This is a genomic window from Desulfofundulus salinus (assembly GCF_003627965.1).
Taxonomy (GTDB): domain Bacteria; phylum Bacillota; class Desulfotomaculia; order Desulfotomaculales; family Desulfovirgulaceae; genus Desulfofundulus; species Desulfofundulus salinus.
On sequence record NZ_RBWE01000001.1, the window covers coordinates 1,783,382 to 1,840,042 of the forward strand.

Below are 56,661 nucleotides of genomic sequence, written 5' to 3' on the forward strand. Positions count from 1 at the left end.
ATGCCTTGGAAAACGTCCATGTCTGGTATGGGCGTTAGCCTCCCAGAGGGCAAAAATGTTTACAACGCAAATAGCTCTAACTTTAAAAATCTTGACAGCTGCCAGTGTTTCTCGTATATTAGTAATTGCTGAAAGGCCAAGAGATGAACAACGTGAACAAAAAATGTTGCCTTAATAGATGAATGAAAATTACCCCCTTGTCAGGTATCCCGGAATATGTTATAATAGCAGTTGTCAGTAAGACGTGCGGCAGTGGCGGAATTGGCAGACGCGCAAGATTCAGGTTCTTGTGGGCGTACGCCCGTGGGGGTTCAAGTCCCTTCTGCCGCACCAAGCTCAGTTAAATCAAGGCTTCCAGAGGTTTTCTCTGGAAGTTTTTTTGTTTTTCACCATTCCTCATGATACTTTTATATATTATAGCTATATTACGGTTATATTAGGGCACATATAACACACATAAGATAAACTGATTGTCAAGCGTCAGTGACTTTGTCAGTGAAATTCGTCAGTGAAAATGTCACTCAGACACATTACTTATCTCATTCATCGCCCGGGCCAGCGCTATTACTTACAGCATCATAGAAACGGCAAAGGAGAATGGGTTGAATCCTTTCCAGTACCTCAGCTATCTTTTTGAAAAACTTCCCAACCTGGACCCTAAAGACAGTAACGCCCTGGATCAGTTACTCCCCTGGTCCGATTCGCTGCCCCCTGTGTGCAGGGTTAATAAATAAGCCAGATTATGTCCCCACCTGATTGCAAGGTGGGGTTTATTTTACGCTTACTTTTTCGGGGCCAAACATGCGGAAACACTCTTCGATCATTTCCACCAAATGTTAACCCTTTCGGTGAAAAATGCTGCCCAAAATGGCATCAGGCTTTTCGTCGCTGTCGGCATTCACCCCATGGGGACACCGGTAGACTGGCCCAGGGTGATCGACGCCCTTCCAAACTACCTGAAGATGAGTGATGTCATTGGTTTAGGAGAAATCGGCCTGCATGAGGGGAGTCGACGAGAGCAGGACGTCCTCAGGGAGCAATTGAAAGTAGCCAAGGAATACAGGGTGCCGGTAATCATTCATACCCCGCCACAGGACAGGGTGGAAATAACCAATAAGACGATTGAAATTGCCGCCGCCGTCGGGATGGAACCCGGAAAAGTGATCATCGACCACGCTGATTTGGACATTATTGACCTAATCGAGGACTTCGGGGCCATTCCCGGGCTCACTATTCGCCAGAAAGGGCTTACTCCCCATCTATTGCTGAACCACCTGGAACGTTTCCAACGAGGTGTTCTGAACAGCGATTACAGCAATCTCAAACCCAACGATCCCCTGAGCGTTCCAAAGGCTGTGCGGTATCTGGAACTGAACGGGGCTCCTCCGGAAATCATTGCTCGGATTGCGAGGTACAATGCTGAAGAGTTGTTCGGTATTTAGACAACCAGGGGTATGACCTAATTCACGGAGGAGGGGAGGAGAGTATGTGTACCAAAAATGAGCAGGAGGAACTTCTTGATTTAAAAATCCTTGCCTACCTCAAAAAGCTGGGGCCGGAATATGCAAAACTTCTGGCGATACGGCTGGGTTTATCCCTGGAAGAAAGCATAGAGCGACTCCGAAGGTTGGCAGCCAGAGGACTAATTAAGCGAGTAGAAGGAAGAATAGTTAAATATTACCACCGCAGACGGAAAAGCGTTAAGCACCGGAATCACACCTATTATGATCTCACAAGGGAAGGAGAACTTCTCTTAAGAGAGGCCAGGGGGAAAGTGGATATTCATATTGATATCGAGTACCCTAGCAGGTAAGACGGTCTTTGGCGATTCCGGTCGTAAGCTGCTTGAGGACGTGCCCGCTTTTGAGGCGCTTTCTCTCCTGCGGTGCAGGGCCTGCGGGTGCTGGTGGACGACAGGTTGGTGCTTCCCCACGCGGTGGAAGAAGTTTCGAACTACTTCGAGGGCACATGTCTCGCCCAGGCGGCCTTCTCCCACGACTGCGGCAAGATAAGCTGGCCGTCCTGCCTGGTGGACAAGAGGGTGCTGGACGAAGAGAACTGCAGGCTGGTCCATGCGCACCCCATAGCCGGGGCGCACTACCTCCGCGAGTACTGCAAAGTGCAGAGAGCTGTTATCCTCGCTAACAAAGGGTCCTCTTTTGCACAAAATAATGCTAATCCCAGGGGGGCCAAGATTACACCGTTATTTCATTATTCCAGATGTTACTGAAAACCAGGGTCTTAGCTATGCGGAAGCTTTTTCTAATAACTATTGTTAAATTATAAAAGTTAGAAGGGGCAGATAATTTTAATTTTTTTATTTTTAGGCAGGAATTGTAGCTATAATGCTGAATTACTGCAATTATTAAGAATAATTATACTCACCCCCGGGAGTCTCAAAGAACAAGCATCGGATCATCTAGCAAGGAAATTGCAAGTAACCCCAGAAGAAGCAAAACAGGAAAGATGTAATTCCTGGCAATAATGCCGTTCGGAAAGGGTGGGAGGGAAGGGGAAGGTCCAGGAAGCAGTAAAGGTGGGATAAAAAAGAAATTGTATTAAAGGAGTCAGATGCAAAATGGCTATGGTTCTCTCAAGCAAAATTAGCCGGGAGCTAGTTGAGCGTATCAAAGAGATAAGCGGGCAAAATCCCAATCTCTGCATGCAATGCGGGACCTGCAGCGCAGGATGTACGGGCAGAGAGTTTATGGATTTTCTACCCCGCCAGGTCATGCGCATGATTCAACTGGGAAACGCCAAAGCATTGAACTTTAAGTCCATCTGGATATGCAGCACTTGTTTAATTTGCACCGCCCGCTGCCCCCGGGGTATAGATATTGCCCGGTTAATGGAAGCTCTGCGGGTAATTAACCTGCGCCAGGGCAGGGAAGTACTAGTTGCCGAAAAAATTCCGTTAGAATTGCTCACTCAGGTTCCTCAGATGGCTTTAACCAGTGGTTTTCGCAAGTTAAGCGCGTAAAAAGGGGGGATAAGGATGAGGATCCCATATTTTCCAGGATGCACTCTACACAGCAAAGCAAAGGGGCTGGATTATTCTACCCGGGGCTCCCTGGCCGCTTTAGGCATCGAATTAACTGAACTGCCTCAATGGACCTGCTGCGGCACGGTATTTCCCCTGGCCCAGGACAATTACATCGGCATGGTCGCGGCGGCACGCATTTTAGCCAATGCGGCCAAAGAAGAAGGGGGCAAGCTCGTTACGGTTTGCTCCTTCTGTTATCACGTACTAAAAAGGGTCAATTATGTTATAAAAAACAATCTTGAGGCCAGAACAAAACTAAATGATTATTTAGAAGAAAATTACACCGGGGAAATTGAACCCGTCCACCCACTGGAAATCTGCAAGGAAGACGTGGGGTTTAATGTGATAAGGGACAAAGCAGCAAGGAGCCTGAAGGGCCTTAAAGTAGCCTGTTATTATGGTTGTATGCTTGTCCGGCCGGCTTCGGAAATGAATTTCGACGATCCGGAAAATCCTACCATCATGGAAGAACTGGTTAGCGCCCTGGGTGCGGAGGTGGTAGAATACCCCAACAAGACAACCTGTTGCGGATCCTATCAGGTACTGCATGATAACGCTTTGGTGATGCAAAGGGTAGAGGATATACTCAACTCTGCCACTGCCAAGGGAGCGGAAGCAATTATCACCAGTTGTCCTCTTTGCCAGTTTAACCTGGACTGGTTGCAGGAAAAAATCCTGCAGGAGAACGCCGGTTTTCAAAAAATCCCCGTTTTGTATTTTACCCAGCTTTTGGGTTTAGCTCTGGAACTTCCCCAGGAAAGCCTTGGGCTGGATCAGCACTATGTAGATCCCAGACCTTTACTGGTGGGAGCGTAGATTTGCCTTGAAGGAGGAAAGAGTTATGGTCGAAGAAAGAGAAATGGTAAACATATACATTATGGGTAAACATTATAAGGTACCCTATGGCCTGACGATTATGAAAGCCATGGAATACGCCGGTTACCGTTTTATCCGGGGCTGCGGCTGCCGGGGAGGTTTTTGCGGTGCCTGTGGTACAGTTTACCGCAAACCGGGGGATTTCAGGCTGAAAGTAGGCCTGGCCTGTCAAACCATGGTGGAAGACAACATGTATTTGACCCAGATCCCCTTTTACCCGGCCAATAAAGCCACCTATAACCTTGAGGAACTCACTCCTACCCTGGCCACATTGCTGCGGCATTACCCCGAATTGACCCGCTGCCTTGGTTGCAACCAGTGTACCAGGATCTGTCCCCAGGAACTATCGGTAATGGACTATATCGCCGCGGCCCAGCGGGGAGACATCACCAAAGTGGCCAACTTATCCTTCGACTGCATTATGTGCGGTTTATGTGCTTCCCGCTGTCCCGCTGAAATCGTACAGTATAATGTGGCCATTCTGGCTCGCCGGCTTTATGGCCGCCATATTGCCCCACCGGCCCAACACCTGGCCAAACGGGTAGAAGAAATTAAGGCCGGAAAGTTTGATGAAGAACTGGACAGGCTGATGAAGATGGATAAAGAGGAATTACAAAAGCTATATAACGCCCGGGATATTGAACCCTAAGGAAGGTGAAATAATATGTATACTCAGGAAATGCTGGAAGCTATTAAACTCGTGGAACAGACCAGGGAACGGCGTTTAAAGGAAACTTTCCCCCGTCTGAAACCGGAAGAGAAAGAAAATCTTTTGCGTTCCTACCATCCGGACTATATGCCCGAAGCCACCAGACCGGTAAAGGTAGGCCCCAACAAAGGCGATAAATTTACCCACGAACATGCCGACCTGCTGGAAAGCCGCAGCATGCTTGATCCCGATACTTTTTCCCTGGACAACATAGATTTCGACGTGGATGTCCTGGTTATTGGCGGTGGCGGAGCCGGTACATCGGCAGCGCTTTTAGCCCACGAAGCGGGAGCCAGCGTACTGATCGCTACCAAGTTGCGCCACGGCGATGCCAACACCATGATGGCTGAAGGAGGCATCCAGGCAGCAGACAAAGAAAACGACTCCCCGGCCATCCACTACCTTGACGTGATGGGCGGCGGAGGTTATTATAATATCCCCGAACTGGTCGCCGCTTTAGTAAAAGACGCACCTCTGTGCATCCAGTGGTTGGAAAGCCTGGGCTGCATGTTCAGCAAATTCCCCGACGGCACCATGCATACCATTCATGGCGGGGGCACCTCCCGCAAACGCATGCACTTTGCCCATGACTATTCAGGCGCGGAGATTATGCGCACCCTGCGGGATGAGGCGCGTAACCGGGGTATTCCCGTTATTGAATTTTCCCCGGCCGTGGAGCTAATTATTGATGAATACGGGCAGTGTGCCGGAGCTGTACTGTACAATCTAGAAACCGAACAGTACCTGGTGGTAAGGGCAAAAACAGTGATTATTGCCACCGGCGGTTCCGGCCGCCTGCACATTGGCGGTTTCCCCACCACCAACCACTACGGTGCCACGGCGGACGGCATTGTCATGGCTTACCGGGCAGGGGCAAAGTTAATTTATCTTGACGCCACCCAGTTCCACCCGACGGGCGTGGCCTTTCCCGAACAAATCGTCGGGCAACTGGTAACCGAAAAGGTGCGGGGTCTCGGCGCCCAGCTGGTTAACGCGGAAGGTGAGCAATTTGTCTACCCGTTGGAAACCAGGGATGCGGTTTCATCGGCAATCATCCGGGAATGTAAAGAACGGAAGAAAGGAATAACCACGCCCAGCGGCATGCATGGCGTGTGGCTTGATTCCCCCATGATCGATATCATCCACGGCAAGGGCACGGTGGAAAAAGAGCTGCCGGCCATGTTTCGCCAGTATAAACGTTTCAATATAAATATGGCCGAACAACCCATCCTGGTTTACCCAACTCTTCACTACCAAAATGGCGGCATTTTGATTAACGACCGGGCCGAAACAAGCATCCCCAATCTCTACGTGGCCGGCGAAGCATCCGGGGGAGTACACGGGCGCAACCGGCTTATGGGCAACTCCCTGCTGGATATCATCGTGTTTGGCCGCCGGGCCGGTATGAATGCCGCCGAAAGGGCAAAAAGCGTAAAATTAGGCAGGCTTACCCTCGATCACGTCAAACGCTACCATGAGGAACTGCGGAAAGAAGGTCTTGGCCAGAAGGTCGCCCCGATTTTACTCCCGGACTATCGCGGTAAAATCAGTGGTTAGCAATTACTGTGAAAATGGGGAAAGGCTTTGGGGATAATACCCAAAGCCTTTTATTTTTCAATGAAGATGCAATAGCAAAAATTGCAGTAGTCGGCCGTACCGCTCAGTCCCGGGCTTTTAGCCCCGGGTCAAGCGCATACCAGGCATTTCGCGGCACCCGCCAGTCCATTTCAGCTACGCCGGATTTTTAGCTGGCCCTCGCCTCTGTCGTCCGCCCAAGCAGCAAGACTTTGTCCGCTATTTTTTCGTAAATCCGACTAAGACCGGGGTGGATCCAGTTGTTGCTGCACCTGCTGGAGCAGATCCCCCACCCGGGCGTTTAATTGTTGCAATTGGCTAAACTGCTGGGACAGGTGCGGCTGGGATGCAGCCAACTGGCTGAGCATTACTCCTATTTCATAGGCGGCTTTCTGTGCTTCCCGAACATGAAAGGACATCTGTTGCCTTTGGATGCCAGGGTTGGGGCGGTTGTCCAAAAAGTCCAACCAGGTCACGGCTAACAACCTCCTTATAGCAATTGCCTTTTACCGGCGCGGACTAAAATATTTCCCCTTAAAGTATGTACAATCAAACAAACTCTATCCTAAAAAATCCTCAAAAAACCCTCCTGGCTTTTTATGGGAGTCCATGTTATAATATGTTCTGTCGCCGGCGAGGTGAGGACAATGAAGGTTATCACAACCGAAAGGCTACCCATTAAGATTTGGGCCCGGGAGGTGGAAGAGGGCGCCCTGGAACAGGCCCGGCACCTGGCCAATCACCCGTATGCCCGCCATCACATTGCCCTGATGCCCGACGTCCACCAGGGTTACGGCATGCCTATCGGGGGAGTGCTGGCCACGGAAGGGGTAATCATCCCTAACGCCGTAGGGGTGGACGTGGGGTGCGGGGTGCAGGCAGTAAGAACCAACCAGACGGTGGAAGCCGTCCGGCCCCGTTTAAGGGATATCCTAAACCAGATCCAGCGGGCCATTCCCACCGGCTTCAACCATCATAAAAAACCTCAAAGCAGCCCCCTTTTTCATCGCGCTCCAGACGTACCGGTAATCCGGGATGAACTGGAAAACGCCAGGTACCAGCTGGGTACGCTGGGCGGCGGAAACCACTTTATCGAAATCCAAAGGGACGACCAGGATTATGTATGGATCATGCTGCATTCCGGTTCCCGGAACTTTGGTAAAAAAGTGGCCGATTATTATAACCGCCTGGCCATAAACTTAAATGAGAGGTATGGTTCCCCCGTACCCCGGGAATGGCAACTGGCTTATTTGCCTTTAGGTACCCAGGAAGGACAAAATTACCTGGCAGCCATGCAGTATTGCCTGGAATTTGCCCGGGAAAACCGGGCCCATATGATGAGAGTAATCCTGGAAATCTGCCATTCCCTGCTACCCGATTTTGCCTGGGGCGAAGAACTGGACGTGCATCATAATTACGCCTCTTTAGAAAAGCACTTTGGCCAACAGGTAATGGTACACCGCAAGGGGGCCGTGCGGGCGGTAGGGGACGTAATCGTACCCGGGTCCATGGGCAGCCCGTCTTACATCTGCCGCGGCCTGGCCAACCGGGAAAGTTTTGCCAGCTGTTCCCATGGGGCAGGGCGGGTAATGGGTCGCAATGAAGCCCGCCGGCGCATACCCGTGGAAAAAGTCATTAAAGAAATGCAGACCCTGGGGGTCGAGCTATTTAAGGCCAAAAAGGGGGACCTGGCGGAAGAATGCCGCCAGGCCTACAAAGATATTGATCAGGTAATGGAAGACCAAAAGGATCTGGTGGAGATCAAGATCAGGTTACAGCCCCTGGGAGTAGTCAAAGGTTAATCACCCGCGTTCAGCAACCATTGGCGGATATCACAAGCGACCAACAGTGAAAGAGCTTCAGACGCCGTAGTCTGTAGCTCTTTTTCTAATCCTTATGCGTTAAGGATTGGGCACTCTGCTGATTGCCCCTGCCGGGCAGGCACGGTAACAACGACCGCAGCGGGTACAGTTGTCCAGGTTAATATTGTAGTGTACCGTATCGTCAATATAAATGCCGCCATCCCGACATTCCAATTCACACGCCGCACAGGACATGCAAAGCTCCTGGTTAATCTGGTAGTTAAACTTAAACTTCTTTGGTTCTGCCAAGAAAAACCCCCTTTAACAAAACATTGTATATACCCTTTCTACAGCCCGGGAAAAATTCCTCTCAAAGTTTTTAAAATAAAATACATTACGGCAAGACAAAATACTAACAAAAAACTTAAAAGGAGGGCTTATTTTGATCAGAAGACGCATTCAGGGGGTAGTCCGTCGGTACCGCATACCAGGCTCCACCAACACCGGATACCGGCCGGTATGGGATATGGGGTACGCAGCGGAACACAAAAAAAGAACACGTATTTCTGGCGTTAACAGGCCCAGTGTCTAACTGCCAGCAGGGAAGTTAACTCTTCCCGGGAGCCTCCTTCTTTTGTTTTATCCCAATTTGAACCGGCCTTTAAAAAATTTAAAAAACAAGTGGGTTTCAGCTCTAGTCGCTGAAACCCTCACTACGTTGGCTTTTATGCTTGGTGGGCCATGAGGGACTCGAACCCCCAACCTGACGATTAAGAGTCGCCTGCTCTACCAGTTGAGCTAATGGCCCTGGTCGGGATGGAGGGATTTGAACCCCCGGCCTCTTGCTCCCAAGGCAAGCGCGCTAACCAAACTGCGCCACATCCCGCTAATGATACAAGCCTAATTATAACGATAACAAACTTAATTATAATCTCCCCTGCTGCCGTCGTCAAGGGTGCCGGGGCCAAAAAAAAGTCCAGCTTTGCGCTGGACGGGGAGAGATAGAACTCACCAAAGCGGAGTATTCCTAGTATCTCCCGGCAAAGTCTTTAATATACCTATTGAAGTAAAAAGTTACAAAAAATTTATCCCTAAATAACTACCCACACGTGTTATACTTGGTAATAATCACCGAATAACTTTTCAAGGAGGTCGACCACATGTTTAAAACAGCCGAAAGGTTAATCCTGGCCGGCATTGGTGCCCTGGCTTTGACCACCGAAAAGGCAGAAAAAATGATCAATGAGCTGGCGGAAAGGGGACAAATGAGCAAAGAAGAGGCACGCAATTTTTTGCAGGAACTAATTGCCAAAGGGGAGGAGGAAAAGGCCAACCTTGCGAAAACCCTGCGCCGGGAGATTTCCCAGCTAAGGGAGGATCTGGGCCTGGTTACCAGGGCGGAAATAGAGGAACTGAAAAACAGAGTCGCCCGCCTGGAAGAGCAACTGGCACAGAAGCAAAACGAGACCCCAGCTCAGGATACCGGTAACGATAAAATATAAGCTGCATGAGTCCAAAATTTTTCTTTTGTCAGCAGGAAAATTTATAGCCACGTCGAAAATGTAACTTCAAAATTTTAAAAATATAAAGATGAAGCAGGAATTATCCCCGGTTTTGTAGAAAAAACATTCAGTTACCTTATAGCTACAGCCCAGTAGATGGAAAAAGTATTTATGAAATACGCCCGAGGTGAAACGCAATGAAGCTGGCCATCTCCGGAAAGGGCGGTGTCGGTAAAACCACCATTGCTGCTGCACTGGTCAAGTCCTTTGCGGAAACCTACCAAACCGTCTATGCCATTGACGCCGATCCCGACGCCTGTCTGGCCGCCGCTATAGGGATACCCGAAGAGGTTGCCACCGGGTTAAAACCCCTCGTGGAAATGCGGGATCTCATCCGGGCCAAAACCGGAGACGGTGCCTTTTATACTCTTAACCCGCAAGTAAATGATTTGCTGGACAATTATTGCTATCAGCATAAAAACATCAAGTTTATCCGCATGGGCGGGATTAAAAAAGGCGGTTCGGAATGTTACTGCCGCGAAAATACCTTCCTTAACGCCGTGATTTCTTCGTTGCTTCTGGATAACAATGAAGTGGTAATCATGGATATGGGGGCCGGCATCGAACACCTGTCCCGTGGAACAGCTAAAGGGGTAGACCTGATGCTGGTGGTGGTAGAACCAAGCCGCAACAGCATAAATACCGCGCACCTGGTCAAGCGGTTGGCTGCTGACCTGGGAATCCGCAAAGTAAGGATCATTGGCAATAAAATCCGCACCCCGCGGGAAAAGGAGTATATAGAACAAAATTTTTCACCGGAAGAGATACTGGGTTTCATCGAGTTCAACAACGAAATCTGGGAAAAAGCTATGGAACCGAACTCAGATGTAGGGGGAGAACTTTTAGCAGGCATGAGGGAGGTTCGCGAAAAAATACTGGGAGAGGCGGGTGATCGGTAAGCGCCGGGGAGAGGAGAAGAGTTGCATTTTACTATCTTAATTTGCCATCCCTGTCTAAAGGGTGGGTAAAGCTTATTGACCCGGGCACCAACCATACAGAATGCCGGAAAAACTCAAGTAAGTAGAGAGAACCACTGGTTGAAAGGGAGAATTCCAGCCGCAAGAGGATAAATCCCAGGAGCTACACATAATTGCTAAAACTTAACTCGTAACCAGCTAATTTTTTAGCTAAGGAGGTTAAAGCAATGCCAAGGTTTAGAGATCCCAGCCATACCTGCCGGCCCTCGGATGTCCCCCGGGTTGTTGATCCGAAGGTAATAAAAAGGTCTATAGACCCGGCAGTGTTAGAAATGATCGATGTAGCCAAGGAAAGGGGGGTTATTACCACCTTTGACCGGGCGGTAGCACAGCAACCCCAATGTCAATTTGGCTACAAAGGAATTTGCTGCCGGTTTTGTATGATGGGTCCCTGCCGGATCAAAGCAGACGAAGGCCCCGCCAGCAAAGGAATTTGCGGTGCTTCCGTGTGGACAGTTGTAGCCCGTAGTGTAGGCTTAATGCTCCTTACCGGTGCCGCATCCCACAGCGAACATGCCAGCCATATGGCCCATACGCTCCTGGAATGCGCCGAGGGACATGCTCCAGACTATAGCGTCAAGGATCCCGACAAGTTACGCCGCATCGCCAAACGCATTGGTATCCAAACAGATGGCAAGGACGACAGGACCCTGGCCAAGGAAGTGGCCGAAGCAGCCCTGGCCGACTACAGCCGGTTAAAGGGCTTTGGTGAGTCCACCTGGGTAAAAACTACCATTACCCCGGGACGGCTGGAAAAATTCCGCACCCATAACATTATGCCCAGCGGTGTTTATAATACCATTTCCGAACTGGTCAGCCAAGCACACATTGGCATGGATAACGACCCGGTTAACATTATCTTCAGCGCCCTGCGGGTAGCGCTGGCCGACTATACAGGGATGCACGTGGGTACCGACCTTTCCGACGTGCTCTTTGGCACCCCCAAACCGGTAGTCAGTGAAGCCAACATGGCAGTAATTGACCCGGCCAAGGTAAACATTGTCCTCCACGGCCACAACCCGATTCTCTCCGACATTATTGTCCAGGCCGCCAGGGAAATGGAAGATGAAGCCAGGACCGCGGGAGCCGCGGGCATCAACCTGATGGGCATCTGCTGTACCGGCAACGAGGTGCTCATGCGTCACGGTGTACCCCTGGTCACTTCCTTTGCTTCCCAGGAACTGGCCATTACCACCGGAGCCATCGACGCCATGGTTGTGGACGTCCAGTGCATCATGCCGTCCATCCGCACCGTTGCCGAGTGCTTCCACACAGTGATCATCACTACTTCGCCCATTGCTAAAATACCTGGTTCCTATTACCTCGACTACCAGACCACCAAGGCCTTAGAAAACGCCAAGCAGGCCATCCGGACAGCTATAGACGCCTTCAAACAACGGGATGCCAATAAAGTACACATTCCCAATGTGAAGAACAAAGTGGTTGCCGGCTGGAGTTTGGAAGCCCTTTACGATTTGTTCCGGACTGTGGAGCCGGATAACCCCGTCAAAGCACTCACCGACGCCATTTTAAGTGGAGAGCTCAAAGGAGTAGCTCTGCTGGCGGGCTGCAACAACCTGAAACGGTTCCAGGACGACAGCCATATCACCATTGCCAAGGAAATGATTAAAAACGATGTCTTTACCGTAGCCACCGGTTGTGCCGCCCAGGGCTGTGCCAAGCTGGGGCTACTGGCTCCCGAAGCTATGGAATTTGCCGGCGAAGGGCTGAAGAAATTCCTGGCCCGGATCAGTGAAAAGGCCAACCTGAGCACGCCACTGCCGCCCATCTTCCACATGGGTTCCTGCGTAGACAACACCCGGGCCTCCGACCTGCTCATGGACATGGCCAACACGCTGGGCGTGGATACCCCGAAGGTGCCTTTCGTCGCCTCCGCCCCCGAGGCCATGAGCGGCAAGGCAGTGGCCATCGGTTCCTGGTTTGTAGCCATGGGCGTGCCGGTACACGTAGGCTCCATGCCGCCAGTAGAAGGTAGCGATCTCATTTACAGCATCCTTACCCAGGTAGCCAGCGATGTGTACGGCGGTTACTTCATCTTTGAAATGGATCCCAGCGTGGCCGCCCAAAAGATGCTTAGCGCTTTAGAATATCGTACCTGGAAACTGGACGTGCACCGCAAAGTGGCCGAGGACTTTGAAACCGCCCTGTGCCAGAACTATTAATGAGCCAGGACGAAAGGAGGAAACCAGCATGTCCGAGCAAATTAACTTTGACCAGATCTTCGAAGGTGTGATCGAGCCGGGCAAAGAACCCAAGCGGCTCTTCAAAGAAGCTTATGAAGGGGCCATCACGGCGGTAAGCTATGCCGAGATACTGCTCAATCAGGCCATTCGCACCTACGGGCCGGACCACCCGGTAGGCTATCCCGATACGGCGTACTACCTGCCGGTCATTCGCTGTTTAAGCGGCGAAGAAATCAAGACCTTGGGCGATATGGTTCCGGTCTTGAACCGGGTCAGGGCCCAGTTTAAAGAAGACTTCCGTGATTTTACCAATGCCCGGCTGGCTGGTGAGGCCACCTGGTATGCTGCGGAAATTATCGAAGCCATACGTTACCTAAAACATACCCCGGAAAACCCCCTGCACGTTCCACCCTGGACCGGCTTTATCGGCGACCCGGTGGTGCGCCAGTACGGCACCAAGATGGTGGACTGGACCATCCCCGGCGAAGCGGTAATCATCGGGCGGGCGAAAGATAGCAAAGCCGCCAAGAAGATCGTGGACAGCTTCATGGCCAAGGGCCTGATGCTCTTCTTATGCGATGAAATCATCGAGCAGCTGCTGGAGGAAGGCGTCAAGCTGGGGGTGGACTACATCGCCTATCCCCTGGGCAACTTCACCCAGGTGGTCCATGCGGCCAACTACGCCCTGCGGGCCGGCATGATGTTCGGGGGCATTAAGCCGGGCTTGAGGGATGCCCAGCGGGATTACCAGCGCCGCCGGGTACTGGCCTTCATCCTCTACCTGGGCGAACACGACATGGTCAAAACCGCCGCGGCCTTGGGAGCCATCAACGTGGGCTTCCCGGTCATAACCGACCAGCCCCTGCCTGAAGACAAACAGATCAAAGACTGGTTTATCTCCGAACCCGACTATGACAAAATCGTTCAGACCTGCCTGGAAGTGCGGGGCATCAAGATTACCGCCATTGACATCGACGTACCCATTACTGTTGGCCCGGCCTTCGAAGGTGAGTCCATCCGTAAGAAAGACATGTACGTGGAATTCGGCGGCACCAGAACTCCCAGCTTTGAGCTGGTGCGCATGGTCGGTCCGGACGAAATTGAAGACGGTAAGATTGAAGTCATCGGTCCGGACATTGATACCGTGGAGCCCGGCAGTGCCATGCCGCTGGGCATTGTGGTGGACATTTACGGCCGCAAGATGCAGGAGGACTTCGAACCCGTGCTGGAGCGGCGCATTCACTACTTCATTAACTACGGCGAAGGCTTGTGGCACGTAGCCCAGAGGGACATCATGTGGGTACGCATCAGTAAAGACGCCTACTCCAAGGGATTCCGCCTGCGACACATCGGCGATATCCTCTACGCCAAATTCAAAGCGGAATTCCCGTCCATCGTGGACCGGGTGCAAGTAACCATTTACACAGATGAGCAAAAAGTGCTGGAAATGCGGGAAATAGCCCGGCAATACTATAAGAAACGGGACGATCGCTTAAAGCAGCTGCGGGATGAAACCGTGGACACCTTCTACTCCTGCACGCTGTGCCAGTCCTTCGCTCCTACCCACGTATGCGTGATTGCCCCCGAGCGGGTGGGTCTGTGTGGGGCCGTGAGCTGGCTGGATGCCAAGGCCGCCTATGAAATTAACCCTCACGGATCCAACCAGCCCATTCCAAAGGAGGGATTGATTGACCCGGTCAAGGGGCAGTGGAAATCCTTCAACGACTTTGTTTACGCCAACTCCCAGCGGACCATTCAGGCGGTCAATTTCTACACCATCATGGAATATCCCATGACCTCCTGCGGCTGCTTCGAGTGCATCCTGGCCATGGTGCCGGAGTGCAACGGCTTCATGGTGGTCAACCGGGAACACAGTGGCATGACTCCCTCGGGGATGACCTTCTCCACCATGGCTGGCACCATTGGCGGCGGTGCCCAGATGCCCGGGTTCATGGGAATTGGTAAGTCATACCTGGCTTCCCGCAAGTTTGTCCCGGCCGACGGAGGCCTGGCCCGGCTGGTGTGGATGCCCAAGGCCTTAAAGGAACAGCTGCGGCCGCAACTGGAAGAAGCAGCGGAGGAGGCTGGGCTGGGCAGAGACTTTGTGGATAAGATTGCCGATGAAACTGTGGGCACCAGCGGCGAAGAGATACTGCCCTTCCTGGAGGAGAAGGGGCATCCGGCCCTCACCCTGCCGCCGCTACTTTAAGCAGTTTTAATCGCGCACCCAATTAGGATGTGGTAATGTGTATATTCTGGAGGACACCTGTCTGTCAGGTGTCCTCCGGATATGTGTTACTTAAAGTTACGAGAAAGGAGATAAGGAGAATGGGTTTAACAGGTTTAGAGATTTTTAAGCAACTGCCGAAAACCAACTGTAAGGATTGTGGTCATCCGACCTGTCTGGCCTTTGCCATGGCCATGGCTTCCGGCAAAGCCAGTCTAGAGCAATGCCCCCACGTAAGCGAAGCAGCAAAGGAAGCCCTGGGCGCTGCTTCCGCTCCGCCGGTAGCCCTAGTCAAAATTGGCACCGGGGAAAAGGAGCTGCAGTTGGGTAACGAAACCGTACTCTTCCGTCACGACAAGCGTTTTGAACATCCCACAGGTATTGCCATCGCTGTGAGCGATACCGCCACCAAAGAAGAAATTGCTTCCCTTGTAGGCCAGATCAATAAGCTGGTCTTTGACCGGGTCGGACAGCTCCACAGTGTGAACCTGGTAGCCGTCATAAATGATTCCGGTGATGCGGAAAAGTTTGCCGCGGCAGTAAAGGAAGCTGCAGCCAACACCGAATATCCCCTGATCCTGATCACCGAAAACACGTCGGCCATGGAAAAGGCCCTGGAGGTAGTGGGCAGCAAAAAGCCGCTGCTCTGCGGGGCTACCCCTGCCAACTACGAAGGCATGACCGCACTGGCTAAGAAGTATGAGGCCCCCATGGTGGTTAAAGGAGCCGACCTCAATGGACTGGCCGAGTTAGTGGAAAAGGTAGTGGCCCTGGGTCACAAACAACTGATTCTGGATTCGGGCGCCCGGGAAGTCCATAAGGTCCTGGCCGACCAGACCCAGATCCGCCGCCAGGCTTTGAAGCGTTTCCGTCCCTTTGGCTACCCCACCATTACCTTTGTTACCAACGAAGATCCCATCCAGGCCGTGGCCGACGCCGCAGTGTACATTTGTAAGTATGCGGGAATTGTGGTGCTTCAAACGGCCGATCCGGCAGACATTTTGCCGCTAATCACTTTGCGCCTGAACATTTACACCGACCCGCAAAAACCAATCGCCGTGGAATCCAAGATTTACGAGATTGGTAATCCCGGTCCCGATTCCCCGGTTTACATCACCACCAACTTTTCCCTTACCTATTTCTGTGTGGCTGGAGACGTGGAAGCCAGCCGCGTACCGGGTTACATTCTCCCCGTAGATACCGACGGCATTTCCGTCCTGACTGCGTGGGCGGCCGGAAAGTTCACCCCCGAGAAGATTACAGAGATGCTCAAAAACTCCGGCATTGCCGAAAAGGTATCCCATCGCAAGGTAATCATCCCCGGGGGCGTGGCCGTGCTGAGCGGCAAGCTCCAGGAACTCTCCGGTTGGGAAGTACTGGTGGGGCCGCGGGAATCTTCCGGCATTCCTTCCTTCCTGAAGCAACGCTGGAATGTCTAGCCCGGACCGGTTAGCCGGGCTCTGGCGGTAAACCGTGGCTGGTCGGGCGCTTCACTGTGTGGGCACTGCCTGGTAAAAAGTTACCGCTCTTGCTACCCGACCTGAACAAACGGAACAATAATCACCAGAAGGGAAGTGGTACTCATGGCCTTTACCATCGCCATCGCCGGTAAAGGTGGAACGGGTAAGACCACGCTGGCCGCCCTTTTAATTAGACAGCTGATCCAGGCAGGTAAGGGGCCCATCCTGGCCGTGGATGCCGACGCCAATGCAAACCTGCACGAAGCACTGGGTATCGAGGTGGAAGATACCATCGCGGATGTTATGGCCCGGATCAACAACAACCTGGAACCGCTACCGGCAGGCATGACCAAAGACCAGTACGTAGCCTTCCGGGTGCACCAGTCTTTAGCCGAAGGAGATGAAGTGGATCTCCTGGTAATGGGAGGTCCCGAAGGGCCGGGTTGTTATTGCTACGTCAATAATCTGGTGCGGGGCTTCATGCAGGAATTGAGTAACAATTATGCCTATGTGGTAATGGACAACGAAGCGGGGTTGGAACATCTGAGCCGGCGTACCACGCAGAATGTGGACATTCTCCTTGTGACCAGCGACGCCAGCGCGCGGGGTATCCGCTCGGCTGGCCGGGTAAAAGAACTGGTAGAATCCCTGGCCCTGGAGATCAAAAAAATGTACCTGGTGGTAACCAAAGTCGCCGATGGCTCAGTGGAAGCCCTGCAGGACGAAATCCAGAAAACCGGCCTGGAGTTAATAGGCGCTGTTCCGCGGGATGAGCAGGTTTTCCAGTATGACCTGCAAGGCAAGCCACTGGTCGAGCTACCCGACGATTCCCTGGTAGTGGCTGCCGTTACGGAGATAATGCGTAAAACAGCCATCCTCTAATTTCATACACTTACTTATCTAAAGAGAAAGGAGCGTCTATCATGGCCGTTACCATAGCCAAAGAAAGATGGACCAACAAGGTTGCAGAAGTGGTTTTAGGAACCGAGCCGAACATCGTTAAAATCGGGGGCGAGAGTACCCTGCCCTTCCTGCACTTCGAAGGAGAAATGCCCAACCGGCCTGCGGTGGCCCTGGAAGTCTGGGACATGGAACCCACCAGCTGGCCGGAAATTCTGACCAGCGCCTACGCCGGTGTATTAAACGACCCCGTGGCGTGGGCGAAAAAGTGCGTGGAATACGGGGCGGACCTGGTCTGCCTGACCCTGGTCAGTGCCCATCCGGATAATAAAAACACAAGCCCGGAGGAATGCGCCCAGGTGGCCAAGGCGGTGGCCGACGCTGTAAACGTGCCCTTGATCATCCTTGGCTGCGGTGTGGAAGAAAAAGACGCCCAGGTGCTGGAAAAAGTGGCCGAGGCCCTGTCCGGCCGGAACTTCCTCCTGGGTTGTGCCACGCAGGAGAACTACAAAACTATTACCGCTGCCTGCATGGTGCACGGTCACAACATCATTGCTTCCAGCCCCCTGGACATCAACCTGGAAAAGCAGCTGAACATATTAATTACGGAAATGAACCTGGCCGCCAACCGCATTGTCATTGACCCCTCGGTGGGCGCCCTGGGTTACGGTATTGAATACGCCTATTCCATCATGGAACGGACCCGCATCGGTGCCCTTACGGGCGATAAAATGATGGCCATGCCGGTCATCTGCCTGCTGGGCCAGGAAGTCTGGAAAACCAAGGAAGCGAAGAGCACCACGGAGGAGACTCCGGAATGGGGAAGCCAGGAGCGCCGGACCATCCTGTGGGAAGTAATCACTGCCGTGGCCTTTGCTCAGGCGGGCGGGTCCCTGTTTGTCATGCGGCATCCCGAATCCCTCAAACAATTCCGGGCCCACATTGACAAATTGATGCAGCCCAATGCCTATTAATAAAAAAAATAAAAGGAAGGTGTCAAAAATATGATCCTCATTGGCGAGCGGATCAATGGTATGTTTAAGGATATCCGGGAAGCCATTTTAAACAAAGACCCGGAACCCATCCGTTATTGGGCCAAACGCCAGTATGAAAACTGCGCCGCTTACCTGGACATTAACACCGGCCCCACCGTGGACCCCAAGGACCAGCCGGCGGTAATGGAGTGGCTGGTGAAGGTTGCCCAGGAAACCGTGCCTCTGCCCTGCTGCATTGACTCAACCAACCCGGAAGCCATCGAGGCCGGGTTGGCCGTACACAAGGGCAAGGCCATGATCAACTCTACCAGTGCCGACCAGTGGAAGATGGACATTTATTTCCCCATGGCCAAGAAATATAATGCCGCCATCATTGGTCTGGCCATGAATGAAAAGGGCGTACCCAAGAGTGCGGCCGACCGGGTAGCCCTGGCCATGGAAATTGTGGTTAATGCCGACGCCCATGGCATCCCCATGGAAGACCTGTATATTGATCCCCTGATGCTGCCCTGTAACGTGGCCCAGGACCACGGACCCGAGGTACTGGAAGCCATCCGCCAGATCAAGACTCTGGCCGATCCGCCGCCCCGGACCACCCTGGGCCTGAGCAACACCTCCCAGCGCTGCACCAACCGTCACCTGCTCAACCGGACCTTCCTGATTATGTGCATGGCTGTGGGATTGGATTCGGCTATCGCCGACCTGGAAGACCAGGAATTGCTGGATGCCGTGGCTGGCGCCAACATCCTCCTGAATAAGGACATTTATTGCGACTCCTTCTTAAAGACCTTCAGACAGCGGTAAGGGCACGGCCTCAAAAGGGGAAAGCGGTCGCTCGCAGGCCGTTTTCCCCTTGGTTTGTTTTCAAAAATTTTTAAGGACAATTGCAGGATTTGCAAGGTCTATGGACGAATTATATTAACTGGCATTCACAAGGGCTACACGAGCTGAAGGTAATCTAAAACAAAAGTCGCAACACGCTCTTTATTTTGTTCTTTTCGGGAGGGGATATAGTGCCTAGGATTGGCGTCTACATCTGCCATTGTGGCGAGAATATCGCCGGTGCTGTGAATGTGGAAGAGGTGAGAAAATACGCCGAGAAGCTCCCCGGGGTAGTCCTTGCACGGAACTATCTTTTCATGTGTTCGGATCCGGGCCAGGAATTAATCAAGCAGGATATTAAGAACGGCCTCATTGACCGGGTGGTGGTGGCAGCCTGTACTCCCCGCACACACGAACCGATCTTCCGCAAGGCGGTGGAGGACGGGGGGCTCAACAAGTACCTCCTCGAAATGGCGAACATCCGTGACCAGGATAGCTGGCCACATTGGCAAGACAAGGAGAGAGCCACCGCAAAAGCAAAGAAACTGGTTGCCAGCGCCGTAGCGAAGGCCGCTTTCCTGGAGCCGCTGGAGGACAGATTTGTGGAAGTAACGCGTGCATCGCTGGTCGTTGGCGGTGGCGTCGCCGGAATGTTTGCCGCGCTCGATCTGGCCAATATGGGCTATAAGGTCTACCTGGTGGAGAAAAGCCCCTCCGTTGGGGGCAACATGGCCAAGCTCGATAAGACTTTCCCCACCAATGACTGTTCAGCCTGTATCCTAACTCCCATCATGGTGCAGGTGGGAACCCATCCGAATATTGAACTTCTAACTTACTCCGAAGTGGAATCCGTCGAAGGATCCGTCGGCAACTTCAAAGTGAAGGTAAGAAAGAAACAGACGTATATTGACTGGGATAAGTGTACTGGATGCGGCGATTGCGTGAATGCCTGCCCGGCCAAGGTGCCCAACGAGTTCAATGAGGGCATGGATAACCGCAAGGCTATTTATATTGAGTTTCCGCAGGCAGTACCGAAACGGGCGGTTGTAGATATTGAGCACTGCCTTAACTGCGCGAAACGTATTATCGGTACCCAGCCGAGGACCCATTCCAAGACTGGCGAGCCCATCCTTGCCCCGTGTGAGAAAGCATGCAAAACCGGTGCGTGTGACCGTTCAAGGGCGTATAACCCCGAAGGCGAGATCGTCGAGCTCAACGTGGGCACCATCATCGTGGCTGCCGGTTACAAGGTGATGGACAAAGCGCCGTTCAAAGAGTATTCGCCGCAATCACCCAACGTTATCACGGCCATGCAACTTGAGCGTATCCTGTCGGCAACCGGTCCCACGGAAGGCCAATTGAAACGCCCGTCGGACGGTGAAAAGCCCAAAACCATCGCCTTCATCTCTTGTGTTGGCAGCCGGGATAAGAGATACCATACCTATTGCTCCAAGGTCTGCTGCATGTACATGCTCAAGGAAGCCCGGTTGATCAAGGAGAAGTACCCTCACATTGATATTTACATTTTCTTTATTGACGTGCGAACCGGCGGTAAAGACTTCGAGGAGTACTACAACTACTGCCGTGATCTTGGCATCAAGATGCTTCGCGGCCGTGTCGGGGCGGTAGACGAGTTGCCAGGCGATAGGTTAAGGGTGCGCGCCTACGACGTTGACCTGGGTGCGCCCGTAGAATTGGAGGCCGACCTGGTGGTCCTGGCCACGGCTATCGAGCCTGCTCCGGACCTCGAAGAACTTGGCCGGAAGCTGGGTATCACATGCGGCAGCGAAGGTTTCATGAAGGAGTTGCACACCAAGCTCTATCCGGTAGAAACGTCAGTGAAGGGTATTTACATCGCCGGGTGTACACAGGGCCCCAAAGACATTCCCGAATCGGTGTCACAAGCACGGGCTGCTTCTTCAGCGGCCGCAGTACCCCTCACCTTAGGAAAGGTAATTGTGGAGCCGCTGATTTCGGAAGTGAACCAGAGGAAGTGCACCGGCTGCGGTACTTGCGTGCAACTGTGTCCGTACTCGGCCATCAGCCTGGTGGAGGATAAAGGAAGGCTGCGGTCCAAAATTGACGAAGCCCTGTGTGCCGGCTGCGGCGTATGTGCAGCGGCTTGCCCGTCGGGAGTCATCACGTTGCACGGCTTCACCAACGCCCAGATCCACGCACAAATTAAAGCTTTAGCCTGCTGAGTTCGGGGGTGGTACGAGTGTCTAGCGATCAAGTAGCAACGGGGGTAATCAACCTCTCTGAAGGCGATTCCAGTCTAGCTAATGAAATAAAAGAGTTAGGCGGCGAGGAATTGATGGAATGCATCCAGTGCGCCAAATGCGCCGCCGCCTGCCCTATGGTGCTGGCTGGCTTTCCCTTTTTCAACAAGCGGATTATTCAAGCGATTTTCCTGGGGTTGCGTGACGCACTGCTGGACGATTCATCCATTTGGGCCTGTCAGTCCTGCAATCGCTGCACCGAAGTATGTCCGCGGGAGGTTAACCCCTTTGAGATCATTCAAGCCATGCGGCGAGTGGCGATAAGGGAGTTTGCCCTGCCTACCCTTTCCATTGAAGGTCTTAAGTCCCTTTACGATACCGGCCATGCCGTTTATCTGGCGGGAGCCGGAAACACGCGGGCAAAAGTTGGTCTGCCGGAAAAGCCGCCTTCCACGGTCGCGAACCCGGAAGCTTTGAAAGAGCTGCAGGCGGTCATACGAAAAACAGCCCTGGCCGACCTGGGAATTATCCCCATGGACGAGTCCGGCGTAAAGGAAACTTGTGAGGTGTAGCCAATGAAGGTAGGTTTTTTTGTCGGCTGCAACACGGCGTTTAATAGACCGGATTTAGAGCAGGCGGTACGGTATGCGTTCCCGGCACTCGGGATTGAACTGGACAACCTTGAAGGACAGTCATGTTGTCCCAGTTGGGGGACGATGCCCTCCGTAGACGTGGTGGGCTGGTGTGCCGTAGGAGCTAGAAACCACACCATAGCTGAGGAAAAAGGCCTGGATATAGTCACCGTGTGCGGCAGCTGTTACGGTAGCCTGGCTGAATCAAAGTACAAGATGGATACCCACCCGGAGATAAAGGCCCAGGTCAACGAGATTCTTAAGGATATTGGCAGGGAATATAAGGGAACCAGCAATGTCAGGCTCGCTTTCTATTATCTATACCATGAGCTTGGGCCTGACAAGATTAAAGAGGCCGTTAAACATAAACTCGACGGCCTTACAGTGGCCCTTCAGCCCGGCTGCCACACCCTCTGGCCAAGCAAAGTTTACTATGATAAGGAAGAAGATCCCTTCCACCCCAAGGTGCTTAAGGAAATGTGTGAGGCCTTGGGCGCTACAGTTGGTCATTATACCCGCTTAATCGACTGTTGTGGTATGGGTGCTATGCGGAGCACCGACATGGAAAAATCCTTAAAGCTTGTTGAGAAAAAGCTTATCTCCATGAAAAACGAGGTTAATCCCGACCTGATCGTGACCGGTTGCAGTTCCTGCTTGATCCAGTTCGACACAGCCCAGGAACTCCTGCGTAGCGGCAAGAAGATTAATTTCGAGATTCCTGTCCTCCACATCATGCAGGTCCTGGCGTTATGCCTGGGAGCCGATCCGGAGCGGGTTACCGGTCTGGCGAAAACGGATGTAAGACGCGTTGTAAACAGGATTTTGGAAGGATTATAAAAGACCATCTTGGCCTTTAACTGTTAACTTTTCTCAGCTCTCTGGCTTTCTTTGGGTAGTGAAAGGAGTGAAAAATGGTAATGCGGACAGAGTTTGAACCAAAAATTATTGCCTTTTTATGTAACTGGTGCAGTTACGCAGGTGCAGACCTTGCCGGGTCTCTCAGGTTCCAGTACCCCCCGAATGTGACGATCATCAGGGTGCCCTGCTCTGGAAGGGTTTCTCCGTTATTTATACTGAAGGCCCTTTTTGCCGGCGCTGACGGCGTGCTGGTAGGCGGGTGACATCCCGGAGACTGCCACTATGGTAGTGGCAATTATAATGCTGAACGGCGCACCAAGATCACCCAGCGGCTTTTAGATTCACTGGGAATTGAGCGGGAGCGGCTCCGGTTGGCCTGGATTTCCGCTTCGGAAGGGGCCAAGTTTGCCGAGACGGTAAGAGATTTCACTACTCAGCTACAGGAGTTGGGTCCCAACCCGTTGCGTGTCACGGATGGCCAGGAGAAAGGGAATGAAGGAACCGTGGTTTAACAAGATCCTTTGTAAGGGCTAAGGAAAGGCACCTACAAACAAGTTGTCAGTCTCGCCCAAAGCTCCTTAATGCAGGAGGGAAGATTAAAGCCATGGAAAGGAAATCTAGAGGCAAACGGAGTACTTACCTCGGTCAAGGAACCGAGTCCCAATAAAGGTCGGGTCGAGAAGGCGGGGTGTTATAAAATGAGCGAATTAACCAGGGCAATTCAAGAAACGGCACAAAAGCTTCTGCAAAACAGGGAAGTTGAACTAGTGGTGGGTTTTGCAGAGGGGAGCCTCCCTTTGCGCAATACCCCCTGCTTTGTTCGCCAACCAGAGGAGGCACAAAAGCTGGTCTGGGGTTACGGCTGTGAAAACAACCTGGCTAACTACCTCCGCAAGAGGCCAGAAAAGGTGGCCGTGGTAGCTAAGGGTTGTGATAGCCGCTCCATAGTAGAGCTTATAAAAGAAAACCAGATCGACCGCGATAAACTGGTGGTTATTGGTGTACCTTGCCGGGGCATGATTGACCGCAAGAAAGTAACCCACTTGCTGGCAGGAAAGGAGCTGCTGGAAGCAGAAGTAAGGGACGGCCAGGTCGTATTAAAAGGAAAAGAATTTAACGAAACTGTTCCCCTTGAACAATTGCTTTACGATACCTGTTTAACCTGCCAACACCCCAACCCGGTGTTGTTCGACATCATGATGGGCGAACCAGTTCCGGTGAAAGAAACCGAATGTTTTGCCGACGTAGCAAACTTTGAAACAAAAGCACCGGCGGAAAAGCGGGCATATCTCATGCAGGAACTGTCCCGTTGTATTCGATGCTATGCCTGCCGGCAGGCCTGCCCCATGTGCTTCTGCGAAGAATGCTTTGTCGATTGCTCTATGCCCCAGTGGCTTAGCAAGTCATCCCTGAATGTTCAGGATAACGTCTTCTTCCAGGCCGTAAGGGCACTTCACCTGGCCGGGCGCTGCGTGGACTGTGGAGCATGCGACCGTGCCTGCCCCATGGGCATTGATTTGCGCACCTTAACCCGCAAAATGGTGAAGGATGTTCAGGAGCTGTTTGGTTATACCGCCGGGGTCAGCTTGGATCAAAAACCTCCGCTAGCTGCACCAATTAATACAACAAGCCCGGCCACTTGTAATCAAGACGGGAGGTGAGAGAGTGTTGCTTGTAAATAAAGGCCAGTTTACCGATTGGCTCAATCAGTTAATACAGGTTTATCAGGTATATGCCCCTGTAAAAGAGGATGACTATTTCTGCTTTAAAAAAATTAACTCTGGCGACCAGGCAACCTTGAATTATACCAACTCCAAGGTTCCCCCCAAAGAAGTTCTCTTTCCACGTTCGGAAAAACTCTTCTGCTATCGCTGTGAAAACGATGGCGTTCAATTAACAGAACAAATTGATGAAAGCAAAAAAATTATCGTTGGCTTAAGGCCCTGCGACGCCAAAAGCTTTCTCCTTCTGGACGGCGTCTTTAACAGTGACAAATATCATGATCCTTACTACCTGATAAGAAGAAACAATACCGTACTGGTAGGTCTTGGGTGTAATCAACCGGCAGCCACCTGCTTTTGCACTTCCCTGGGCGGGGGTCCTTTTGCCACCGAAGGCCTGGACCTCTTGCTGGTGGACATCGGTGACCGATACGTGGTGGAGGTGCTGACGGACAGGGGTCGAGAATTGCTTTCCGGAATGGAGCTGCCCGCCGCCAACCAGGAGGCGCAGGAAGCCGCCCGAATAGTGAAGGAAGGTGCGGCGCTCTCTACCCAAGTTAATCTGGAAGGGCTAAAGTCCAAGTTGGATGTTATTTTCTATGACCCCATCTGGGACCTGATCCATGAGAAGTGCCTGGGGTGTGCCGCCTGTACTTACACCTGTCCCACGTGCCACTGCTTTGACATCGTAGACGAGGCTGAGGGGAACGAAGGCTGCCGGATACGCAATTGGGATGCCTGCATGTTCCCGCTCTTTACCCTTCACGGTTCCGGCCACAACCCCCGTCCGACGGGTAAGGAACGGTTCCGGCAACGGGTCATGCATAAATTCAAGTACTTCGTGGACAATTTTAACGCCATAGCCTGTGTAGGCTGCGGCAGGTGCATTATAAACTGCCCTGTTAATCTGGACATCCGGGAAGTGTTAGCGGAGATCCAGGGTTCGGAAGTGAGGTCTGATAAGCAATGAAAAACCCCTATCTTCCACTTCCCATGCGGCTGGTTAAAAACTTTGTGGAAACCGAAGATAAGCTTATTCATACCTTTACCCTGGAGTTCCTAAATGAAGAAGACGAGAAGTCATTCCAATATTTACCCGGCCAATTTGCCGAGGTATCCGTATTTGGTGTAGGTGAAGCTCCCTTCGGCATTGCCTCTTCGCCCACAGAACCCGGGCACCTGAAGTTCTCGGTGGCCAAAGTAGGTGTGGTGACCACAACCCTACACCAACTCCCTGAAGGCACCATCCTGGGTGTGCGGGGACCGCTGGGAAACAACTATCCCATAGAGGAGTTTAAGGGCAAGAACCTGGTAGTAATTGGCGGTGGCTTTGCCTTCACCACATTAAGATCGCTGATTACCTACATTCTCCATCCCGACCACAGGGGAGACTACGGAGAACTGACGGTAATTTATGGCGCCCGGAATCCTGGCCTCTTGCTCTACAAGGACGAGCTGGCCGAATGGGAAAAGCGTTCGGACATTAATCTGGTCTGCACCATTGACCGCCCGGTAGAAGGATGGAGCGGCCGGGTGGGTTTTGTACCGGCAGTAACCAAGGAAGTAGCTCCCAGCGCGGAAAATGCGTACGCGGTAATTTGCGGCCCACCGGTGATGATTAAGTTCACCATGCCGGTGCTCGAGGAACTGGGCTTTCCCTCCGAGCGGATCATCATGTCCCTGGAAAACCGCATGAAATGCGGCATCGGCATGTGCGGTCGGTGTAACGTGGGCAATAAATACGTCTGTAAAGATGGTCCGGTCTTTACCCGGGCACAACTTAACCAGTTGCCTAACGAATACTAAAAAGATAAAAACAACCCCCGGCTTGCGCCGGCTTAAAGGTAAGACCGGCGCAAGGCCGCAGGGTTGTGTATGTGGGATGGTCAATCAAAAAGCCCTAGAGGGGAGGATTCCCAAATGAATGCCATCGTGGCCGCTGAACTGGATCCCACTTTTCGGGACGAGTTAGCGGAAAAGATGAAAAGTTTGGACTTTGCCAACTGTTTAGCCTGCGGTATGTGTACCGCTGGCTGTGCCTTCTCCGACCTGCACCCGGATAACGATCCCCGCAAAATGCTGCGCAAAGTAATCCTGGGCATGCGGGAGGAACTTTTAAAAGACCCCTTTATCTGGTACTGCACCATGTGTGAACGGTGCACCGTGGAGTGTCCCATGTGCGTAAATATTGCCGCCGTTACCAGGGCCATTCGCGGCAATTTCCGCACCGATTCACCCGGTTTCCTCCAAAAGGTAGTTGACGACACCATCAGGTCCGGCAACCAGATGGATGTACAGCCCGATGAATACATGGAAACACTGGAGTGGCTCCAGGAAGAACTGCAGGCTGAACTGGGTGATCCTGATTATCACATTCCTATTGATGTGGAGGGAGCCGACTTCCTCTTTGGCTTCAACGCCCGGGAGGTGAAGTATTACCCCAACGAATTGCAAAACATCCTGAAGATTTTCTATGCCGCCGGTGCCAATTATACCTTGAGCTCCCAAAAGTGGGATGCTACCAACTTGGCCCTTTTCAGTGGTAAGGACGAAGATTTCTGGAAAATCACTGAACCAATGCTTCAGGAAGTGGTACGGCTAAAGGCCAAGGAATTGGTTGTTACCGAATGCGGCCACGCCTTCCGTTCTGTACGCTGGGGTTACCGCACCTTCTGGAAGGGACCGCAGTTCCCCATCCGCAGCATTCTGGAGGTCCTGGACGAGTGGATCCAGCAAGGGCGGATTAAGCTGGACCCCACCAAGAACCCCGAACCGGTCACTCTCCATGATCCCTGCAACCTGGTGCGCAAGGAAGGGGTAGTAGAACCGCAGCGCCGGGTATTAAAGGCTGCAGTAATGGACTTCCGGGAAATGTTTCCCAACGGCAGGTGGAATTATTGCTGCGGTGCCGGAGGCGGTGCCCTGGCCATGCCTGAATATACCGAACAGCGCTTAATCAAGGGCAAGCGCAAAGTGGACCAGCTTTTGGCCACAGGAGCTAAAATTGTGGCTATTCCCTGCCACAACTGCATGGACCAGTTCAACGACCTCAACAAACATTACAAGCTGGGCATGAAGATGGAACATATCTGTAGCATTGTTGAAAGAGCCTTGATTATGCCCGAAAAAAAGCCCAAAGTTTAGACCACGCCGAATACACCTACCTCTGCCCCCGGCAAAGTTAACCCCTGGGCCGGCCTGCAGGGGTGAGTATTACCACCTCCATTTTCGAAAGGACGGATGTGATGTTCAATGAGCGTTAACAAAGCAGGGTCGGTACTGGTGGTGGGAGCGGGTATCGCCGGCATCCAGGCCTCCCTGGATCTTGCCGAATCGGGCTATTTGGTCTACCTGGTGGAAAGTTCTCCGGCCATTGGCGGCACCATGCCCATGCTGGATAAAACCTTTCCCACCAACGACTGTTCCATGTGCATCCTTTCCCCCAAGCTGGTGGAATGCGGCCGTCACCTGAATATCAAAACCTACACCTGCGCCGACGTGGTGGACGTGCAGGGCGAACCGGGGAATTTTACCGTAATCATCCGTCAACGCCCCCGATACGTCGATGTGGATAAATGTAAGGGATGTGGCGACTGCGCCGAGGCCTGCCCCATTGATGTCCCTTCGGAGTTCGACCAGGGGATCAGGGAGCGCAAGGCCATTTATAAACCTTACGCCCAGGCCTTTCCCAATGCCTATATCATTGATAAGGAAAACTGCATCGAGTGCGGTGCCTGCGAGGAAGCCTGTCAGGCCGGCGCCATAGACCATTCCATGGAAGAGGAAACCATTGAGCTGAATGTGGGGGCCGTGGTCCTCTGCCCGGGATTTCAGAAATTTGACCCCTCCCAACTGACCTATTATGGTTACGGTAAATATCCCAATGTTTTGACCAGTTTGGAATTTGAACGGATTCTAAGCGCTTCCGGTCCCTTCCAGGGACATCTGGTCAGACCCTATGACAAAAAAGAACCCCGGCGCATTGCCTGGATTCAGTGCGTGGGGTCCCGTAACTGCCGGATAGACCACGGTTACTGCTCCTCGGTGTGCTGCATGTATGCCATCAAGGAAGCGGTCATCGCCAGGGAACACAGCAAAGAGCCCCTGGAAACCACTATCTTTTACATGGACATGCGCACCTATGGCAAGGGTTTTGAGAAGTACTACAACCGGGCCAAGGACGAACAAGGGGTTAGGTTCATCCGTTCACGGGTTTATGAAATTTCGGAAGTGGAAGACGAAAGCAAAAATTTGCGCATTCGCTATGCCGAGGAAAACGGCACCATCTGTGAAGAGGAGTTTGATCTGGTTGTACTGTCCGTTGGCCTTGAACCCTCCCCGGGCGCCATGGAATTGTGCCGGAAGCTGGGGCTTACACTGAACAAGTACGGATTTGCGGAACCCGCCCCCCTTACCGGTGTAGGGACAAATAAACCGGGTATTTTCGTAGCCGGCGCCTTCAGCGCACCCAAAGACATCCCGGAAACGGTGATGCAGGCCAGTGCTGCCGCCGGCGCTTCGGCCAGCCTCCTGGCGGAAGCCCGTGGTACCCTGGTGAAGGAAAAGGAATTTCCGCCGGAAAAGGACGTCAGCGGGCAGACACCGCGTATTGGTGTCTTTGTCTGCCACTGCGGTGTGAACATTGGCAGTGTGGTCAATGTGCCCGAAGTGGTGGAAATGGCCAAGAATCTGCCCAACGTGGTTTATGCCGGCGAATATCTCTATGCGTGCTCCCAGGACAGCCAGGCAGCCATCAAACAGATCATTGAAGAATACGGCCTGAACCGGGTGGTGGTTGCCTCGTGCAGTCCGCGAACCCACAAGCCCCTTTTCCAGGAAACCGTCCGGGAAGCCGGATTAAACCGGGCACTGTTTGAAATGGCCAACATCCGTGACCAGTGCTCCTGGGTACACATGCATGAACCTGATAAGGCCACGGAAAAAGCCAAGGACCTGGTAAAAATGGTGGTAGCCAAGGCTGCCCTCCTGGAGCCGATTCCCCAGGTCGCGGCCGGCGTGACCAAAGCCGCCCTGGTCATTGGCGGCGGCGTATCGGGTATGACCAGTACCCTTTCATTGGCCGATTTGGGTTACCGGGTACACCTGGTGGAAAAAGAGCAGCAATTGGGCGGAGTGGCCCGGCGCATCAGGCACGGGTTAAAGGGTGAGGAGGTTCCTGCCTTCTTAAACGATCTTGTGGCCAAAGTAATGTCCCACCCCAACATCGAGGTTCACGCAGGCACAGAAGTTCAAGCCGTGGCCGGTTATGTGGGCAATTTCGTCACCACCCTGACAAACGGCAAGGAACTGCAACATGGCGTGGCTATTATCGCCACGGGCGGTGTGGAATATAAACCCACGGAATATCTTTATGACGAAAGTGACCGGGTATTTACCCAGCTGGAGCTGGAAGAAGCCCTGGCAGCGGGAGACCCGCGCATTGAGAACGCCAAGACATTTGTGCTCATCCAGTGCGTCGGCTCCCGGGAACCCGAGCGCCCCTACTGCAGCCGGGTATGCTGCGGCAAGTCCGTCAAGCTGGCCTTAAAGCTTAAGGAAAAGAATCCCGCAGCCAACGTATTCGTGCTCTACCGGGACATCCGTACCTATGGTTTCCTGGAGGACTATTACCAGGAAGCTCGCCGCAAGGGCGTGTTCTTCATCCGTTACAATCTTGAAAACAAGCCGCTGGTTGAAAAGGGAGACAGCTCGCTTAAGGTTACCGTAACCGACCACGTCCTGGGTGTACCGGTAGTCATTGAGGCCGATGTAATCGGACTGGCGGCGGCCATCGTGGCTCCTGAAAGCAACCGCCAGCTGAGCCAGCTCTTTAAAGTGCCTTTGAACGAAGACGGCTTCTTCCTGGAAGCCCACATGAAGTTACGGCCGGTGGACTTCACTTCTGAGGGTATTTTCATGGCCGGTTTGGCCCATGGACCGAAAAACCTGGAGGAAAACATTGCCCAGGCCAAAGCAGCGGCGGGTAGGGCATCTACCATTCTCGGGAAAGACCACCTGGAATCCCACGGTGTGGTAGCGGTGGTGCAACAAGATAAATGCGCCGCCTGTCTGACGTGTGTAAGGCTCTGTCCCTACAATGCGCCTAAAATTAGAAATTACGCTGCCGAGATTGAACCATTACTCTGCCAGGGCTGCGGCACCTGCGCCGGAGAATGCCCCAACAAGGCCATCACCCTCCAGGGTTATAAAGACCATATGCAAATGTCCATGAGCAAAGCTTTATTCAGGGAGGTGTAACCAGTGGGGGAATTTGAGCCTAAAATCGTAGCATTTTGTTGCCACTACTGAGCCTACTCCGCAGCGGACCTGGCAGGTTCGATGCGACTGCAATATTCTCCAAACATTCGCATTGTCGAAATGCCCTGCTCGGGCACCATCGATCACCGGGTGCTCCTGCAGGCCTTTGAAGATGGCGCCGACGGCGTGTTTGTTGCCGGCTGCATGGAAGGCGACTGTCACTTCCAAAAAGGAAACTATCGCGCCAAAAAGCGGGTAAATGCGGTTAAAAAACTGCTCGATGAAATTGGAGTGGGTGGCGAACGCCTGGAAATGTACAACCTTTCGGCGGCCATGGGACCCCGTTTTGCGGAAATAGCCAACGAGATGAGCGAACGTATCCGCCGTCTGGGCCCCAGTCCCCTTAAAAAACAAAGTGCAGGGACCACGGAGAAAGAAGGTGACGTGGCATGATCATAGCACAACAAAAGCCAATTAAAGATATTGCCGCAATGATTGCCGACTGCAAAAAGGTCCTCCTGGTTGGCTGTGCCGGTTGTGTTACCGTCTGTCTGTCGGGGGGCGAGAAAGAAACCGAAGTTTTGGCTTCATCCCTGCGCATCATGCGCCGGTTACAGGGCAACCCACTGGAAACAGTTACCTATACCGCCACCAGGCAGTGCGACCCGGAATACATTGAGGCCCTGGAAAATCTGGTTAAAGACGTCGATGCCGTAGTTTCCCTTGCCTGTGGAGTGGGCGTACAGTACATCGCCGAGCGGTTTCATGACAAGTGGGTGGTACCTGCCCAGAACACCATGTTTGTGGGTGGTTCCACGGCCCACGGCGTGTGGGAAGAAAGGTGCGGTCTTTGCGGCGACTGCATCCTCCACCGCACCGGCGGTATCTGCCCCATTATCCGCTGCTCCAAGAGCATCTTAAACGGTCCCTGTGGCGGCTCCCAGTACGGCAAGTGCGAGATCAGCAAGGATGTGGACTGTGCCTGGCAACTGATCTACGACCGCATGAAAGTTCTGGGCAAGCTGGACAAATTGCTTGAAATTCAACCACCCAAGGATTGGTCCAAGTCCCGTGACGGAGGGCCGCGTAAAGCCATCAGGGAGGATGTGATGATCGGGTGAAAACAGAAAGCAAACTGCAAAAGCTCCTTGACAGCGGCCACTTTGCGGTGACTGCGGAAATCGGGCCGCCCAAGCATGCGTCCGCCCATGGTATCCGCCACCATGCCCACATGTTGAAGGACTACGTGGATGCAACCAATATTACCGATTGCCAGACGGCCATCGTACGGCTCTCCAGCATTGCTTCCGCCGTGCATATCCTTGATTGCGGCCTGGAACCAATTGTGCAAATGACCTGCCGGGACAGAAACCGCATTGCCATCCAAAGCGATTTGCTAGGTGCCTACAGCCTGGGGGTCCGGAACCTGCTCTGCTTGTCGGGCGACCATCAGAAGTTTGGCAACGAACCCTCAGCTAAAAACGTCTACGATATTGACTCCATACAACTAATCTATTTGATGCGCCGCATGCGGGATGAAAAGCTTTTCTTCTCCGGCGAACCCATCAAAGAGCATGAACCCCGCTTCTTCATTGGAGCGGTGGCCAACCCCTTTGCGGATCCCTTTGAGTTCCGGGTGGCCCGGCTGGAGAAAAAAGTGGAGGCCGGGGCGGAGTTTATCCAGACCCAATGTATTTTTGATATGGAGCGTTTTGAGCGCTTCATGGAAATGGTCCGGGAGAGGGGCATTCACGAACGGGTACACATCCTGGCCGGGGTCACCCCACTGAAAAGCTGGCGGGCGGCAAAATACCTGCAAACCAGCGTCTCGGGCATGATTGTACCCGATGATGTCGTGGAAAGGCTGAAAAAAGCAGAAGATCCTAAGCGGGAAGGAATTGAGATCTGCATCGAGCAAATCAAGCATATTCGCAACATTCCCGGCGTACACGGCGTACACATCATGGCCATTGCCTGGGAAGAAGTGGTGCCGGAAATCGTGGAACGGTCCGGTCTTTTCCCGCGGCCCAAAGTGGAATAAGAGAAAACTAAACCCCCGCATAATGAGCGGGGGTTCTTTATTGTTTCACCGGAAAAGCCTGTCGTTCCAGGGAAAATACTAACTTACAAACCCTGCCGGGATAAATAGAGAGCAGTATCAACCACCCGGTTGGAATAGCCCCACTCGTTATCATACCAGGCCACCACTTTAACCAGAACACCATCGATGACCATGGTGGAGAGGGCGTCTACAATTGACGAATGGGGGTTGCCATTGAAATCCCGGGAAACCAGGGGCACTTCGCAATAGTCCATGATTCCTTTAAGTTCGCCTTGGGCCGCTTCCTTTAAAACGGCATTGATTTCTTCCTTGCTCGTAGGCCGGGCCAGCTCGGCCACCAGGTCCACCACGGAAACGTTGGGCGTTGGCACACGCATGGCCATGCCGTTAAGCTTGCCCTTTAATTCGGGTAAAACCAGAGCCACTGCTTTGGCGGCACCAGTGGTGGTAGGAATAATGGACAGAGCCGCTGCCCGGGCACGACGCAGGTCCTTATGGGGTAAATCCAGGATCTGCTGGTCGTTGGTATAGGAATGAACGGTAGTCATCAAACCGCGGACAATACCAAACCGCTTGTGCAGTACCTTGGCCACGGGAGCCAGGCAATTGGTGGTGCAGGAAGCACAAGAAATCACATGATGCTGGGCGGGATCATATTTATCCTGATTTACGCCCATGACAATGGTAATATCTTCATTTTTGGCGGGAGCGCTGATCAACACCTTTTTCGCTCCACCTTCCAGGTGCTTGGCGGCATCTTCCCGGGCGGTAAAACGACCGGTGGATTCCACCACAATATCCACTCCCAGTTCGCCCCAGGGCAGTTTACCGGGATCCTTCTCCGCCAGCACTTTTACTTTCTTGCCATTAACCATAAAACCGTCATCAACTGTTTCCACCTCGCCCCGGCAAATCCCATGCACGGAATCATATTTAAGCAAATGGGCCAGTGTACCGGCATCGGTAAGGTCATTAACGGCTACTACTTCTAACTCCGGATGGTTCAGAGCAGCCCGGAAAACATTACGCCCGATGCGCCCAAAACCGTTAATACCCAATCTTACCGTCATTTTGATCACTCCTTTTTCAGGATATACAGGGTTTATTTTTTCCAATCCCACCAGATTGCATGCTGTAAAAAATACACCTGGCAAAAATTAAAATAACATAACCTGCTCTTTACGGGCAATAGTTAGTCCGGAATCCAGAATTACCCGTCAATTTTCCTTAAAATTGATATATTGCGTGCACTTTCCGTTTGATGAAAGGATAAAGGGTATCTTATAGCGAATATTAATATGCAAAAAAATTAAATTAACACGGGCATTGCTTTATTTGTATGCCCTTTAATGAGGAGGTCTGCCATATGATTTTAACCACCACTCCAAACGTGGAAGGAAAAAATTTTAGCTTATCTGGGTATCCTGGCCGGAGAGGCAATCATGGGTGCCAATATAGTGCGGAATTTGTTTGCTGCCATTACCGATATTGTGGGCGGGCGTTCCGGCGCTTATGAGGCCAAACTCTCCCAGGCCCGCCAGATTGTCCTGGAGAAAATGGCCACCAGGCCCGCCGCTTAGAGGCCAACGCGGTGGTCGGTATTGACCTTGATTATGAAGTAATCCGGGAAGGCATGCTCATGGTCACCGCCAGTGATACAACCGTCCAAGTTGCTTAAAAAAGTTAGCGATGATTAGTAAGATGTGCTAAAATATTATTAGCTTTGTGCTTGGCTAGAAAGATTGAGCGCTATGGTTTTTTAAAAAAAGGAGTGGTCCTATGTCCCGCAACGTTTTAATGGTCATAGACATGCTCAAGGATTTCATCGACACCGACGGCGCCCTGAATTGTGGCGAAAAAGGGAGGGAAATTGTACCCTTTGTAGTGGAAAAGGTAAAAGAGTTCATGGCCCAAAAGGAGCCAGTAATCTTTGTCATGGATGCCCATGACCCCGAAGATCCGGAATTCTCCCGTTTCCCCGTCCACTGCGTTTACGGCACCCCGGGAGCAGGGCTCATTGATGAACTTGCTTCACTGGTGGAGGAATACCCTTTTGCCATCAAGATGCCGAAAACCCGTTTCAGCGGCTTTTTCCGTACTAATTTAAACAAAATCCTGGAAGATCTTAATCCGGCTGCAGTTCACGTTGTGGGGGTTTGCACCAATATCTGCGTCCTGTATACGGTGGAAGAACTGCGCAACCGGGACTACCGGACGGTGGTGTATACCCAAGGGGTGGCCAGCTTCGATGAGGAAGCCCACCGGTGGGCGCTAAAACAAATGGAAACAGTTTTAGGAGCGGAGATTGCTTAAATGAAACCCCTTTTGGACTACCACGTCCACCCCGGCTATTCTATAGATGCCGAAGATCACAGCATTTTGGAATACTGCCAGCAGGCCCTGAACCTGGGGTTAAGGGAGATTTGTTTTACCCCCCACCTGGAAGTGGACCCGGTACGGCGCCGGCTGGACTGGTTCGTACGGTTAAATGGAAGGCTTCACCCCATGGAGGATTTAAGCTGGCTTGATCATTATTTCCGGGACATTGAAAAAGCCCGTAGCCAGCTGCATGACCGGGAACTGAAAATAAAGGCTGGTTTAGAAGTTGGCTATGAACGGGGCTATGAGAAAACCATTGAAAAAATTTTAAACAATTATCCCTTTGATTATGTACTGGGTTCCATCCATTGCCTTGAACATCAATCCATATCCTCCTGGGAGGAAAGCCGGATCTACTTCTCCTCCCACACTGTGGAAGAGGCGTGTGGCGAATACTTTCAAGTCTTAAAGGAAGCCGTGGAAAGCAACCTCTTTGACTGTATCGGTCACCTGGATCTTTATCGACGCCACGGAGAACGCCTCCTGGGTACAGCCCTGGGAAGTGCCCATAAAGGAATGGTCGAACCGATTCTCAAGGAAATAGCACGGCGAAATATGGGGCTGGAAGTAAACACCTCCAGTCTGCGGCGGGGACTGACCGAATTTCATCCCAGCCGGGAAATTCTTTTAAAGGCCCGGGAATGTGGAGTCAAAATATTCACCGTGGGCTCCGATGCTCACCGGCTTTCTGAGTTGGGAGCATATACAAACCAGGCGGTGTTAATGTTAGAAGAACTGGGGCTTGCGGTGCACACCTTTACTTCTCGTCAACCTTGCCCCCTTTAACGGTTTTTTTTGCCTGGACAAACTTCCTCCCTTACCATAAAATATTCACTAAGCGGGGGAGGAAGAGCATGATGAATGGCAGAACGGTGAAAAGATACCGGGAGGGGAACATTACCGCTGCCTTTGGTGCCGACCTGTTGCTCCAGGGCACTACCACCATCCCGAATCTTTTACTCCGTTTGTACCGTCACCTTGATATAACCGACGAAGAAATGATCCTTCTCATTCAGCTTCTCCGGTTGCAGGTAGAGGAAAAGAACCTGTTTCCTTCCGCCTCCACCCTGGCCGCATGCACGGCCCAGGATGTAACCCGGGTGCAACAAAACCTGAACAGGTTAATAGAAAAGGAAGTTCTGGCCGTAACCCAGTATTATGACGAAAGAAAAGATCAGATCCTCAGTGGATATGACTTTGAACCGCTGTTGGAAAAGCTCTCGGAGATCTGGGCCAGCATCAGGGTCAAGGAAATTGAACGTACCCGCAGCCTGCTGGAAAAAAGGCCTTTAGAGACAACGGCGCAAGAATTTGCCCTGATCATCCGGGCCTTTGAACAGGAATTCGGGCGGCCTGTTTCCCCCATGGAGGTCGAACAGATCCGCCAGTGGGCCGAGGAACTGGACCACACGCTGGTTTTGGAAGCTTTACGCCGGGCCGTCCTGATGGGCAAGCATAATTTTAAGTATATCGATAGTATTATTCTGGAATGGAAAAAGAACAACCTGCGTACCGTCGAGGAAATAAACGCCTATGACGCACAATTTAAGAAACGGCGTTCAGGTAAGCAACTTTCCTCCAAGGTGGATGACCGGAAGAAAGCACTTTTGAAAACGCTATACCTCAGTTAATTAGAAAGGATGCCGGCCAGTGAAGGCCTGTCCTGTATGTGAAGATCGGGGTGTGGTGATTAAAAACAATGTAGCAGTTCCCTGCCCGTGTAACAAGCAGAGGGCACTGGTCAACCGTTTTAAAGAAGCAGGGTTACCGGAAGGCTTGCGTTACCACACCTTTGACAAATTTAACTTTAAGTATTACTCGCGATTGCGAGTAGATGCGGAACGCAAGCTGACCTATTATGAGTCGGCCCGGCGTACTTTCCAGGCAGCCCAGGACTTCGTGAATAATTTTAAAAACGACCGGCATATTGACGGTTTGTTGATTACCGGCCCAGTAGGCAGTGGAAAGACATTCCTGGCCGCCTGCATAGCCAACGCCCTGTTGGAAGCAGAAGTGCTCCTACTGTTTGTGGTCGTACCGGACTTGCTGGACCGCCTGCGTTCAACTTATGACCAGAACCGCCAGGGTGGAGATTATTCGGAAAAGGATCTCATGGATGCCGCAAGGGAAGTACCCCTTTTGTTTTTAGACGATCTGGGTGCCCATAATTATACCGAGTGGACCAAAAATAAACTTTATTCGATCTTAAATTACCGCGTCAACCATCGCCTCCCCGTAATCATTACCACCAACATCAGCCTGGAAGATTTGGGCGAATATTTAGGAGAAAGAACCACTTCCCGTATTTGCCAGATGTGCTGGCCTTACCGGTTACCGGTTGAAGATGACATTCGCATGGTCCAGCGCAGGGAAAGGCTCCGGGAAGGTTAAAAACTAAATATATGCGGGGCAGGTCCTCAAAGGGGATAATAGGGAAGACCGGGGAGCAGGTGGATCCTGTTTAAGCCGGCGCGGTCCCGCCACTGTAACCGGGGAGGAACCCGCAAAGTGCCACTGGCCCAGCACTCACTGATGAGCTGCTACATCCGATGGTATGCTTGTTCAGCAGTGAAAATATAACAGCATGGTTTAACCGATGTCACTGGTGAGTGCTGGACCGGGAAGGCGCGGGCATCCAAAGATCCGGGAGCCAGGAGACCTGCCTGCCCCTTTCACTGGAACATGCCCTTTCCTAAAGGGTAAAGCCAGTGGTAGGCCTTTCTATCTTCGCGCGAAAGATAGCAGGCGTAAAGACTCTCCACACGCCCCTACTTTTGCCGGGCGTGTTTTTTTCAGGGGGAAACAAGGTGGCTAAGCCTTTACGTAACGGAATAACGACAGGAGCCTGTGCCGCTGCGGCTGCCCGGGCTGCCACGGAGTTGCTTTTTCACGGCACAAAACCTGCTCAGGTCATTTTGGTCAACCCCATGGGACAGTCCTTAACGGTACCCATCCACCAGGTAGAGGCAATAGCCGGCGGCACCAGGGCGGTGGTGATCAAAGACGGAGGAGATGATCCCGACGTTACCCACGGTCTGCCCGTTGTGGTCGAGGCCCGCCCCGCCCCAGACGGAATTCGCCTTCACGGAGGTCCTGGTGTAGGGCGGGTAACCAAACCGGGGCTGGCGTTGGCCGTAGGCGAGCCCGCCATTAACCCTGTTCCCCGGCAAATGATTAAGGAGGCTGTGGCCGCCGTTCTCCCTCCCGGACGGGGAGTGGAACTAATGATCAGCGTACCCGGGGGAGAATTGATAGCCAGGCGCACCCTGAACCCCCGCCTGGGGATTGTGGGGGGTATATCCATCCTGGGAACTACGGGTATAGTCCGGCCCATGTCCGAGGAAGCGTTTAAGGATTCCCTGCTCCCCCTTCTGGACATGGCCAGGGCGGCAGGCTTCCACCAGGTCGTCCTTACTCCGGGGCACATGGGCGCCCGGATAGCGGTGGAGGGATACGGATTTCCCGCCGAAGCCGTGGTGGAGATGAGCAATTTCGTAGGTTTTATGCTGGAAAGCTGTGTGGAAAAAGGCTTCTCCGGCGTGTTGCTCTGGGGGCACCACGGCAAGCTTTTAAAGGTAGCCGCCGGCATTTTTCATACCCACAGCCGCGTTGCCGACGCCCGGCGGGAAACCCTGGCCAGTCACGTTGCCCTGATGGGTGGTGAACGGGATCTGATCGCAAGCATTATGGAAACCGGCACCATTGAAAGTGTGGTTGAGTTGCTGGCGGAACACAATTTCCTGTCTGTTTACCACCAGCTGGCTTGCCGGGCCAGCCAGCGGGCCATGGAGTACGTCCACCACCGTTTAAAGGTGGGGACAGTCCTTTTGACCCTGGACGGCAAAATCCTCGGTTGGGACCGTCAGGCACAGGAAATCGGGAGGGCGCTGGGATGCCGCGAATTAGGGTAATTGGCGTAGGACCGGGTAACCTGGATTATCTCACCCCTGCCGCCCAAAGAGCTTTGGCCAGCGCCCGGGTACTGGTAGGCGGCCAGCGCCACCTGGTCTATCTGGCCCGAGAGGAACAGAAAACTTTTGTAATTAAAAATAATCTTGCGGCCATGGTGGATTTCATCCGCTCACACCGGGAGGAAGGGGTAGCCGTTTTAGCTTCAGGAGATCCTGGACTGTACGGAATCTTGAATTACCTGCGCCAACATTTTACCCCGGAGGAACTGGAGGTCATCCCCGGAATCAGTTCGGTACAACTGGCCTTTGCCCGCCTGGCCATACCCTGGCATGATGCACTGATCTTGAGTGCCCACGGAAGACCTGCCGGCGACCTGGTTAACCTGATGCGCCACCATGGGAAGGTAGCCCTCCTCACCGGCCCGGGAGCTCCACCCAACCACATCGCCAGCCTGCTCGTGAAGGCGGAAATGGCTGATCGAAAAGTTTTTTGTTGTTGCAACCTGGGTTATCCAGAGGAGGAAATCCTGGAAACCACACCCGGTAAACTGGCCCGCCGGGACTTTTCCGGGCAAAGTTATTGCGTCATGGTGATCATTGATGAAAAAAGCTTGGACATATGTAACCCCGGGGATTCCCGATGACCTGTTTATCCGGGGGAGTGTCCCCATGACCAAAGAAGAAATTCGCGCCGTCACCCTGGCCAAGGCCCGGCTGGCCCCGGGCCAGGTGGTGTGGGATATTGGCAGTGGCACCGGCTCTATTGCTATCGAAGCAGCCCGGCTAATCGGTGACGGCATCGTTTATGCCGTAGAGCAAAAGCCCGCGGCACTGGAGCTGATCCGGGAAAACATGCGTCGCTTTGGCCAGAAGAACATCCAGGTGGTGGACGGCCGTGCCCCTGAGGCACTGCTCCCGCTCCCGCCCCCCCACCGGGTCTTCATCGGCGGCTCGGGCGGCCAGTTAGGGGAGATAGTCCAGTTGCTGGCGGAAAGGCTTGCTCCGGGGGCAAGACTGGTCATCAACGCCCTGACCCTGGAAACACTAACCCGGGCCCTCACTTTGCTAGGCCCTCCCTGGGAAAAAGAGGTGGTGCAGGTTTCCGTAACCCGCACGGTATCCCGGGGCCATTATCATCTGATGCATGCTTTAAACCCTGTGTGGATCATCACTGCCCAAAAGGAGGGGGATGAGGGTGTTGGGTAAGTTTTATGGCATCGGTGTTGGTCCCGGAGATCCGGAGCTGCTTACCCTAAAGGCCTACCGTGTTTTACAGGAAGTGGATGTAGTGTGTGTACCCAAATCGGCCGCCGACCGGGAAAGCCTGGCCCTGTCCATTATCAACAAGGCTATCAAGCGCCAGTTTACAACCCTGGAGTTATCCTTTCCCATGTCCCGGGATCACCAAATACTCGAACAGCACTGGGCCATGGCCGGTGAAAGGGTGGCCCAACTGGTACGAGAGGGGCAAAAGGTAGCCTTTGTCACCATCGGTGACCCGATGTTTTACAGCACCTATGGTTACGTCCGGGCTTACCTGCAAAAAAATTATCCCGACCTGCCCGTAGAAACCATTCCGGGGATCACCGCCATGAGTGCCTGTGCGGCCGCGTTGGAAGAACCACTGGCCATAGGGGAAGAAAGCCTGGTCGTAATACCAGCGGCCTATAACCTAAAGCGCCTGGAAGAGGTGCTGGACAGCTTTGACAACGTAGTGCTCATGAAGGTAAACCGTTATTTCGATCGGGTACTGGAACTCTTACGGGAAAAGGGTTTAACCGAACGGGCCGCCCTGGTGAGCCGCTGCGGTTATCCCGATCAAATGGTAAGCCGGAAGATCACCGATCTGGCCGGACAGAAGCTTGATTACATGTCTATCCTGGTCATCCGCAAGGGAGGCCGTTAACAAGGGGGACGCAGAAGTGATTTACTTTATAGGTGCCGGACCGGGGGATCCCGAATTGATTACCGTTAAGGGAGCAAAATTGCTGCAGGAGGCTGATGTGGTCATTTATGCCGGCTCCCTGGTTAATCCGAAAATACTGGAATATTGCCGCCCCGGAGTAGAGATATACAACAGCGCCACCATGACCCGGGATGAGGTGCTGGCCGTAATGCGCCGGGCACACCAGGAGCAATTAACTGTAGCCCGGGTACATACCGGCGACCCCGCTTTGTACGGGGCCATCCAGGAACAGATGGATGCCCTGGCAGCCCTGGGCATACCTTTTAAGGTTGTGCCGGGAGTGAGCTCCTTTCTAGCTGCTGCAGCCGCCATCCCCCACGAACTGACCCTGCCGGGGGTAACCCAGACCGTGATCCTTACCCGGCTGGAAGGGCGCACCCCGGTACCCGAGCGGGAAAAACTAAGGGAACTGGCCCGCCACAAAAGCACCATGTGCATCTTTCTTTCCGTACACCAGATGAATCAGGTGGTTGAAGAACTGCTTGCCGGAGGTTATACCCCCCAAACCCCGGTGCTGGTAGTGGAAAAGGCCTCCTGGCCCGAGGAACGGTTGTTACGGGGTACGCTGGCCGATATCGTTGATCAAGTCAAGGAAGCGGGCATCACCCGCACCGCCCTGGTGCTGGTGGGAGATGTTTTCAACTCCCCCTACCAGTTGTCGCAGCTCTATGACCCCCAATTCTGCCATGGTTACCGGAGTAGCAGTACATGAACATTGCCGTATTCGCCATTACCAAAAACGGTATTGACCTGGCAGCAAAGGTATCCCGGCATTTACAGCAAGCAGGGCACCAGGTGCGCATGTTCAGGCCCGCCCGTTTCCCGGGGAAGGGGGAACCCTTTACCGGTCCGGTGTCCCGGGTGGTGGCGGAGGAATTCTACCGGTGCCAGGGACTGGTCTTTATCATGGCCCTGGGCATTGTGGTGAGATTGCTTGCTCCCCTGGTCAGGGATAAGCGCTCCGATCCGGCTGTAGTGGTCATGGATGAAAGGGGACAGTTCGTAATCAGCACTCTAAGCGGTCATCTGGGAGGAGCCAATGAGCTGGCCCAACAGCTGGCCGGGGCTCTCCAGGCAGTGCCGGTGATCACCACCGCCACCGATGTACACGGCCTGCCCGCGGTGGACGTCCTGGCCCGCAAATATGACTTGTCCATGGAACCATTCACCGCAGTAAAACAGGTGAATGCCGCCCTGGTAAACGGCGAGACGGTCACCCTTTGCAGCGAACCGCTCCTCCCTCTCACCCAAACCCCGGGCCTCCGGTTAATCCCGTGGGAAGACTTGCCCGCCACCCGGCCGCAAGGGTGGCTGGTGGTAATCACCAACCGCGTGCTGTCGTTGCCCCATGAAAAGACCCTTTTCCTGAGGCCACGGAACCTGGTAGCTGGAATGGGCTGCCGCAGGGAAGCGGCCCCGGAAAGGGTGAGGCAGGCTCTGTTCCACGCCCTGGAGCTTGCCCGGCGCAGCCCCGCCAGCCTGCGGGCACTGGCGACGGTGGACTTGCGGGCACAGGAACGGGGTTTGCAGTTGGTTGCCCGGGAGATGGATATCCCCCTGTTCAGTTTCACGAGAGAACAAATTCGCTCCATTTTTACCCAAAAACCCAGCCTTCATTATTCATCCTTTGTCCAGGAAAAAATAGGAGTTGGTGGTGTATGCGAACCGGTTGCCCTGCTGGCAGCTGCCCCCCAGGCCAAACTGATTCTCCCCAAAACCAGCTGGGAGGGCGTGACGGTAGCCTTAGCCGAGGAAAGCTATGGGTGGTGGGAACGGGGCCGGGAAGTATAGAACATTTAAGTCCAAGGGCATTGAAGGCCCTGCAGGAAGCCGACGTAATTGCCGGGTACAAAACCTATATTGAACTCATTGCCCCCATAGTGGAAGGGAAAGATATCATCAGTACCGGTATGACCCGGGAAGTTGAGCGCTGCCGCGCGGCCATTCAGCGGGCCAGGGAAGGACAGAAAGTAGCCCTGGTATCCAGCGGAGACCCCGGGGTTTACGGTATGGCCGGACTGGCTCTGGAGCTCTTACACCGGGAAAATCTACTCGACCAGGTCGAGGTGGAGATCACCCCCGGCATCACCTCCGCTAACGCTGCAGCCGCTCTTCTGGGCGCACCATTGATGCACGACTTTGTGGTGGTGAGCTTAAGCGACCTCCTGACTCCCTGGGAAGTAATTGAAAAAAGACTGGCCCTGGCCGCCCAGGGAGACTTTGTGGTGGTTTTGTATAACCCGGCCAGCCACAAAAGAACATCCCAAATCAGCCGGGCCAGGGAGCTCCTGCTCCAGCATAAAAAGGCCAGCACGCCAGTGGGGATTGTTCGCAAAGCTTACCGGGACGGGGAAGAGGTGGTGGTTACGGATCTCGAACATATGCTGGACCACCCCATCGATATGTTTAGCATTGTGATCATTGGCAACAACCAGACCCAAAAGATGGGCAACTTTCTGGTTACACCCAGGGGATATGCCTTATGATTCTGGTCTTGAGCGGCACCGCCGACGGACGCCTGATTGTACAGGACCTGGTAGCCAGCGGTTACACCGTGCTGGCCTCGGCAGCTACGCCGTACGGCGGAGAACTGCTGGCCCGGCACGGCGCCGAGATCATTACCGGCCCCCTTACCCTGGACGATATGGTTGCCCTGATAAAAAAACGCCGCATTGAGCTTTTAGTTGATGCCACCCACCCCTACGCCCAGCGGGTCTCGGAAATTGCCCGCCAGGCCTGTGCCCAAACACAAATCCCTTACCTGCGCTACCAGCGGGGGGAAAGCAATTTGCCCCGGCACCCCTTGATCCATTGTACCGCCGGTTATGAGGAAGCAGCTCAACAAGCCGCGCGTTTGGGAAAGGTAATTTTTCTTACCACGGGCAGCAAAACTCTGGATATCTTTTTAACTGCCGCCCGCCGGCATGGATGCCGCCTGGTGGTACGGGTACTCCCCGAACCTGCGGTAATCCAGCGCTGCCGACAGCTGGGACTGAACCCCGCCGATATTGTAGCCATGCAGGGCCCCTTTAGCCTGGAACTGAATCGCGCCCTGTTCAAACAATATGGGGCCGAGGTAGTAGTCACCAAAAACAGCGGGATCGTGGGGGGTACAGATACCAAGATAGCGGCGGCACTGGAACTGACCCTGCCGGTGGTGGTGATTAACCGGCCCCAGGAGCAGGCCGGAGCAATAACCACTCGTGAAGAACTCCTGGAGAAAATCCGTCAAAAGAAAGGATGTTCATGATCATGAAGACGGGTATAATTCTTTTGAGCCACGGCAGTCGCCTCCCGGAAGCCCAGGCTACCCTGCATCTTTTAAAGGAGCTGGTAGCCCAGGAAAGCTCCTATGATCTGGTGGAGGGGGCCTCCTTACAATTCAACCAGCCGGACTTACCGGCAGCTCTGGCTACCATGGCGGCCAGGGGAATGAAGCGGGTTGTAGTTGTACCCCTGTTCCTGTCGCAGGGGGTGCATATGAAAGAGGACATACCGGAAATTCTGGCCAGGGAGAGGACCCGTTATCCGCACATGGATATTGTTATGACCGCTAATATCGGCGCCCACCGCAAATTGGCCGAGATCATCATGGAACGGATCCGGGAGGTAAGTGACCAGCATGCAATTAATTACTGACCCCAGGGCCATTGAGGAGCAGAGCATGCGCATTATTGAGGACCATTTACCCGACCTGGCCATGCTGCCGGCAGGGGAAAGGGCCATTGTCAAGCGAGTGGTGCACACCACCGGCGATCTTTCCTGCGCCCAGTTCATACGTTTTCACCCCCGGGCCGTGGAAAGTGGTTTAAGTGCCCTCAGGGCGGGCAGACCCATCCTCACCGATGTCAACATGGTTCGCAGCGGCTTGATTAAAGATCGCCTGACAGCCCTGGGGGTGGCAGTAGATTGTTTGATTAACCATCCGGAGGTAGTTACCCGCGCCCGGGCCAGGGGAACTACCCGGGCCATGGTAGCCATGGAACTGGGCGCCCCCCAAATAGAAGGGGGTATCATTGCCATTGGCAACGCCCCTACGGCGCTTTTCACCCTGTGCCGGTTGATCTCTACCGGACGGGCCAAACCGGCCCTCGTAGTGGGAACACCCGTGGGTTTCGTGGGCGCGGCCGAATCCAAAGAAGAATTAATATCCCTTGATATTCCTTATATCACCATGACCGGCACCAGAGGGGGCAGCACCATTGCCGCGGCAGTGATTAATGCCCTTTTGCTCATGGCTTAAGCTTTGGAAACTTTCAATGTCAAAAAATGATGCCCGTGTATAATTCCTCCCCGGCCTGTTTAAAATAGTATGTGGCCGGAAAGGAGGACACAATGGGCAGTAAACTAACCAGATATGCTGGCGTGGTTACCTTTTTTCTTGTGTTAACCTGGGTTGCGGCCGGAAAACAGGTAGAAGCCAGCACATCTTGGGGTAGTGGCAGCGACCTGACCCACTACAGATATATGCTTTGCTATACCGTCAGGCCAGGAGATACCCTGTACGATATAGCCAGAGCTTACGATGTACCCCTGACTAAACTGATGGATACCAATAAACTAAAGGACACCATCATCAGGCCTGGTGATGTATTGCTGGTACCGGACCGGGTCAGCGACAACGTCCCGGCAGTACTTTCCCGCGGAGGTATTTCCCGGGAGGATTTGATGCTCCTGGCCAGGTTAATCCACGCCGAAGCCCGGGGGGAAAGCTTCACCGGTCAAGTGGCCGTGGGGGCAGTAATCCTCAACCGGGTAGCCAGTCCAGGCTTTCCCAAAACCATCCGGGAAGTAATTTTTCAGAAAGATAGTAACGTCTTTCAGTTTTCCCCGGTGGAGGACGGCTCCATCTACCTGGAACCGGATGAAACGGCCATTAATGCTGCTCTGGAGGCTCTGGCGGGGCGGGATCCGACCAACGGAGCTTTGTTCTTCTATAACCCCCGTACTGCCACGGACCGCTGGATCCGTACCCTGCCGGTGGTCACTCGCATCGGTAACCATGTGTTCGCTACCAAAGCCTAAAAAAGAGCCGGCCGTTAGACCGGCTCTTTCCCCCGTGGGAAAGACAACTCCCGCACCAGGATGTTTACGGACTTGACCACCAGGCCGGTCATCTCCTCCACCCGCCTTTTCACCGCCTCCTGGATTTCCCGACCCACCTGGTTTAACACGGAACCATAGTGTAAAACTGGGTGCACCTCAATAACTACCCCGTCCACATTCCTCTGTACGGTCACCCGCCCGGCACTTTTTACTCCCGGCACTTCTTCCGCAGCCCGGGATACAATAGCCACCAGAGCGCTGGTGGTAATGGTCAGTTTACCATAATAGGTAAAGGTAGGACGCACCACCGATTGTTCCAACCAGCTGCGCTTACCCTGCGGACCTTTACGACCCAGAAAAATCCTTAAGGAATCGGCAAATATATCCGGAAATCTTTTTTTGACCTCCACCGTGGGGGCGGGAATGACATGTTTACTGTACCGGACGCGCATGGTCAGGGCCTGACGGATTTCCCGGGGAGAAGCTATTTCTTCAATGGAAATGACCCGGGAAACCGGGGGCAGGTCCAACCGGGCGGTAATTTTTTCCACCATCCCCACCGAAGTGCCCAGGATTAAAACCCGGGACGGTTTTACCTTTTCCAACACCGCCCGGGCCTGCCGGGCGTGCTCTTCGTCCATGAAAAGGGCAGCCTTAATGGCTCCAATACGGGTTGACTGTCGTTTTGCCGATATACCCCCAAGAATTCGATTGCCTTTAATCAAAAGACCGTCGTCAATGATCAATTCCGCGCCACATTCATGAGCGGTAGCAATGGCCCGGAAACTCTTCCCGGTACCGCTGGGACCTACCAGGGCGTAAACTTCCACGTTGTTCCCTCCAAAATAACGTGAAAAGGACATTTCTACGTACATAGACCACTTTCCTTTTTTTCAGAGTCAAATTAGCAGTAGATGCGCCAGGTTAAAATGGGATAAAATACTATATCAATTGGAAGTATCTCCATTTTTAAAAACAAAAGGCCATGGGGCCTTCCCTGGGAGTGCCTGAGAATGAAAAAAATGCTTTTGCTGCTCCTCATTGTAGCGGGCCTGCTTGCCGGATGTACGAGCCTGGCCCTACCGCCTGAATTACCCACCCCTTCGAAAGTATTTGATGCCCAGGGGCGACTGATTGCCACCCTTTCTCCCCAAAAGCGTATACCGGTACCCTTAAAAGACATCTCCCCCAACATGCAGCAGGCCATAGTGGCTATTGAAGATGCCCGCTTTTACCAGCACCACGGTATTGACCCGGTAGGCCTTTTGCGCGCACTATATCATAATATTCGGGCAGGGAAAATAGTGGAGGGGGGGAGCACCATCACCCAGCAACTGGCCAAAAACATGTTCCTGGGCCCTGAACGGACCGCCAGGCGCAAAATAAAGGAATTGTGGTTAACCATCCAGCTGGAAAGGCGTTATAGTAAACAGGAAATACTGCAGATGTATTTGAACCAGATTTATTTTGGCCAGGGGGCCTACGGCATTGAAATGGCCGCCCGAACCTATTTTGACAAGTCAGCCCGGGAACTGGATCTGGGTGAGAGCGCCATGCTGGCTGGAATTGTTCGGGCACCCAGCCTGTATAACCCGGCCACCAATTTGAACGGCGCCAGGGAAAGGCAATCACTGGTTCTCCAGCGCATGGTGGAACTGGGCATGATTACTCCTGAAGAGGCCAGGGAAGCCAGGCAGAAGCCCCTGCACCCCCAAAACCGGCTGGCCGGGCAAACCCGCGCCGCTTACTTTGTAGCTGAAATAGTGAAATACCTGCAGGAAAAATTCCCCGACCAACCGGACCTGGCTTATACGGGCGGGCTGCATATACACACCACACTGGATTTGGATGTACAAGAGGCGGCAGAAAAAACGTTCCAGGAGAACTTTGCGCAACAGGACCCGGCACTGGAAGGAGCCCTGGTGGCCTATGATCCCCGAACCGGTCATGTCAAAGCCATGATTGGAGGCAAAGACTTCAGCCGGTCCCAGTTTAACCGGGCCCTGGCCAGAAATCAGCCGGGCTCGGCCTTTAAACCTTTTCTTTATGCCGCCGCCATCGACCGGGGCTACACGGCAGCCACCACCCTGGAGTGCAAACCGGTGAGCTACGAAATACCGGGCCAACCACCTTACCAGCCGCGGGATTTTAACGGGGGCTATCATAACCGGCCCTTTACCCTTAAAGAGGCCCTCTACACATCGGATAATGTGGTGGCTGTGGAACTGAACAACCGCCTGGGGCCGCAGACCCTGGTCGCATACGCCCGGCGTATGGGGATTGAGAGCCCCCTGAGGCCTTACCTTTCTCTGGCCCTGGGCACCTCGGAGGTGACTCCGCTGGAAATGGTCCGGGCCTATGGCCCCCTGGCCAATGGAGGTGTACTGGCCAGACCTTTCCTGATCACCAAAATCCTGGACCAAAAGGGCAGGGTACTGGAAGAAAACAGCCCTCAACTACAACAGGTGCTTGACCCTAAGACAGCCTATATTGTTACCGACATGCTGAAAGGAGTGCTCCAACCGGGAGGCACGGCGGCAGCGGCCGGCGCCCTCCTGGACCGGCCGGCGGCGGGGAAAACCGGAACCACCGCCCATTTCCGGGATGCCTGGTTTGTCGGTTATACTCCGCAACTGGTAACCGCCGTGTATATCGGTTACGATGATAAGTCGAGATCGGTGGGGGCCACCGGAGGTCAGCTGGCCGCCCCGCTCTGGGCCAAGTTCATGGCCGCGGCTTTACGGGATGAACCTGAGGATGATTTCCCCGTACCCGAAGACATTATCTTTGTCGACATTTGCGCCGATGATGGACTGCGGGCCACCCCTTTCAGTTCCCGGGTGATTAAGGCAGCCTTTGTGAAAGGCACGGAACCAACCCTCCCCAGTTTCTGGGGCAGCACCACCCCCTGGGGTTTAAAACTGCGGGATCTGCTGCAACAGGACGTGAACTTTTTACCGGAAGAATTATGGAAAACCTTAAAGGATCTGGACCCTGGTATGGAGAAAAAGAATCATTGAGGCAATAACGCCGCACAGTACAAGGGGTGGAAATCTTGTCCCGGGAATTTGCCGTCGCCATAGGTAAACAGTTCCGTCTCAACGAGCAAGAGGTTGCCCTGTTGGGTAAGAATATCCGGCAGCTATCCCGCCTGGAACGGCGTACCTATTTTGAGCAATTAAAACCAAGGGAAAGGGAGTTCAAACTCTTCCTGAAGGAAAAGTACGCCCTCCTGGATGAAGGAGGACGGCAGAAATGGATGGACACCACCGTGCAAAGCCTCCTGGAAAAAGGAGGCGACCCGGACCTGGCCGACAGCCTGGTTATGGATGTGATCGGCCGGTTACAGGTCTACAAGAGTTTGCGGGAAAGGGCAGAAAACGAAGGCATTCGGCTTAAGGCCCTGACAAATTTTGGCGGACTTTCCATGGTTCTTTTTCTGGTGGTAATCATTACAGCCGTCGTTCTGTACCTGACCGGCCGCTAAAAACCCTGACGAGGTGGGACTATGGGTAATCAGGTTAACGCCTTTAGTGAAGCAGTGCGGAACTTCGCATCCCTGGCCAGCGAACCGGAAGCCGTGGTTTTACGCACCGGTGCCTCCTTTGATAGCCAAAGAAAAATTTTCTTATTATCCTATTTGGGACAGATTTACGAAATTGATCTCGCCGGCAATGTGCAAAGGCAGGGCTCCCCCGGAGCAGTACCCTACAACGACCGCACCCTGATTCTACAATACCTGTGCTCGGCCAGCGGTTTGCCGCCCCGGGGGCACTGGTTGTCCTTCCTGGAATTACCCGATGGCGCCCACCACAATGCGCCCTTCCACACCGACGCCCTTAACCCCCTGGCGGAAGCCTTTGGCACCAGGCTGGAGGATTTTCACCGGGCCACCAGGCATCTGGGAGGCGAACCCCTGAATGTGGGAGATGCGGGTGCTAAAATCCCGGCCCTGCCCAAACTGCCTCTGGCCGTCACCATCTGGGCCGGCGACGAGGAATTCCCGCCCCGGGCCAACATTCTTTTTGACGCCGTAGCCCCCACCCATTTAACCACCGCCGCCCTCTGGGTACTGGGTGTAGAACTGACCCACAGGCTTATAGCCTTCATCCAACCGGCACGGCAGGCCGTGGATTGGCTCGGGAAAAGCCCTTGACTTTTTGTAAACCTTATAGGATAATATTCTTTGCGGGCGGGATGTAGCTCAGTTTGGCTAGAGCGCACGGTTCGGGACCGTGAGGTCGCAGGTGCGTTCTCACGCATAATACCCGCTACATCATTAAAAAATCGTTTTGATTACCGTCGGGGCATAGCTCAGTTTGGTAGAGCGCACGGTTCGGGACCGTGAGGTCGCACGTTCAAGTCGTGTTGCCCCGACCATTTTATTTAGAAAAACATTACCTTATCGGTGGAGTATACCGGGTAGATCTCCCGGGTGAAAAACTTACCGTCCAGGGTTAGGTGGTCCTCATGCACGAGGATCTTTTTTATTACCGCCCGCAGGGCCGCCCGGCGTTCCACCATGTCCAGCTCGGCCCAGGCCTCCGCCAGGTTCTGTATGGTAGCCTGGTAGGTGTCAATGTCGGCCAGGACATCCACCCCCGGATTATCCAGGGCGGCCAGCTTTCCCCTCAGTTCCTCTAAATCTGCCAGGTACTGCTTGTTCAGTCGGGCAAACTGTTCTGCACTGATGATCTGTTTCCGGTACCGGTCATCCTCAAGCTGGTGCAATGCCTGCTCCAGCTTTTTTATTTCCCTTTCGATCCGTTTACGGTCCAGCTTTGGCGCGGCCTCCCGGGCCAGGGTCAGGTACTGGGCCCGGATCTCCCGCCAGAAGTCCTCATCCTGGGCCAGGGTGAGCACCTCCGTAACAATCCGCTTTTCTACACTCTCCCCATCCAGCATCTTTGAATCACAGGCCGCCGGGCCGCGCAGCTTGCGGATCTTGTTTATGTATCGGGGGGGATGATGCTGGTCCTGGGTTTTGACCTGGTAGGGTGCCCCGTTCCGGGCATCGAACACCAGCCCGGAAAGCAGGTGGGGACTGCTCTTTACCCGGCTGTGCCGGGCCTTGTCCGCCATTATTGCCCTCTGCACCTGATTCCATAAGGGCACCGGCACAATAGGACAGGGGATGGCCCAGTAATCCCTTTGCCGGGCCTCCTGTATTTGCTTTTGGGCTTCCTCCGGGGTCAACCCATGCTTGCGGACCAGGTAATCACCCCAGTTCTCGTATTCCACCCCATCCAGGATCACAGGCCCGTCTATCCGCTCACCCCCGTAATATAACCCGCTACGCTGCAAGAGGCCTATATATTTAACGTTAGTAAGCACATAGGCCACGGACGTACCGTCCCACCACTCGCCGCCGGCAGGGGAGGGCACCGGACTGGAAAAGCCAAAGATCTCGGGGGAGTTGTGCAGCATCTTGACCAGCAGTTCCCGCCCGTATCCGGCGGCCCGTTTCTCAAAAAGGGCTAACACCACCCGGGCGGCCACGGGGTCATTCTCAAAGACCTTCTTTTCCGGGTTCCACCTGGCTCCGTAAAAATCCCGGCCACCATTAAATTTCCCCTTGGCTATATTGGCTTCCTGGCTGTCGGTAATCCACTCGCTTGTATCTTCAGAGTAAAATTGATTAATTACCCCGATCATATTGCGGAACATCCGGCCGGCCGGGGTGGAAGTATCTATGTCCTCCCGGACGGATACCACGTCACAGCCGGCCTCTTCAAACTTGTCCACCAGCTCCTGAAAATACTTCCGCCCAAACCGGGAAAACTTGTAGACCAGCAGTTTCTTGATCTTCCCCTGCCGGGCCAGCTCCAGAAGTTCCATCAGCCCTTTTCGCTTGCTGTAGTGGATCCTGAAAGCTGACTTATTCAGGTCATGCCTGATATATTCCGGCGGGAGGATCCACCCCTTGCGCTCTGCATACCGGGTAAACTCTTTTTCCTGCATTTCCGGGCTGACCTTCTCTTCATCCCGTTCCACCCGGGAGCTGCGGACGTAGCCGCCGCAGACTATCGCCGGTTCTGGCATGGACACGGTTTTTCTGCTTGTCCTGGCCATCTCCATACCTCCCCAAAATAAATAGAGGCCCCCTTTTTTATAGGGGCCTCCTGGGCCTCGAAAAGGTTATGTATGGCTCTCTGGCGCTCACGGCGCTCTGGTGCTCTGGATATTGATATTCTACGCAAAATCTGGTTTCCCTCTTTTCTCCCAGAAATTTATACCGAACCAATGCGACCAGGACTTTGCAAGGCTCTCATACAAGGATCCCCGCCCCTGTACCAGAGCAAGTAAAACCTGACCGTTTCTCCACTTTACGCAATATTCCATTGTCCCATCGGGTAACTCCCGCTCTACAAAATCGCCTGGACGTAAGCGACGGTATTCATAAATCATAATATCTTTGAGTTTCTGGCTGGTATAATCAAAATCGTGCGTATAGTAAGCAAAGTATAATTTCCAGGGGTCATAAAGGAAAAAACCGCCATGATAGATTCGAAGTTCAACGATCCTTCTTATCACAGCTTCCATGCTGGCACCAAACGTTTTTTTCATTTCGTTAATAAGCCTTAAGGGGTGAGCAAATCGCGTTGCCACCTGGAATACATGTGTTTCCGGCATCATCATTTCCACGGCAAATTGATCTGCTTGTGCCCTCTCCAGGGGGTCCTCTTCACCGGTAATATCTTCCCCCCATATCCGCAAAATTCCGATTTTATGTTCTAAAGCTAGGTGACCCAGCTCATGAAAGCCTCCAAAACGCTGGCTTTCCATGGGACGATTTGAATTTAGAAGGATGCGGATCTTTTGGAATGAAGGGCGGCAGTAGCATAGGGCAGTAGCTTCTGTGGGGAGGGGGTAGGGGTGAAACTCAATGGGGCGGTCAGTTATTTTTTCTTTGATATAATCTGCGAGAACACGGAGTGAGAGGGGGAAGGAGGGGTTAAGATCCTTGAGAATCATAATCACTGTAGCATGGGGGTCCATTTCTGCCTCCGTGATTATATACTTTTTGATATTTTTCGTCATTTGTAGAAAAAAACTTAGGCCCGTTACCTCTCAAATAGGTTGCAACGGGCCTAATTTTCTGGCTCCTTACTTTTTATTTTTCTTTCCTGGGCCTCTATTTCCTCAATCCATTCGAGGGCCTTCAGGATTTGTTCTTTGCCCGCTTTGCTCAGGCGGCTTATACGGCCAAAAAGGAGCAGGGCTTCTTTGTCGGCATCTCCAGCAGGGGATTTTCGTGTAGGCAAGGTAGGAGGAGTGGGATCATCAGAAAGGCCAAGAAGCCAATCGATCGAAACCTGGTAATAATCGGCAAACATTTTAAGAGTATTATAGTCAGGCTTGCGCCTATTTACTTCATATTGAGCGTAGGTACTTCTAGACATATTAAAGATTTTTGCTAATTCTTCTTGCGTTAGTCCTTTTTTCTTTCGTAAAAAGGTAAGCCTTTCCCCAATCATCTTCATCACTTCCTGCTTTATATTATAGTCGCCATCCGCGACATTTAAAATATTTGTCGCGATTCTCATCAAAAAACTATTGACAGTCGCGTTACGCAACAGTATAATATGGGAAGCAGGGTCGCGTTTCGCAACAGTCACCTACTATACTTACAGGGGGTGAGGTAATTGAAGCAGGATAAATCAAGAGGCTGGCTGGTAAAATATCGTGGAAATTTTACGCATCAACAAGTTGCTAATATGGCGGGCATAAGCCGTTCGTACTATACAGAAATTGAGTCGGGGTTAAAAAACCCAAGTGTTACTACAGCAAAAAAAATAGCTATGGTGCTTGGTTTTGATTGGACCCTTTTTTTTAAAGATGATGGTTGCGAAACGCATCAAAACACCAACTCTAAACTGTGTGCTACCGGGACTGAGGGGGGGCTAAATTATAACATGCCCCCCGAGCGCAAAAGAAAGATATGTCCAGTCCTACAGGCATACATGATCGCAAACACTGTATAGAGTCTCGCTGCAGGTAGTGGATAGGGGACGATTGTGCTGTTCCGTGGACTGGCCGGCTGGCTTGGGCTATTCTCCTGAAGCAGGTAAGACCAGAAGATAACTAGTTACTTAATTATACTACTGGTACGGTACAAAATTTGGAGAAATCCCGCCCAGGGTTGCCGATGGGCGGGTCAAGTCAAGCTCTCTGATCAGCTTATTTTATGAGCCCTTCTGATGAGGTTACCTAAATTGGTACGGTTCCAGAGTGCTACGTTTATTTCCTTAGCTTCTTCGATCATCTGGTCAGTGAAATATTGGTTCGTAATAACGATGCTCCCGTGGCACCCGTACCACCGTTGGCCTCGGGTAACTTCGCCGAGCACGTTAACGCCAACTCTCCCGTAGTTTTGTAATTTCTTGGCTTGAATAGCGAACTTTCTTCCTTGTTGGTCAATTATTACAAGGTCGGCCCCGTGGTCCTTCATCTCCGGGGTCAGGAGAGTCTGATAACCCAGTTTTTGAAAGAGCTTTTCCAGGAACTCTTCAAACTCACGGCCAGACATACGGTCAATAACTTTAAGAGCAGCTTTCGGGTTGTGCCAGGGAAAGTCGTCATCATTGTAAGTTTTTTTACTCATCGGTTTATTGCTTGTTATTCTGACAGGTGGAAGATTAGTTTTCCTTGTTCGTCTTTTACTTAGTGCTCTTAATAAGTTTTCTAACTGGCTAAAGAGAAAAAGAATAACAATTAGCGGCCAGATTACTTTTATAATTTCCCACATGTATTTAAAAATTAACGTGACGTCAACAGTCTGCAAACATCTTTTCCCTCCCCCCTCGGTCGAACTGGCAACCCCAACCAGCAAATTTCGACGCCGGGGGAGGGAAAACCTCCCAAAAGGCGGTGCGTTATGGCTGATCTACGATGCCCCAAGTGCGGTAAGCTACTCCTTAAGTTTCAAGTACACGGGTCAATTACTCTTATCGTGAAATGCCCCAGGTGTAAAAACCTTTGTTCCCTATCTATGGAAGTAAGGGGGGAAACCCGTGACACAACAGGACAGGGCTGACATGGAAACTTTCTGCCGGCTGATAGCGGTAGGGATACATAGGCGGTTGCAGCGGGAGGTGAAATCTAATGCCACGAAAAACGTGCTATATCTGCGGCCAGCACCCTCGGGTAAGGAAAAAGGATCCGTGGGGCAAGTGGCAGCGGGTAAGTGACCTGCGACCGGCCGGAGGTGGCCGGTGGGTATGCTCCCGGTGTATAGCTGCTACTGTCAGGGGCACGGTGGCGCTTGCCCTGGGCCGGGAGGATGTGGTGGAGGTGATGGCTTAGAAGTCACCTATCGACCCATATTTCTCGAAATTTAAAACCCAAGGGGGTAGTTGTTAATGGGTGGAAGCTGTGATAAATACGTGCAGGCTGTGCAAGACATAGAGGCAGTAGCTTTCTGGAGGTATCACTGTGGTGCTGTGCCAGCAGCGCTGGTAAGCACTATACGCGATCGAGCTAGGGAAGACCATGAATACGCCGAGCATATAGCGCGCCTGGTACGATCTGGGACGTATTTAGTGTCAAATGCAACACTGGCTCGTGTCATGTCTGAGATCATCCCAATGGCGTAACACCTGGGCATTTGCCTAACCTCGCAAGAAAGAGGTCTAATGAGATGATTTTATTCAAACCGGAGCATGTTCAGCCAATCATACGGGGCAAAAAGACCCAGACCCGGCGCACCGGCAAATGCCGGTGGCGCCCCGGGTCTATACACCAGGCCAAAACCGATTTTAAGAAGGGTAGTAAACCTTTTGCCTTGCTCCGCATTGTTTCCGTGCGCCAGGAGCGCTTGGGGGATATTTCGGAGGAAGATGCCAAGCGGGAAGGTTATCCGTCTATCGAGGCTTACAAAGAGGTTTTTAAGCGGATATATGGATGGTGGGACCCGAACGAGCTGGTGTGGGTTGTAGACTTCGAGGTGGTATCGGTTTAAAGTGTATGTCCTGAGAAAAGAGGGTGTGAGTATGGGACAGGTGTTTTTCCGTACAAAACAGGAAGCTGAAAAGTATGCCCGCTGGATTGCGGGCAGTGCCTGGAGGCATTGCTGCAAAGTTGAGCCAGCGGGATTCAACAAGAACAGTGGGTGGATACTTAGGATGTATGAGGTGGATAACCCTAAAGGGGGCGTAAGTTATGGCAAACATAGATGATTTGCTTGGTAAGTTGGAAGTCCCCTGCCAGGCCTGCAAAGGTGAGGGATATATAGGCGGTGTTGACGATGATGGGATGATACATGAAAACGTATGTCCCGAGTGCAGGGGAAAGAAGTACATGCCGTCCGAAGTGGGCAGAAAATTGCTGGACTTTATTAGGAAGTATTTATGCGAGGAACAAAATTGCAGGTGGTGGCTGTAGATGAAGTTACTACGTTACCTTATTAGTCAGCTAAGAAGGTACAGGTATAAGAAACACTGGAGAAAGAACTACTT

Annotated in this window: 58 protein-coding genes, 5 tRNA genes, 2 pseudogenes and 1 riboswitch; of the genes and pseudogenes, 55 read left to right on the forward strand and 10 right to left on the reverse strand. The window is 52.9% G+C overall.

Going from position 1 to position 56,661, the window contains the following annotated elements; all coding sequences use genetic code 11:
- Nucleotides 1-246 precede the first annotated feature (246 nt).
- The 9 genes and pseudogenes from D7024_RS09090 (at nt 247) to D7024_RS09130 (ending at nt 6,185) form a co-directional block, all read left to right on the forward strand.
- Nucleotides 247-333 (forward strand) — tRNA-Leu (locus tag D7024_RS09090).
- Nucleotides 334-548: 215 nt separating this feature from the next.
- Nucleotides 549-734: pseudogene (locus D7024_RS09095) on the forward strand (transposase domain-containing protein); the annotation flags it as partial.
- 99 nt (nt 735-833) lie between these two features.
- Nucleotides 834-1,442: a TatD family hydrolase gene (locus tag D7024_RS09100; RefSeq protein ID WP_243113739.1), complete on the forward strand. Its 609-nt coding sequence runs from the start codon at nt 834-836 to the stop codon at nt 1,440-1,442.
- A gap of 44 nt (nt 1,443-1,486) precedes the next feature.
- Entirely contained in the window at nt 1,487-1,813 is a 327-nt protein-coding gene (locus D7024_RS09105; protein WP_121451509.1) for a DUF2250 domain-containing protein, read from the forward strand.
- Between the two features lie 72 nt (nt 1,814-1,885).
- On the forward strand, nt 1,886-2,230 hold the full coding sequence (locus tag D7024_RS09110; RefSeq protein ID WP_121451510.1) for a hypothetical protein: 345 nt from the start codon (nt 1,886-1,888) through the stop codon (nt 2,228-2,230).
- A gap of 348 nt (nt 2,231-2,578) precedes the next feature.
- Nucleotides 2,579-2,980, forward strand: a complete 402-nt coding sequence (locus tag D7024_RS09115) for a 4Fe-4S dicluster domain-containing protein (RefSeq protein ID WP_121451511.1) — start codon at nt 2,579-2,581, stop codon at nt 2,978-2,980.
- Nucleotides 2,981-2,995: 15 nt separating this feature from the next.
- Nucleotides 2,996-3,859, forward strand: coding sequence for a CoB--CoM heterodisulfide reductase iron-sulfur subunit B family protein (locus tag D7024_RS09120; RefSeq protein WP_121451512.1), 864 nt, complete (start codon nt 2,996-2,998; stop codon nt 3,857-3,859).
- A 25-nt stretch (nt 3,860-3,884) separates the two neighbouring features.
- Nucleotides 3,885-4,568: a 4Fe-4S dicluster domain-containing protein gene (locus D7024_RS09125; RefSeq protein ID WP_121451513.1), complete on the forward strand. Its 684-nt coding sequence runs from the start codon at nt 3,885-3,887 to the stop codon at nt 4,566-4,568.
- 15 nt (nt 4,569-4,583) lie between these two features.
- Entirely contained in the window at nt 4,584-6,185 is a 1,602-nt protein-coding gene (locus D7024_RS09130; RefSeq protein WP_121451514.1) for an FAD-binding protein, read from the forward strand.
- Nucleotides 6,186-6,442: 257 nt separating this feature from the next.
- On the opposite strand, the gene D7024_RS09135 is transcribed toward D7024_RS09130, so the two are convergent.
- Nucleotides 6,443-6,679 carry a hypothetical protein gene (locus tag D7024_RS09135; RefSeq protein ID WP_121451515.1) on the reverse strand — a complete coding sequence of 79 codons (237 nt, stop codon included), beginning with the start codon at nt 6,677-6,679 and terminating at the stop codon, nt 6,443-6,445.
- A gap of 171 nt (nt 6,680-6,850) precedes the next feature.
- On the opposite strand from D7024_RS09135, the gene D7024_RS09140 reads away from it, so the two are divergent.
- Entirely contained in the window at nt 6,851-8,005 is a 1,155-nt protein-coding gene (locus D7024_RS09140; RefSeq protein ID WP_121451516.1) for an RtcB family protein, read from the forward strand.
- A gap of 99 nt (nt 8,006-8,104) precedes the next feature.
- Here D7024_RS09140 and D7024_RS09145 read toward each other — a convergent pair whose 3' ends face one another.
- The 3 genes from D7024_RS09145 to D7024_RS09155 form a co-directional block, all read right to left on the reverse strand.
- Nucleotides 8,105-8,314, reverse strand: a complete 210-nt coding sequence (locus D7024_RS09145; protein ID WP_207666915.1) for a 4Fe-4S binding protein — start codon at nt 8,312-8,314, stop codon at nt 8,105-8,107.
- A gap of 423 nt (nt 8,315-8,737) precedes the next feature.
- A tRNA-Lys gene (locus D7024_RS09150) sits at nt 8,738-8,813 on the reverse strand.
- Nucleotides 8,814-8,891: transfer RNA gene (locus D7024_RS09155), tRNA-Pro, on the reverse strand.
- 274 nt (nt 8,892-9,165) lie between these two features.
- Here D7024_RS09155 and D7024_RS09160 point away from each other — a divergent pair.
- The 20 genes from D7024_RS09160 to D7024_RS09255 all read left to right on the forward strand — a co-directional run bounded on the left by D7024_RS09160 (nt 9,166) and on the right by D7024_RS09255 (nt 32,881).
- Nucleotides 9,166-9,507: a phasin family protein gene (locus D7024_RS09160; protein ID WP_121451517.1), complete on the forward strand. Its 342-nt coding sequence runs from the start codon at nt 9,166-9,168 to the stop codon at nt 9,505-9,507.
- 197 nt (nt 9,508-9,704) lie between these two features.
- Entirely contained in the window at nt 9,705-10,466 is a 762-nt protein-coding gene (locus tag D7024_RS09165; RefSeq protein ID WP_121451518.1) for an ATP-binding protein, read from the forward strand.
- 245 nt (nt 10,467-10,711) lie between these two features.
- Nucleotides 10,712-12,727, forward strand: a complete 2,016-nt coding sequence (cooS, locus tag D7024_RS09170; RefSeq protein ID WP_121451519.1) for an anaerobic carbon-monoxide dehydrogenase catalytic subunit — start codon at nt 10,712-10,714, stop codon at nt 12,725-12,727.
- Between the two features lie 28 nt (nt 12,728-12,755).
- On the forward strand, nt 12,756-14,957 hold the full coding sequence (gene acsB, locus D7024_RS09175) for an acetyl-CoA decarbonylase/synthase complex subunit alpha/beta (RefSeq protein WP_121451520.1): 2,202 nt from the start codon (nt 12,756-12,758) through the stop codon (nt 14,955-14,957).
- Nucleotides 14,958-15,076: 119 nt separating this feature from the next.
- Complete coding sequence (acsC, locus tag D7024_RS09180) at nt 15,077-16,414, forward strand: acetyl-CoA decarbonylase/synthase complex subunit gamma (RefSeq protein ID WP_121451521.1); 1,338 nt, start codon at nt 15,077-15,079, stop codon at nt 16,412-16,414.
- A gap of 144 nt (nt 16,415-16,558) precedes the next feature.
- Complete coding sequence (locus tag D7024_RS09185) at nt 16,559-17,317, forward strand: ATP-binding protein (protein WP_121451522.1); 759 nt, start codon at nt 16,559-16,561, stop codon at nt 17,315-17,317.
- A 41-nt stretch (nt 17,318-17,358) separates the two neighbouring features.
- Complete coding sequence (locus tag D7024_RS09190) at nt 17,359-18,309, forward strand: acetyl-CoA decarbonylase/synthase complex subunit delta (protein ID WP_121451523.1); 951 nt, start codon at nt 17,359-17,361, stop codon at nt 18,307-18,309.
- A 30-nt stretch (nt 18,310-18,339) separates the two neighbouring features.
- On the forward strand, nt 18,340-19,134 hold the full coding sequence (locus tag D7024_RS09195) for a methyltetrahydrofolate cobalamin methyltransferase (RefSeq protein ID WP_121451524.1): 795 nt from the start codon (nt 18,340-18,342) through the stop codon (nt 19,132-19,134).
- Nucleotides 19,135-19,343: 209 nt separating this feature from the next.
- The gene (locus D7024_RS09200) at nt 19,344-21,353 is read left to right on the forward strand and encodes a CoB--CoM heterodisulfide reductase iron-sulfur subunit A family protein (protein WP_121451525.1); all 2,010 of its coding nucleotides are present in this window, start codon (nt 19,344-19,346) and stop codon (nt 21,351-21,353) included.
- A 17-nt stretch (nt 21,354-21,370) separates the two neighbouring features.
- A complete protein-coding gene (locus tag D7024_RS09205) occupies nt 21,371-21,943 on the forward strand; it encodes a 4Fe-4S dicluster domain-containing protein (protein ID WP_121451526.1) in 573 nt (190 codons plus the stop codon).
- 3 nt (nt 21,944-21,946) lie between these two features.
- Nucleotides 21,947-22,840, forward strand: coding sequence for a CoB--CoM heterodisulfide reductase iron-sulfur subunit B family protein (locus D7024_RS09210; RefSeq protein ID WP_121451527.1), 894 nt, complete (start codon nt 21,947-21,949; stop codon nt 22,838-22,840).
- Nucleotides 22,841-22,920: 80 nt separating this feature from the next.
- On the forward strand, nt 22,921-23,373 hold the full coding sequence (locus D7024_RS15180) for a hydrogenase iron-sulfur subunit (protein ID WP_165859323.1): 453 nt from the start codon (nt 22,921-22,923) through the stop codon (nt 23,371-23,373).
- Between the two features lie 186 nt (nt 23,374-23,559).
- Nucleotides 23,560-24,522, forward strand: coding sequence for a 4Fe-4S dicluster domain-containing protein (locus D7024_RS09220; RefSeq protein WP_121451528.1), 963 nt, complete (start codon nt 23,560-23,562; stop codon nt 24,520-24,522).
- A 7-nt stretch (nt 24,523-24,529) separates the two neighbouring features.
- Entirely contained in the window at nt 24,530-25,552 is a 1,023-nt protein-coding gene (locus D7024_RS09225) for a 4Fe-4S dicluster domain-containing protein (RefSeq protein WP_121452530.1), read from the forward strand.
- A complete protein-coding gene (locus D7024_RS09230; RefSeq protein WP_121451529.1) occupies nt 25,549-26,388 on the forward strand; it encodes an FAD/NAD(P)-binding protein in 840 nt (279 codons plus the stop codon). Before D7024_RS09225 ends, D7024_RS09230 begins: the two co-directional genes overlap by 4 nt.
- Before the next feature lie 114 nt (nt 26,389-26,502).
- Complete coding sequence (locus tag D7024_RS09235; RefSeq protein ID WP_121451530.1) at nt 26,503-27,726, forward strand: (Fe-S)-binding protein; 1,224 nt, start codon at nt 26,503-26,505, stop codon at nt 27,724-27,726.
- A 108-nt stretch (nt 27,727-27,834) separates the two neighbouring features.
- Nucleotides 27,835-30,840 carry a CoB--CoM heterodisulfide reductase iron-sulfur subunit A family protein gene (locus D7024_RS09240; RefSeq protein ID WP_121451531.1) on the forward strand — a complete coding sequence of 1,002 codons (3,006 nt, stop codon included), beginning with the start codon at nt 27,835-27,837 and terminating at the stop codon, nt 30,838-30,840.
- Between the two features lie 3 nt (nt 30,841-30,843).
- The gene (locus D7024_RS09245) at nt 30,844-31,293 is read left to right on the forward strand and encodes a hydrogenase iron-sulfur subunit (RefSeq protein ID WP_121451532.1); all 450 of its coding nucleotides are present in this window, start codon (nt 30,844-30,846) and stop codon (nt 31,291-31,293) included.
- Nucleotides 31,290-31,961, forward strand: a complete 672-nt coding sequence (locus D7024_RS09250; RefSeq protein ID WP_121451533.1) for a methylenetetrahydrofolate reductase C-terminal domain-containing protein — start codon at nt 31,290-31,292, stop codon at nt 31,959-31,961. The genes D7024_RS09245 and D7024_RS09250 overlap by 4 nt, the downstream gene beginning before the upstream one ends.
- A complete protein-coding gene (locus tag D7024_RS09255) occupies nt 31,958-32,881 on the forward strand; it encodes a methylenetetrahydrofolate reductase (RefSeq protein WP_121451534.1) in 924 nt (307 codons plus the stop codon). The genes D7024_RS09250 and D7024_RS09255 overlap by 4 nt, the downstream gene beginning before the upstream one ends.
- Nucleotides 32,882-32,964: 83 nt before the next feature.
- Here D7024_RS09255 and gap read toward each other — a convergent pair whose 3' ends face one another.
- The gene (gene gap, locus D7024_RS09260; protein ID WP_121452531.1) at nt 32,965-33,972 is read right to left on the reverse strand and encodes a type I glyceraldehyde-3-phosphate dehydrogenase; all 1,008 of its coding nucleotides are present in this window, start codon (nt 33,970-33,972) and stop codon (nt 32,965-32,967) included.
- Between the two features lie 296 nt (nt 33,973-34,268).
- Between gap and D7024_RS09265 the strand changes: the two are divergent.
- The 16 genes and pseudogenes from D7024_RS09265 to D7024_RS09340 all read left to right on the forward strand — a co-directional run bounded on the left by D7024_RS09265 (nt 34,269) and on the right by D7024_RS09340 (nt 46,183).
- A pseudogene (locus tag D7024_RS09265) lies at nt 34,269-34,580 on the forward strand (heavy metal-binding domain-containing protein).
- A gap of 101 nt (nt 34,581-34,681) precedes the next feature.
- Complete coding sequence (locus D7024_RS09270; protein ID WP_121451535.1) at nt 34,682-35,215, forward strand: cysteine hydrolase family protein; 534 nt, start codon at nt 34,682-34,684, stop codon at nt 35,213-35,215.
- Nucleotides 35,216-36,067: a histidinol-phosphatase gene (locus D7024_RS09275; protein ID WP_121451536.1), complete on the forward strand. Its 852-nt coding sequence runs from the start codon at nt 35,216-35,218 to the stop codon at nt 36,065-36,067.
- 68 nt (nt 36,068-36,135) lie between these two features.
- Nucleotides 36,136-36,912 (forward strand): DnaD domain-containing protein, encoded by a 777-nt coding sequence (locus D7024_RS09280; RefSeq protein ID WP_121451537.1) that lies wholly within the window; start codon nt 36,136-36,138, stop codon nt 36,910-36,912.
- A gap of 19 nt (nt 36,913-36,931) precedes the next feature.
- A complete protein-coding gene (locus D7024_RS09285) occupies nt 36,932-37,672 on the forward strand; it encodes an ATP-binding protein (protein WP_121451538.1) in 741 nt (246 codons plus the stop codon).
- Between the two features lie 3 nt (nt 37,673-37,675).
- Nucleotides 37,676-37,962, forward strand: a riboswitch (cobalamin riboswitch).
- A 126-nt stretch (nt 37,963-38,088) separates the two neighbouring features.
- The gene (cbiD, locus tag D7024_RS09290; RefSeq protein ID WP_121451539.1) at nt 38,089-39,192 is read left to right on the forward strand and encodes a cobalt-precorrin-5B (C(1))-methyltransferase CbiD; all 1,104 of its coding nucleotides are present in this window, start codon (nt 38,089-38,091) and stop codon (nt 39,190-39,192) included.
- Nucleotides 39,174-39,836 (forward strand): precorrin-6y C5,15-methyltransferase (decarboxylating) subunit CbiE, encoded by a 663-nt coding sequence (cbiE, locus tag D7024_RS09295; RefSeq protein WP_121451540.1) that lies wholly within the window; start codon nt 39,174-39,176, stop codon nt 39,834-39,836. Before cbiD ends, cbiE begins: the two co-directional genes overlap by 19 nt.
- A gap of 25 nt (nt 39,837-39,861) precedes the next feature.
- Nucleotides 39,862-40,398: a precorrin-6Y C5,15-methyltransferase (decarboxylating) subunit CbiT gene (cbiT, locus tag D7024_RS09300; RefSeq protein WP_243113740.1), complete on the forward strand. Its 537-nt coding sequence runs from the start codon at nt 39,862-39,864 to the stop codon at nt 40,396-40,398.
- Nucleotides 40,382-41,098 carry a precorrin-2 C(20)-methyltransferase gene (gene cobI, locus D7024_RS09305; protein ID WP_243113741.1) on the forward strand — a complete coding sequence of 239 codons (717 nt, stop codon included), beginning with the start codon at nt 40,382-40,384 and terminating at the stop codon, nt 41,096-41,098. The genes cbiT and cobI overlap by 17 nt, the downstream gene beginning before the upstream one ends.
- A gap of 16 nt (nt 41,099-41,114) precedes the next feature.
- Nucleotides 41,115-41,870, forward strand: a complete 756-nt coding sequence (gene cobM, locus D7024_RS09310; protein WP_121451543.1) for a precorrin-4 C(11)-methyltransferase — start codon at nt 41,115-41,117, stop codon at nt 41,868-41,870.
- On the forward strand, nt 41,867-42,949 hold the full coding sequence (locus D7024_RS09315) for a cobalt-precorrin 5A hydrolase (protein WP_121451544.1): 1,083 nt from the start codon (nt 41,867-41,869) through the stop codon (nt 42,947-42,949). Before cobM ends, D7024_RS09315 begins: the two co-directional genes overlap by 4 nt.
- Complete coding sequence (gene cobJ, locus D7024_RS09320) at nt 42,922-43,644, forward strand: precorrin-3B C(17)-methyltransferase (protein WP_121451545.1); 723 nt, start codon at nt 42,922-42,924, stop codon at nt 43,642-43,644. Before D7024_RS09315 ends, cobJ begins: the two co-directional genes overlap by 28 nt.
- A complete protein-coding gene (gene cobK, locus D7024_RS09325; RefSeq protein ID WP_121451546.1) occupies nt 43,641-44,408 on the forward strand; it encodes a precorrin-6A reductase in 768 nt (255 codons plus the stop codon). The genes cobJ and cobK overlap by 4 nt, the downstream gene beginning before the upstream one ends.
- Before the next feature lie 2 nt (nt 44,409-44,410).
- Nucleotides 44,411-44,797, forward strand: coding sequence for a sirohydrochlorin chelatase (locus D7024_RS09330; protein ID WP_121451547.1), 387 nt, complete (start codon nt 44,411-44,413; stop codon nt 44,795-44,797).
- Nucleotides 44,781-45,401 (forward strand): precorrin-8X methylmutase, encoded by a 621-nt coding sequence (locus D7024_RS09335; RefSeq protein ID WP_121451548.1) that lies wholly within the window; start codon nt 44,781-44,783, stop codon nt 45,399-45,401. The genes D7024_RS09330 and D7024_RS09335 overlap by 17 nt, the downstream gene beginning before the upstream one ends.
- 92 nt (nt 45,402-45,493) lie before the next feature.
- Nucleotides 45,494-46,183: a cell wall hydrolase gene (locus D7024_RS09340; RefSeq protein WP_121451549.1), complete on the forward strand. Its 690-nt coding sequence runs from the start codon at nt 45,494-45,496 to the stop codon at nt 46,181-46,183.
- 14 nt (nt 46,184-46,197) lie between these two features.
- Here D7024_RS09340 and D7024_RS09345 read toward each other — a convergent pair whose 3' ends face one another.
- A complete protein-coding gene (locus D7024_RS09345; protein WP_243113742.1) occupies nt 46,198-47,034 on the reverse strand; it encodes an Asp23/Gls24 family envelope stress response protein in 837 nt (278 codons plus the stop codon).
- A gap of 183 nt (nt 47,035-47,217) precedes the next feature.
- Between D7024_RS09345 and D7024_RS09350 the strand changes: the two genes are divergently transcribed.
- The 5 genes from D7024_RS09350 (at nt 47,218) to D7024_RS09365 (ending at nt 50,584) form a co-directional block, all read left to right on the forward strand.
- A complete protein-coding gene (locus D7024_RS09350; protein WP_121451551.1) occupies nt 47,218-49,224 on the forward strand; it encodes a transglycosylase domain-containing protein in 2,007 nt (668 codons plus the stop codon).
- Between the two features lie 26 nt (nt 49,225-49,250).
- A complete protein-coding gene (locus tag D7024_RS09355; protein WP_243113743.1) occupies nt 49,251-49,691 on the forward strand; it encodes a hypothetical protein in 441 nt (146 codons plus the stop codon).
- Between the two features lie 21 nt (nt 49,692-49,712).
- Nucleotides 49,713-50,360 carry a DUF3786 domain-containing protein gene (locus tag D7024_RS09360; protein WP_121451553.1) on the forward strand — a complete coding sequence of 216 codons (648 nt, stop codon included), beginning with the start codon at nt 49,713-49,715 and terminating at the stop codon, nt 50,358-50,360.
- A gap of 40 nt (nt 50,361-50,400) precedes the next feature.
- Nucleotides 50,401-50,483: transfer RNA gene (locus D7024_RS14800), tRNA-Pro, on the forward strand.
- 24 nt (nt 50,484-50,507) lie between these two features.
- A tRNA-Pro gene (locus D7024_RS09365) sits at nt 50,508-50,584 on the forward strand.
- A 6-nt stretch (nt 50,585-50,590) separates the two neighbouring features.
- On the opposite strand, the gene D7024_RS09370 is transcribed toward D7024_RS09365, so the two are convergent.
- The 3 genes from D7024_RS09370 to D7024_RS09380 all read right to left on the reverse strand — a co-directional run bounded on the left by D7024_RS09370 (nt 50,591) and on the right by D7024_RS09380 (nt 53,823).
- Nucleotides 50,591-52,276, reverse strand: coding sequence for a recombinase family protein (locus tag D7024_RS09370; protein WP_165859324.1), 1,686 nt, complete (start codon nt 52,274-52,276; stop codon nt 50,591-50,593).
- Nucleotides 52,277-52,396: 120 nt separating this feature from the next.
- Nucleotides 52,397-53,203: an ImmA/IrrE family metallo-endopeptidase gene (locus tag D7024_RS09375; RefSeq protein WP_165859325.1), complete on the reverse strand. Its 807-nt coding sequence runs from the start codon at nt 53,201-53,203 to the stop codon at nt 52,397-52,399.
- 92 nt (nt 53,204-53,295) lie between these two features.
- The gene (locus D7024_RS09380) at nt 53,296-53,823 is read right to left on the reverse strand and encodes a helix-turn-helix domain-containing protein (protein WP_243113744.1); all 528 of its coding nucleotides are present in this window, start codon (nt 53,821-53,823) and stop codon (nt 53,296-53,298) included.
- Nucleotides 53,824-53,850: 27 nt separating this feature from the next.
- On the opposite strand from D7024_RS09380, the gene D7024_RS09385 reads away from it, so the two are divergent.
- The gene (locus D7024_RS09385; protein WP_121451556.1) at nt 53,851-54,189 is read left to right on the forward strand and encodes a helix-turn-helix transcriptional regulator; all 339 of its coding nucleotides are present in this window, start codon (nt 53,851-53,853) and stop codon (nt 54,187-54,189) included.
- Between the two features lie 191 nt (nt 54,190-54,380).
- On the opposite strand, the gene D7024_RS09390 is transcribed toward D7024_RS09385, so the two are convergent.
- Nucleotides 54,381-54,989, reverse strand: a complete 609-nt coding sequence (locus D7024_RS09390) for a restriction endonuclease (RefSeq protein ID WP_243113745.1) — start codon at nt 54,987-54,989, stop codon at nt 54,381-54,383.
- 320 nt (nt 54,990-55,309) lie between these two features.
- Here D7024_RS09390 and D7024_RS09400 point away from each other — a divergent pair, with 320 nt between their 5' ends.
- The 3 genes from D7024_RS09400 (at nt 55,310) to D7024_RS09420 (ending at nt 56,587) form a co-directional block, all read left to right on the forward strand.
- Entirely contained in the window at nt 55,310-55,510 is a 201-nt protein-coding gene (locus D7024_RS09400) for a hypothetical protein (protein WP_121451558.1), read from the forward strand.
- A 334-nt stretch (nt 55,511-55,844) separates the two neighbouring features.
- Complete coding sequence (locus D7024_RS09410; RefSeq protein WP_121451560.1) at nt 55,845-56,165, forward strand: ASCH domain-containing protein; 321 nt, start codon at nt 55,845-55,847, stop codon at nt 56,163-56,165.
- Between the two features lie 200 nt (nt 56,166-56,365).
- Nucleotides 56,366-56,587: a hypothetical protein gene (locus D7024_RS09420; protein ID WP_121451562.1), complete on the forward strand. Its 222-nt coding sequence runs from the start codon at nt 56,366-56,368 to the stop codon at nt 56,585-56,587.
- Nucleotides 56,588-56,661 lie beyond the last annotated feature (74 nt).

What these genes read in the sequence shown, in the direction of transcription:
- acsC (WP_121451521.1), top strand. Translation starts at nt 15,077, where the DNA reads ATGGGTTTAACAGGTTTAGAGATTTTTAAGCAACTGCCGAAAACCAAC.
- D7024_RS09140 (WP_121451516.1), top strand. Translation starts at nt 6,851, where the DNA reads ATGAAGGTTATCACAACCGAAAGGCTACCCATTAAGATTTGGGCCCGG.
- D7024_RS09195 (WP_121451524.1), top strand. Translation starts at nt 18,340, where the DNA reads ATGATCCTCATTGGCGAGCGGATCAATGGTATGTTTAAGGATATCCGG.
- D7024_RS09335 (WP_121451548.1), top strand. Translation starts at nt 44,781, where the DNA reads ATGCAATTAATTACTGACCCCAGGGCCATTGAGGAGCAGAGCATGCGC.
- D7024_RS09240 (WP_121451531.1), top strand. Translation starts at nt 27,835, where the DNA reads ATGAGCGTTAACAAAGCAGGGTCGGTACTGGTGGTGGGAGCGGGTATC.
- cooS (WP_121451519.1), top strand. Translation starts at nt 10,712, where the DNA reads ATGCCAAGGTTTAGAGATCCCAGCCATACCTGCCGGCCCTCGGATGTC.
- acsB (WP_121451520.1), top strand. Translation starts at nt 12,756, where the DNA reads ATGTCCGAGCAAATTAACTTTGACCAGATCTTCGAAGGTGTGATCGAG.
- D7024_RS09235 (WP_121451530.1), top strand. Translation starts at nt 26,503, where the DNA reads ATGAATGCCATCGTGGCCGCTGAACTGGATCCCACTTTTCGGGACGAG.
- D7024_RS09100 (WP_243113739.1), top strand. Translation starts at nt 834, where the DNA reads ATGTTAACCCTTTCGGTGAAAAATGCTGCCCAAAATGGCATCAGGCTT.
- cobK (WP_121451546.1), top strand. Translation starts at nt 43,641, where the DNA reads ATGATTCTGGTCTTGAGCGGCACCGCCGACGGACGCCTGATTGTACAG.
- D7024_RS09275 (WP_121451536.1), top strand. Translation starts at nt 35,216, where the DNA reads ATGAAACCCCTTTTGGACTACCACGTCCACCCCGGCTATTCTATAGAT.
- D7024_RS09115 (WP_121451511.1), top strand. Translation starts at nt 2,579, where the DNA reads ATGGCTATGGTTCTCTCAAGCAAAATTAGCCGGGAGCTAGTTGAGCGT.
- D7024_RS09370 (WP_165859324.1), bottom strand. Translation starts at nt 52,276, where the DNA reads ATGGCCAGGACAAGCAGAAAAACCGTGTCCATGCCAGAACCGGCGATA.
- D7024_RS09130 (WP_121451514.1), top strand. Translation starts at nt 4,584, where the DNA reads ATGTATACTCAGGAAATGCTGGAAGCTATTAAACTCGTGGAACAGACC.
- D7024_RS09105 (WP_121451509.1), top strand. Translation starts at nt 1,487, where the DNA reads ATGTGTACCAAAAATGAGCAGGAGGAACTTCTTGATTTAAAAATCCTT.
- D7024_RS09230 (WP_121451529.1), top strand. Translation starts at nt 25,549, where the DNA reads ATGAAAAACCCCTATCTTCCACTTCCCATGCGGCTGGTTAAAAACTTT.
- cbiT (WP_243113740.1), top strand. Translation starts at nt 39,862, where the DNA reads ATGACCAAAGAAGAAATTCGCGCCGTCACCCTGGCCAAGGCCCGGCTG.
- D7024_RS09375 (WP_165859325.1), bottom strand. Translation starts at nt 53,203, where the DNA reads ATGGACCCCCATGCTACAGTGATTATGATTCTCAAGGATCTTAACCCC.
- D7024_RS09125 (WP_121451513.1), top strand. Translation starts at nt 3,885, where the DNA reads ATGGTCGAAGAAAGAGAAATGGTAAACATATACATTATGGGTAAACAT.
- D7024_RS09210 (WP_121451527.1), top strand. Translation starts at nt 21,947, where the DNA reads ATGAAGGTAGGTTTTTTTGTCGGCTGCAACACGGCGTTTAATAGACCG.
- D7024_RS09220 (WP_121451528.1), top strand. Translation starts at nt 23,560, where the DNA reads ATGAGCGAATTAACCAGGGCAATTCAAGAAACGGCACAAAAGCTTCTG.
- D7024_RS09420 (WP_121451562.1), top strand. Translation starts at nt 56,366, where the DNA reads ATGGCAAACATAGATGATTTGCTTGGTAAGTTGGAAGTCCCCTGCCAG.
- D7024_RS09410 (WP_121451560.1), top strand. Translation starts at nt 55,845, where the DNA reads ATGATTTTATTCAAACCGGAGCATGTTCAGCCAATCATACGGGGCAAA.
- D7024_RS09400 (WP_121451558.1), top strand. Translation starts at nt 55,310, where the DNA reads ATGCCACGAAAAACGTGCTATATCTGCGGCCAGCACCCTCGGGTAAGG.
- D7024_RS09160 (WP_121451517.1), top strand. Translation starts at nt 9,166, where the DNA reads ATGTTTAAAACAGCCGAAAGGTTAATCCTGGCCGGCATTGGTGCCCTG.
- D7024_RS09185 (WP_121451522.1), top strand. Translation starts at nt 16,559, where the DNA reads ATGGCCTTTACCATCGCCATCGCCGGTAAAGGTGGAACGGGTAAGACC.
- gap (WP_121452531.1), bottom strand. Translation starts at nt 33,972, where the DNA reads ATGACGGTAAGATTGGGTATTAACGGTTTTGGGCGCATCGGGCGTAAT.
- D7024_RS09280 (WP_121451537.1), top strand. Translation starts at nt 36,136, where the DNA reads ATGATGAATGGCAGAACGGTGAAAAGATACCGGGAGGGGAACATTACC.
- D7024_RS09340 (WP_121451549.1), top strand. Translation starts at nt 45,494, where the DNA reads ATGGGCAGTAAACTAACCAGATATGCTGGCGTGGTTACCTTTTTTCTT.
- cbiE (WP_121451540.1), top strand. Translation starts at nt 39,174, where the DNA reads ATGCCGCGAATTAGGGTAATTGGCGTAGGACCGGGTAACCTGGATTAT.
- D7024_RS09190 (WP_121451523.1), top strand. Translation starts at nt 17,359, where the DNA reads ATGGCCGTTACCATAGCCAAAGAAAGATGGACCAACAAGGTTGCAGAA.
- D7024_RS09165 (WP_121451518.1), top strand. Translation starts at nt 9,705, where the DNA reads ATGAAGCTGGCCATCTCCGGAAAGGGCGGTGTCGGTAAAACCACCATT.
- D7024_RS09350 (WP_121451551.1), top strand. Translation starts at nt 47,218, where the DNA reads ATGAAAAAAATGCTTTTGCTGCTCCTCATTGTAGCGGGCCTGCTTGCC.
- D7024_RS09315 (WP_121451544.1), top strand. Translation starts at nt 41,867, where the DNA reads ATGAACATTGCCGTATTCGCCATTACCAAAAACGGTATTGACCTGGCA.
- D7024_RS09360 (WP_121451553.1), top strand. Translation starts at nt 49,713, where the DNA reads ATGGGTAATCAGGTTAACGCCTTTAGTGAAGCAGTGCGGAACTTCGCA.
- D7024_RS09250 (WP_121451533.1), top strand. Translation starts at nt 31,290, where the DNA reads ATGATCATAGCACAACAAAAGCCAATTAAAGATATTGCCGCAATGATT.
- D7024_RS09270 (WP_121451535.1), top strand. Translation starts at nt 34,682, where the DNA reads ATGTCCCGCAACGTTTTAATGGTCATAGACATGCTCAAGGATTTCATC.
- D7024_RS09120 (WP_121451512.1), top strand. Translation starts at nt 2,996, where the DNA reads ATGAGGATCCCATATTTTCCAGGATGCACTCTACACAGCAAAGCAAAG.
- cobI (WP_243113741.1), top strand. Translation starts at nt 40,382, where the DNA reads ATGAGGGTGTTGGGTAAGTTTTATGGCATCGGTGTTGGTCCCGGAGAT.
- D7024_RS09330 (WP_121451547.1), top strand. Translation starts at nt 44,411, where the DNA reads ATGAAGACGGGTATAATTCTTTTGAGCCACGGCAGTCGCCTCCCGGAA.